General features: G+C 69.5%; 49 protein-coding genes (1 of these 49 running past the window's edge). 20 read left to right on the forward strand and 29 right to left on the reverse strand.

The features are described from left to right. On the reverse strand, nt 1-340 hold a 340-nt coding region (locus tag VFZ09_RS44370; RefSeq protein WP_329733891.1), incomplete at its 3' end, for a PaaI family thioesterase. Nucleotides 341-405: 65 nt separating this feature from the next. Continuing rightward, complete coding sequence (locus tag VFZ09_RS44375) at nt 406-2,334, reverse strand: CocE/NonD family hydrolase (protein ID WP_329733892.1); 1,929 nt, start codon at nt 2,332-2,334, stop codon at nt 406-408. Between the two features lie 117 nt (nt 2,335-2,451). Between VFZ09_RS44375 and VFZ09_RS44380 the strand changes: the two genes are divergently transcribed. Then, nucleotides 2,452-3,579 carry a mannosyltransferase family protein gene (locus VFZ09_RS44380; protein WP_329733893.1) on the forward strand — a complete coding sequence of 376 codons (1,128 nt, stop codon included), beginning with the start codon at nt 2,452-2,454 and terminating at the stop codon, nt 3,577-3,579. Next, complete coding sequence (locus VFZ09_RS44385) at nt 3,576-4,268, forward strand: class I SAM-dependent methyltransferase (protein ID WP_329733894.1); 693 nt, start codon at nt 3,576-3,578, stop codon at nt 4,266-4,268. Before VFZ09_RS44380 ends, VFZ09_RS44385 begins: the two co-directional genes overlap by 4 nt. Here VFZ09_RS44385 and VFZ09_RS44390 read toward each other — a convergent pair. Together VFZ09_RS44390 and VFZ09_RS44395 are read right to left on the reverse strand one after the other, a co-directional pair. Next, nucleotides 4,217-5,089, reverse strand: coding sequence for a carbohydrate deacetylase (locus tag VFZ09_RS44390; RefSeq protein ID WP_329733895.1), 873 nt, complete (start codon nt 5,087-5,089; stop codon nt 4,217-4,219). The genes VFZ09_RS44385 and VFZ09_RS44390 overlap by 52 nt on opposite strands. A 4-nt stretch (nt 5,090-5,093) precedes the next feature. Then, nucleotides 5,094-5,894 carry a glycosyltransferase family 2 protein gene (locus VFZ09_RS44395; protein ID WP_329733896.1) on the reverse strand — a complete coding sequence of 267 codons (801 nt, stop codon included), beginning with the start codon at nt 5,892-5,894 and terminating at the stop codon, nt 5,094-5,096. A 182-nt stretch (nt 5,895-6,076) separates the two neighbouring features. Here VFZ09_RS44395 and VFZ09_RS44400 point away from each other — a divergent pair, with 182 nt between their 5' ends. From VFZ09_RS44400 to VFZ09_RS44410, 3 genes are all read left to right on the forward strand, one after another. Next, nucleotides 6,077-6,991 (forward strand): diguanylate cyclase, encoded by a 915-nt coding sequence (locus VFZ09_RS44400; RefSeq protein WP_329733897.1) that lies wholly within the window; start codon nt 6,077-6,079, stop codon nt 6,989-6,991. 210 nt (nt 6,992-7,201) lie between these two features. Then, complete coding sequence (locus VFZ09_RS44405) at nt 7,202-8,761, forward strand: ATP-binding protein (RefSeq protein WP_329733898.1); 1,560 nt, start codon at nt 7,202-7,204, stop codon at nt 8,759-8,761. Continuing rightward, nucleotides 8,758-10,236, forward strand: a complete 1,479-nt coding sequence (locus VFZ09_RS44410; RefSeq protein WP_329733899.1) for a sigma-54 dependent transcriptional regulator — start codon at nt 8,758-8,760, stop codon at nt 10,234-10,236. The genes VFZ09_RS44405 and VFZ09_RS44410 overlap by 4 nt, the downstream gene beginning before the upstream one ends. A 20-nt stretch (nt 10,237-10,256) precedes the next feature. Here the strand turns inward: VFZ09_RS44410 and VFZ09_RS44415 are convergent, their stop codons facing one another. After that, nucleotides 10,257-11,588 (reverse strand): replication-associated recombination protein A, encoded by a 1,332-nt coding sequence (locus VFZ09_RS44415; RefSeq protein ID WP_329733900.1) that lies wholly within the window; start codon nt 11,586-11,588, stop codon nt 10,257-10,259. Nucleotides 11,589-11,689: 101 nt separating this feature from the next. Between VFZ09_RS44415 and VFZ09_RS44420 the strand changes: the two genes are divergently transcribed. Together VFZ09_RS44420 and VFZ09_RS44425 are read left to right on the forward strand one after the other, a co-directional pair. Next, nucleotides 11,690-12,535 carry an NAD(+)/NADH kinase gene (locus tag VFZ09_RS44420; protein WP_329733901.1) on the forward strand — a complete coding sequence of 282 codons (846 nt, stop codon included), beginning with the start codon at nt 11,690-11,692 and terminating at the stop codon, nt 12,533-12,535. A 7-nt stretch (nt 12,536-12,542) separates the two neighbouring features. Beyond that, nucleotides 12,543-13,313, forward strand: a complete 771-nt coding sequence (locus VFZ09_RS44425; protein WP_329733902.1) for a YdcF family protein — start codon at nt 12,543-12,545, stop codon at nt 13,311-13,313. 1 nt (nt 13,314) lies between these two features. Here VFZ09_RS44425 and VFZ09_RS44430 read toward each other — a convergent pair whose 3' ends face one another. The 8 genes from VFZ09_RS44430 to VFZ09_RS44465 form a co-directional block, all read right to left on the reverse strand. Continuing rightward, complete coding sequence (locus VFZ09_RS44430) at nt 13,315-15,006, reverse strand: bifunctional UDP-sugar hydrolase/5'-nucleotidase (RefSeq protein WP_329733903.1); 1,692 nt, start codon at nt 15,004-15,006, stop codon at nt 13,315-13,317. A 195-nt stretch (nt 15,007-15,201) separates the two neighbouring features. Continuing rightward, nucleotides 15,202-15,948, reverse strand: a complete 747-nt coding sequence (locus tag VFZ09_RS44435) for an MBL fold metallo-hydrolase (protein WP_329733904.1) — start codon at nt 15,946-15,948, stop codon at nt 15,202-15,204. Further along, on the reverse strand, nt 15,948-16,445 hold the full coding sequence (gene coaD, locus VFZ09_RS44440; RefSeq protein WP_329733957.1) for a pantetheine-phosphate adenylyltransferase: 498 nt from the start codon (nt 16,443-16,445) through the stop codon (nt 15,948-15,950). Before coaD ends, VFZ09_RS44435 begins: the two co-directional genes overlap by 1 nt. Further along, nucleotides 16,445-17,689 carry an MFS transporter gene (locus VFZ09_RS44445; protein WP_329733905.1) on the reverse strand — a complete coding sequence of 415 codons (1,245 nt, stop codon included), beginning with the start codon at nt 17,687-17,689 and terminating at the stop codon, nt 16,445-16,447. Before VFZ09_RS44445 ends, coaD begins: the two co-directional genes overlap by 1 nt. Next, entirely contained in the window at nt 17,686-18,291 is a 606-nt protein-coding gene (locus VFZ09_RS44450; RefSeq protein ID WP_329733906.1) for a TetR/AcrR family transcriptional regulator, read from the reverse strand. Before VFZ09_RS44450 ends, VFZ09_RS44445 begins: the two co-directional genes overlap by 4 nt. A gap of 101 nt (nt 18,292-18,392) precedes the next feature. Next, nucleotides 18,393-18,830 carry a hypothetical protein gene (locus VFZ09_RS44455; protein WP_329733907.1) on the reverse strand — a complete coding sequence of 146 codons (438 nt, stop codon included), beginning with the start codon at nt 18,828-18,830 and terminating at the stop codon, nt 18,393-18,395. 43 nt (nt 18,831-18,873) lie between these two features. Beyond that, on the reverse strand, nt 18,874-19,437 hold the full coding sequence (locus VFZ09_RS44460) for an adenine phosphoribosyltransferase (protein WP_329733908.1): 564 nt from the start codon (nt 19,435-19,437) through the stop codon (nt 18,874-18,876). Further along, on the reverse strand, nt 19,434-19,943 hold the full coding sequence (locus VFZ09_RS44465; protein ID WP_329733909.1) for an NAD(P)-dependent oxidoreductase: 510 nt from the start codon (nt 19,941-19,943) through the stop codon (nt 19,434-19,436). Before VFZ09_RS44465 ends, VFZ09_RS44460 begins: the two co-directional genes overlap by 4 nt. Nucleotides 19,944-20,103: 160 nt before the next feature. Between VFZ09_RS44465 and VFZ09_RS44470 the strand changes: the two genes are divergently transcribed. From VFZ09_RS44470 to VFZ09_RS44485, 4 genes are all read left to right on the forward strand, one after another. Beyond that, nucleotides 20,104-23,415, forward strand: coding sequence for a DEAD/DEAH box helicase (locus VFZ09_RS44470; RefSeq protein WP_329733910.1), 3,312 nt, complete (start codon nt 20,104-20,106; stop codon nt 23,413-23,415). A gap of 148 nt (nt 23,416-23,563) precedes the next feature. Continuing rightward, nucleotides 23,564-25,303 carry a DNA repair protein RecN gene (gene recN / locus VFZ09_RS44475; RefSeq protein WP_329733958.1) on the forward strand — a complete coding sequence of 580 codons (1,740 nt, stop codon included), beginning with the start codon at nt 23,564-23,566 and terminating at the stop codon, nt 25,301-25,303. A gap of 93 nt (nt 25,304-25,396) precedes the next feature. Then, a complete protein-coding gene (locus tag VFZ09_RS44480) occupies nt 25,397-26,158 on the forward strand; it encodes a Stp1/IreP family PP2C-type Ser/Thr phosphatase (protein WP_211276508.1) in 762 nt (253 codons plus the stop codon). Nucleotides 26,159-26,415: 257 nt separating this feature from the next. After that, on the forward strand, nt 26,416-27,333 hold the full coding sequence (locus tag VFZ09_RS44485) for a M23 family metallopeptidase (protein ID WP_329733911.1): 918 nt from the start codon (nt 26,416-26,418) through the stop codon (nt 27,331-27,333). A 79-nt stretch (nt 27,334-27,412) separates the two neighbouring features. Here VFZ09_RS44485 and VFZ09_RS44490 read toward each other — a convergent pair whose 3' ends face one another. Beyond that, nucleotides 27,413-28,102 (reverse strand): diguanylate cyclase domain-containing protein, encoded by a 690-nt coding sequence (locus VFZ09_RS44490; RefSeq protein ID WP_329733912.1) that lies wholly within the window; start codon nt 28,100-28,102, stop codon nt 27,413-27,415. A 27-nt stretch (nt 28,103-28,129) separates the two neighbouring features. Then, entirely contained in the window at nt 28,130-29,152 is a 1,023-nt protein-coding gene (gene rlmM / locus VFZ09_RS44495; RefSeq protein ID WP_414640804.1) for a 23S rRNA (cytidine(2498)-2'-O)-methyltransferase RlmM, read from the reverse strand. A gap of 314 nt (nt 29,153-29,466) precedes the next feature. On the opposite strand from rlmM, the gene secA reads away from it, so the two are divergent. From secA to VFZ09_RS44525, 6 genes are all read left to right on the forward strand, one after another. Then, nucleotides 29,467-32,310 carry a preprotein translocase subunit SecA gene (gene secA, locus VFZ09_RS44500; RefSeq protein ID WP_329733914.1) on the forward strand — a complete coding sequence of 948 codons (2,844 nt, stop codon included), beginning with the start codon at nt 29,467-29,469 and terminating at the stop codon, nt 32,308-32,310. 254 nt (nt 32,311-32,564) lie between these two features. Further along, a complete protein-coding gene (rpsB, locus tag VFZ09_RS44505) occupies nt 32,565-33,539 on the forward strand; it encodes a 30S ribosomal protein S2 (protein WP_329733915.1) in 975 nt (324 codons plus the stop codon). Between the two features lie 139 nt (nt 33,540-33,678). Next, on the forward strand, nt 33,679-34,332 hold the full coding sequence (gene tsf, locus VFZ09_RS44510) for a translation elongation factor Ts (RefSeq protein ID WP_329733916.1): 654 nt from the start codon (nt 33,679-33,681) through the stop codon (nt 34,330-34,332). Between the two features lie 163 nt (nt 34,333-34,495). Next, nucleotides 34,496-35,248, forward strand: a complete 753-nt coding sequence (gene pyrH / locus VFZ09_RS44515; protein ID WP_329733917.1) for a UMP kinase — start codon at nt 34,496-34,498, stop codon at nt 35,246-35,248. Nucleotides 35,249-35,284: 36 nt separating this feature from the next. After that, a complete protein-coding gene (gene frr / locus VFZ09_RS44520; protein ID WP_329733918.1) occupies nt 35,285-35,839 on the forward strand; it encodes a ribosome recycling factor in 555 nt (184 codons plus the stop codon). Between the two features lies 1 nt (nt 35,840). Continuing rightward, nucleotides 35,841-36,779 (forward strand): diguanylate cyclase, encoded by a 939-nt coding sequence (locus VFZ09_RS44525; protein ID WP_329733919.1) that lies wholly within the window; start codon nt 35,841-35,843, stop codon nt 36,777-36,779. 67 nt (nt 36,780-36,846) lie between these two features. Here VFZ09_RS44525 and cyaY read toward each other — a convergent pair whose 3' ends face one another. Beyond that, nucleotides 36,847-37,179 (reverse strand): iron donor protein CyaY, encoded by a 333-nt coding sequence (cyaY, locus tag VFZ09_RS44530; protein ID WP_329733920.1) that lies wholly within the window; start codon nt 37,177-37,179, stop codon nt 36,847-36,849. Between the two features lie 27 nt (nt 37,180-37,206). Next, on the reverse strand, nt 37,207-37,716 hold the full coding sequence (locus VFZ09_RS44535; protein WP_329733921.1) for a SixA phosphatase family protein: 510 nt from the start codon (nt 37,714-37,716) through the stop codon (nt 37,207-37,209). A gap of 222 nt (nt 37,717-37,938) precedes the next feature. On the opposite strand from VFZ09_RS44535, the gene VFZ09_RS44540 reads away from it, so the two are divergent. Beyond that, the gene (locus VFZ09_RS44540; protein ID WP_329733922.1) at nt 37,939-38,631 is read left to right on the forward strand and encodes a hypothetical protein; all 693 of its coding nucleotides are present in this window, start codon (nt 37,939-37,941) and stop codon (nt 38,629-38,631) included. 118 nt (nt 38,632-38,749) lie between these two features. Here the strand turns inward: VFZ09_RS44540 and VFZ09_RS44545 are convergent, their stop codons facing one another. The 6 genes from VFZ09_RS44545 to VFZ09_RS44570 all read right to left on the reverse strand — a co-directional run bounded on the left by VFZ09_RS44545 (nt 38,750) and on the right by VFZ09_RS44570 (nt 49,302). Beyond that, on the reverse strand, nt 38,750-42,538 hold the full coding sequence (locus tag VFZ09_RS44545) for an FAD-dependent oxidoreductase (protein ID WP_329733923.1): 3,789 nt from the start codon (nt 42,536-42,538) through the stop codon (nt 38,750-38,752). 215 nt (nt 42,539-42,753) lie between these two features. Next, nucleotides 42,754-44,316 (reverse strand): hypothetical protein, encoded by a 1,563-nt coding sequence (locus tag VFZ09_RS44550; protein WP_329733924.1) that lies wholly within the window; start codon nt 44,314-44,316, stop codon nt 42,754-42,756. Next, nucleotides 44,313-45,698, reverse strand: a complete 1,386-nt coding sequence (locus tag VFZ09_RS44555) for a hypothetical protein (RefSeq protein WP_329733925.1) — start codon at nt 45,696-45,698, stop codon at nt 44,313-44,315. Before VFZ09_RS44555 ends, VFZ09_RS44550 begins: the two co-directional genes overlap by 4 nt. 1 nt (nt 45,699) lies before the next feature. After that, complete coding sequence (locus tag VFZ09_RS44560) at nt 45,700-46,497, reverse strand: glycosyltransferase family 2 protein (RefSeq protein ID WP_329733926.1); 798 nt, start codon at nt 46,495-46,497, stop codon at nt 45,700-45,702. Nucleotides 46,498-46,576: 79 nt separating this feature from the next. Continuing rightward, nucleotides 46,577-47,059: a hypothetical protein gene (locus tag VFZ09_RS44565; RefSeq protein WP_329733927.1), complete on the reverse strand. Its 483-nt coding sequence runs from the start codon at nt 47,057-47,059 to the stop codon at nt 46,577-46,579. Beyond that, nucleotides 47,056-49,302, reverse strand: a complete 2,247-nt coding sequence (locus VFZ09_RS44570) for a glycosyltransferase family 4 protein (RefSeq protein WP_329733928.1) — start codon at nt 49,300-49,302, stop codon at nt 47,056-47,058. The genes VFZ09_RS44565 and VFZ09_RS44570 overlap by 4 nt, the downstream gene beginning before the upstream one ends. 43 nt (nt 49,303-49,345) lie before the next feature. On the opposite strand from VFZ09_RS44570, the gene VFZ09_RS44575 reads away from it, so the two are divergent. Next, nucleotides 49,346-50,437: a glycosyltransferase family 1 protein gene (locus tag VFZ09_RS44575; RefSeq protein ID WP_329733929.1), complete on the forward strand. Its 1,092-nt coding sequence runs from the start codon at nt 49,346-49,348 to the stop codon at nt 50,435-50,437. Between the two features lie 3 nt (nt 50,438-50,440). Here the strand turns inward: VFZ09_RS44575 and VFZ09_RS44580 are convergent, their stop codons facing one another. From VFZ09_RS44580 to VFZ09_RS44605, 6 genes are all read right to left on the reverse strand, one after another. Continuing rightward, the gene (locus tag VFZ09_RS44580) at nt 50,441-52,996 is read right to left on the reverse strand and encodes an RCC1 repeat-containing protein (protein WP_329733930.1); all 2,556 of its coding nucleotides are present in this window, start codon (nt 52,994-52,996) and stop codon (nt 50,441-50,443) included. Nucleotides 52,997-53,238: 242 nt separating this feature from the next. Beyond that, nucleotides 53,239-53,766: an imm11 family protein gene (locus VFZ09_RS44585; protein ID WP_329733959.1), complete on the reverse strand. Its 528-nt coding sequence runs from the start codon at nt 53,764-53,766 to the stop codon at nt 53,239-53,241. 77 nt (nt 53,767-53,843) lie between these two features. Further along, nucleotides 53,844-54,746, reverse strand: coding sequence for an AHH domain-containing protein (locus tag VFZ09_RS44590; RefSeq protein ID WP_329733931.1), 903 nt, complete (start codon nt 54,744-54,746; stop codon nt 53,844-53,846). A 438-nt stretch (nt 54,747-55,184) separates the two neighbouring features. Next, the gene (locus tag VFZ09_RS44595; protein WP_329733932.1) at nt 55,185-55,760 is read right to left on the reverse strand and encodes a hypothetical protein; all 576 of its coding nucleotides are present in this window, start codon (nt 55,758-55,760) and stop codon (nt 55,185-55,187) included. A gap of 165 nt (nt 55,761-55,925) precedes the next feature. After that, nucleotides 55,926-56,717 carry a hypothetical protein gene (locus VFZ09_RS44600; protein WP_329733933.1) on the reverse strand — a complete coding sequence of 264 codons (792 nt, stop codon included), beginning with the start codon at nt 56,715-56,717 and terminating at the stop codon, nt 55,926-55,928. Between the two features lie 60 nt (nt 56,718-56,777). Beyond that, nucleotides 56,778-56,954, reverse strand: a complete 177-nt coding sequence (locus VFZ09_RS44605; protein ID WP_329733934.1) for a hypothetical protein — start codon at nt 56,952-56,954, stop codon at nt 56,778-56,780. Nucleotides 56,955-57,033: 79 nt separating this feature from the next. On the opposite strand from VFZ09_RS44605, the gene VFZ09_RS44610 reads away from it, so the two are divergent. After that, on the forward strand, nt 57,034-57,533 hold the 5' portion of the coding sequence (locus VFZ09_RS44610; protein WP_329733935.1) for a hypothetical protein. It continues 2,260 nt past the right edge of the window; the window shows 500 of its 2,760 coding nt (coding positions 1-500); its start codon is at nt 57,034-57,036; the stop codon falls past the right edge of the window.

Consider the following 57,533-nt stretch of genomic DNA (forward strand, 5'->3'; position numbering starts at 1 on the left):
GCTCCGGTCCGAGGGGCGTGGGCTTGAGGAAGTCCACCTTGAGCGCCGCGGTGACGAAGCGGGGGGAGGGGCCGTCCCCGATCTGCCTGCCTTCGGCGCGCAGCGCCGCCGCCGACGCGCTCCCGGTGCCGGCGCAATCCAGGAGCGAGGCCACCAGCCCGCCGTACACGCTGCCGGGGATTGCGGTGTGGTACGGAGCCGGGGTGAAGCGGGTCACGGTCTCGTCGCCGTCCCAGCGCGTGCGCAGCCGCAGGCCGGCGTCGTTGAGGCGCCCGCACCCATAGCAGTGGGCGACGTCTTCGGGGTAGAAGTCCTGGAGGGCGGGGGCGTCGTCGGTCATGGGTCGGGGCTCGGGGTCTTCGGGGTTGGGGCTCGAGGGACGCGCGGCGTCGTGGTAAGGGTGGCTCAAGGCGCCGGCGCGCTGACCACCGGCACGCTCACGTGCGACGCCCGGCCCGGCTCACGGTACACGCGGATGGTGGCGGGCCGGAAGTCCGACTCGGCGGCCTCGAAGATGTTGGGCACGAAGGTCTGCGGGTTCCGGTCGATGAAGGGGAACCAGCTCGACTGCACCTGGATCATCACCCGGTGCCCGCGCTGGAAGGTGTGGAAGACGTCGTTGATGACGAAGCGCACCTTCGTCACCTCGCCCGGCTTGAAGGGCTTGGGCTCGCTGTAGCTGTCACGGAAGCGGCCGCGGAACGGCTCGCCGCGCACCAGCGTCTGCTGGCCGCCACGGTCCCTCCGGCCTTCCTCCGGCTCGCCCCACATGGGGCCCGGCATCTTGCCCGGGTTGACGTCCACGAGCTTCACCACCCAGTCCGCGTCGGTGCCCGTGGTGGACACCCACAGCTCGGCCTCCAGCGGGCCCGCGAACGTCAGGTCCTTCTCCAGCGGCTCCGTCTGGTACACGAGCACGTCCGGCCGGCGCGAGGCGAAGCGCTGGTCCTCCGTCATGTAGTTCCTGGCCCAGCCCGTCGTCAGCTCCGTGGTGTAGGGCACGGGCTTGTTGGGGTCACTCACGTACTCGTCGAAGGACTCCTCGGCGGACGCGGGCGCGGTGTAGGAGAGGCCGCCTTTGGGTTGGAAGTAGAGCTTCGCCTCGCGCACGCCCTTGGGCGGCCACGTGTCGAAGCGCCGCCAGCGGTTGGCGCCCGTCTCGAACACCAGGGCCTCGGGCAGCTCCGGCTTGTCGCCCCCCTTGAGGTGGTACTTGAAGAAGGCGAGCTCCAGCTCCTGGTAGAGCGCGCTCGTGCGGAAGCCGAAGTCCACGTCGCCCAGCCCCGTGCTGTCCCCGCGCGTCCACCCGCCGTGCGGCCACGGGCCCATGACGAGCGTGTTGGAGATGCCGGGGTTCTGCTTCTCGATGGCGGCGTACGTGCGCAGCGGGCCGTACAGGTCCTCGGTGTCGTACCAGCCGCCCACCACCATCACCGCGGCCTTGATGTTCTTCAGGTGCGGCAGGAGGTTCCGCGCCTGCCAGAAGGCGTCGTAGTTGGGGTGCGCGACGATGTCCTGCCAGAAGGAGATGTCGCCCTTGAAGTGGCGCGTGTTCGCGTTGGACAGCGGGCCCAGGTCGAGGAAGAACTGGTAGCCGTCCGGCGTGCCGTGCTCGAAGTGGTCCCAGTTCTCCTTGGCGATGGGCTGCGGCCGGGGCTTGCCGAACCCCGAGAAGAAGTTGAACGCCAGCGCCAGGTTGAAGGCGCCATGCCGGTGCATGTCGTCCCAGAACCAGTCGGCGATGGGGGCCTGCGGCGACACGGCCTTGAGCGCCGGGTGCGAGTCGATGGCGCCCGCCGACGTGTAGAAGCCGGGATACGAGATGCCCCACTGGCCCACGCGGCCGTTGTTGCCCGGCACGTTCTTCACCAGCCACTCGATGGTGTCGTACGTGTCGGTGCTCTCGTCGATGTCCTTGGGCCCGCTCTTCTTCGCCAGGTGCGGGCGCACGTTGATGAACTCGCCCTCGGACATGTTGCGGCCACGCACGTCCTGGAAGGCGAAGATGAAGCCCTGCTTCTCGTACTCGGCGGTGGGCCCGAGCCCACGGGGGTACCGGTCCTGTCCGTACGGCGCCACCGAGTAGGGCGTGCGCGTGAGCAGGATGGGGTAGCGCCTGGTGGGGCTCGCGTCGTTGGGGACGTAGACGGACGTGAAGAGCCTCGTCCCGTCACGCGTGGGGACGCGGTACTCGAACTTGGTGTAGTGCGAGCGGATGTAGTCGGCGCGCTCGGATGCGGCGTTGGGCGGCTGGGGCTTCGCGGCCTGGGCCCTCGCGGGACCGGCGAGCGCCACGAGCACGAGCACCATGAGGCTGCGGAACATGCGGTGCATGCATTCTCCTGCTGGGGAAGGCGGGCATCTTCGGTGAAGGGGCACGAGGCGGAAAGCGCCGTTTCGTGCGCGTGGGGTCCTTGACCCCGGCGCCTTTCTGGACGATGCCTGCGCCGCATGCCTCGCTCCGCGTCCCGCACCCTGGCCCTCGTCATCCTGGCGGCCGTCCTGGCCTGTGCCGTGTCGGGGGGGCTCGCCGCCTGGCGCTTCCACCACAAGAATCCCCAGGCCCCCGTGGTGCGGCTCGACGAGTACGTCGTCATGGGTTGGGTGGGCTGGGACTCCAGCTGGTACATGCGCATCGCCCAGGAGGGCTACAGCTTCACGCCCGGCGAGCAGAGCTCCGTGGCCTTCTTCCCGCTCTACCCGCTGGCCATCCGCGCCGTCCAGGCGCTCGGCCCGGACGTGTACCAGGCCGGGGTGCTCGTCACGCTGTTGTGTGGACCGCTGGCCATCCTCCTCTTCCTGCGCTGGGCGCGCTTCCGGGCGGAAGAGCCCCTCGCGCTCCAGGCCTCGCTGCTGCTCGCCCTCTACCCCTTCACCTTCTTCCTCTACGGGGTGATGTACTCCGACGCGCTCTTCCTCCTGCTGGTGGTGGGCGCCTTCCTCCTGCTGGAGAAGGGACACCTGGGGCTGGCCGTGCTGCTCGGCGCGGTGGCGACAGCGGCGCGGCCCGTGGCGCCCGCGGTGGTGCTCGGCCTGCTCGCTCGCCGGCTCGAGTGGAAGCGTGAGCGGGGAGAGCGCTGGACCGCGCTCGACTTCCTGCCCGTGCTGTCCGCGCTCGGCTTCCTGCTCTACATGCTCTACCTGGACAAGCAGTTCGGCGCGCCCTTCGCCTTCGCCGAGGCCCAGGTCGGGTGGGGACAGGAGCCCGGCTGGCGCTCCTTGCTGAAGCTGTCCTGGTTCAAGACCGTCTTCTCTCCGGACTCCAACGCGGAGACCGTCTCGCGGCTGTGCCTCCACGCGCTGTTGACGCTGGGCGCGCTCGCGCTGGTGTGGCCCACCTTCCGCAAGCTGGGGTGGGGCTATGGCGTGTACTGCGCCGTGCTGGTGGGCATCCCCACGCTGACCACCAAGGACTTCATGGGCATGGGGCGCTACCTCATCTCCGCCTTCCCCCTCTTCCTCACCCTCGCGCTGCTGCTGCGCGACCACCCGCGTGTGCGCCAGGGCCTCCTCGCCGTGGGCGCCGTGTCGCTCGTCCTCCTGTCGGCCGCCTTCGGCCTGGACCACTACATCTCGTGAACGCTCCACTCGCTCCTGCCCTGGCGCTGTTCTCCCACCTCCCGTTGAGCGAGCGCTTCCACGTGCACGCCCGCGCCTTCTCCGCGCCGCTCGAGGCCGTCGCCTCCCGCGTGCCCGCAGGTGGCACGGTGGCCGATGTGGGATGTGGGCACGGCCTGCTCTCCGCCCTCCTGGCCCTCGGTGACTCCCGGCGCATCGTGCACGGGGTCGATCCCGACCCACGCAAAATCGAGTGGGCCCGGAGCGGACCCGGCCGTCTGCCCAACGTGCGCGCCGAGGTGGGCACCGTGGAGGCGCTCGCCGAGCGGCTCCCCGGCCAGTTCGACGCGGTGGTGGTGAGCGACGTCCTCTACCTGCTCCCCGTGGAGCGCTGGCCCGGCTTCCTGCGCGAGGCGCGGCGCCTGCTGCGTCCCGGGGGGCGGCTGCTGCTGAAGGAGGCCGAGGGGGACCGCTCCTGGAAGCACTACAAGTGCCTCGCCCAGGAGGTGGTGATGGTGAAGCTGCTCGGCCGGACGAAGGCCGGGGGCGCGCTGGTGCTCCAGCCGCGCGAGGCCATGGAGGCCCTGCTGCGCCAGGCCGGCTTCACCCCGCGCGAGACGGTGGAGCTGGGCGCGGGCTACTCCACGCCCCACATCCTCTACGTGGCGGAGGCCACCGCCGAGGCCGGGGCGGCACCCAGCGCGCCGTAGGTGGTCAGTTCCACCCCGAGCTGCTCGAGCCGGGCCCGCACCCGGGGGCTGGTGAGTGCGTCCAGCTCGGACTGCCAGCCGTACGTCCACGCCGGGTCCTCCGGCACGTGAGGGCGGCCCTCGCCCGGATGGCAGCCCAGCTCGAAGTCTCCCGGGGGCAGTGACTCCAGCAGCGAGAGCAGGGCGGACTCGGTGAGCTGGCCCGCCTCGAAGATGCCACCCGCGCTCACCCGCCGGACTCCGGGCCGTGGCCCCGGCGCGCTCCGGGCCAGCAGCGACAGCAGCGACGTCTTCACCGCCGGCCCGGGCGCCCGCAGCCACGACAGCCGCGGCAACCGGTCCGGCCAGCGCAGGGGCAGCCCTTCTCGCAGTGCCAGGGCCTCCACCAGGGGGCGTACGCCGGGCAGCAGGTGCAGGTGCTGGTGGCCATCCAGGTGGTCCACCTCCGCGCCCAGCTCCCGCGCGCGCCGCACCTGCGCGGCCAGCTCCAGCTCCAGCTCCTCGCGGCGCACCTGCCCGGTGAGCCAGGCCCGCGCGAAGTCCGCCCAGCTTCCGCGCAGGCGTCCCTCCGGGGCCACCGTGGGCACGTGCGAGGCGGGCGCCGCCGGGGGCAGCCGGGTGCAGAAGGCCAGGTGGACACCCAGGGCCAGGCCGCGCTTCCGGGCCTCGGGCACCGCCTGGGGCGCACTCGGGCCGCTCACCAGCACGGTCGCGCTGGTGACGATGCCCTCGCGGTGCGCCCGGAAGATGCCCGCGTCCAGGGCCGGGTGCAGCCCCAGGTCATCCGCGTTGACGACGAGGCGTGTGCGTGCCCGTCCCACCGCGCTACCCGTGGCCGCGCGCCTTGTCGCGCTCGCGCGCCGAGCCATGCAGCGGGGCCACCGACGGCGGCAGCCGCACCGGACGCTTGGCCGCCTGCGGGTGGCGCGTCTCCGGGTACAGCTTCACCAGCTCCCGCACCATCTTCGCGATGACGGCCGGCGAGGACAGCGTGGAGATGCCACGCGTGCGCGGGAAGTAGTCCACCCCCATCTGGAACACCTTGAAGCCCTGGTGGATGGCCTTCACCACCAGCTCCGCGTCGATGAAGGAGCCCTGGCTGTTGAGCTCCACCGCCTCCAGCACCCGCCGGTGCATCACCTTGAAGCTGAAGTTGATGTCCTTCACGTACACACCGAACAGCGTCCGGATGAGCAGGTTGTAGGCGAAGGAGTACACGATGCGCTTGGGCCCCTCGCTCGTGCGGTCGAACCGGAAGGCGCAGATCATGTCCGCCTCCAGGTACTTCATCAGGTGCAGCGCCCGCTCCAGCTCCTTCAGGTCGAAGGGCAGATCGATGTCCGAGTACACCACGATGTCCTTGGTGGACGCGGACAGGCCCGTGCGCATGGCCCCACCCAGCTTCAGGTTGACCGGGTGCGTGATGACCCGGAGCTGGGGGATGCGCGAGGCCATCTCCTCGCAAATCTCCTGGGTGCGGTCCGTGGAGGCGTCGTTGACGACGATGATTTCGAAGTCATCCGTCAGCCGGGGGAGCACCTCCATGGCGCGCGCCACCGAGCGCTCCACATAGTCCTCCTCGTTCCAGGCGGGAAAGAAGAGGCTGATGCTGGGAGATTGACCCACGATGTGACCTCGGCGATGTGCCCCTGTCGCAGTCTCGGCGGAGCGGAACTGGGGCGGCTGGCTATCAAACATCGCAGGGCAAGCGCAATCCAACGGTCGCGAGTCCTCGCTCGGCCGTGGTAGCGTGAGCGCTTGGGTTGGTTTCGGGGATAGATGTGGGAGACAGGCGCCTCATTCTGTTGGTGGACGAACTGCCTGAACGGCAGGCCGAGCTGGCAAGCACACTGGAGCAAGGGGGGTACTCCGTCCGGCTGGTCTCGGCCGGTCCCGAGGCGCAACGCCGCCTCGCGGAGACGGATCTCGTCCTCCTCGCCCTGGGTCCCGCCGGTGCGCCCTCGCGCGCGCTGCTGCAGCACCTGATGGCCCGGGACGACGATGGCTCGGGCCCCGGCATCATCGCGTTGGTGCCCGCGGAGGAGCGCGCCGCCGTCGTGGCCGTGCTGCGCCTGGGCGCCGAGGTGGTGCGCACCCCGGTGGAGCCCGATGAGCTGATGGCCCGCATGGAGCGCTGCCTGCGCGAGCGCCAGCGCCTCAACGAGCTGCTCACCCGCGTCACCTCGCTGGAGCGCCTGTCCGTCACCGACGGCCTCACCGGCGTCCACAACCACCGCTACTTCCAGGAGCGGCTGCGCGAGGAGTTCCGCCGCGCCCAGCGCTACGACGACACGCTGTCGCTCATCCTCATCGACCTGGACCACTTCAAGGCCTTCAACGACACGCACGGCCACCAGGTGGGCGACATCGTCCTGTGCGACGTGGCGGCCTCCCTCCAGCGCAGCGTGCGCGAGACGGACCTGCTCGCCCGCTATGGAGGCGAGGAGTTCGCCATCCTCCTGCCGCGCACCCCGCTGGCCGGCGCCCTCACCGTGGCCGAGCGCGTCTGGCGGGAGCTCGGCCAGCTGCACACCGGGCCCGGGCGCACCCTGCGCGTCACCGCCTCGCTGGGCGTCTCCACCTTCCCGCACCACGCCGTCAACAGCGCGGAGCTGCTCGTGCGCGCCGCCGACCAGGCGCTCTACCGCGCCAAGGACGAGGGGCGGAACCGCATCTGCCTCTACGTCGCCTCCTCTCCCTTCGACCGGCTCACCCCTCGCTAGCCCGCTCCCCATCCTCCGCGTGGGTCAACATTGACCCGATTCATGGGTCGGGGTATGGAGGGACCCAGGGTGGTCGCAAGCCCCGGGTGCGGAAGCACCCGGTATCCATGGGGTTTGCGAGGTGGCGGACGTTGGCAGCGTCATTGCAAATGCTCGGGTCTCGGACCCAGGACGAGGTTGCCACTGGAACTGGCGCAGACACAGGGAGCGGTGCCACGCGGTCGGCTGCTGCTGGTGGACGACGAGGAATACATCCTGAAGTCCATCCGGCGGGTGCTCCGTCGCGGCGATTGGCAGATCGAGACGGCCTCTGATGCGGAGGAGGGCCTCAAGGCCCTCGAACGCTTCACGCCCGAGGTGGTCATCTCCGACTTCAGGATGCCGGGGATGAACGGGGTGGAGTTCCTCAGCCGGGTGAAGGCGCAGGTGCCACGGGCCCAGCGCATCATGCTCACCGGGCAGGCCGATCAGCAGGCCATCGAGGAGGCCATCAACCGGTCGGAGATCTTCCGTTTCATCTCCAAGCCTTGGAACGACAGCCATCTGGTGCTGACGGTCAAGAGCGCCTTCGAGCAGTACGCGCTCCAGGCGGAGAACGAGCGGCTGTTGCGGGTGACGCAGCAGCAGAACGAGGAGTTGCGGCGGCTCAACGCCGAGTTGGAGACGCGCGTGGCGTTGCGCACGCACCTGCTGAGCCAGGCCAAGCGCGAGTGGGAGCTGTCGTTCGACTCCATCGAGACGCCGCTGGCGGTGGTGCGGCGGGACTTCGGGGTGCGCCGGGCCAACCGGGCGTACACGGACCTGTCGGGGGACCGGCTCCGGGAGCCGCTCTCCGAGCTGTCCGAGGAGGGCGCCGAGCCGCGGTGCCACCAGCTGCTGTTCGACCGGGACACGCCGTGCCCGGGCTGCCCGCTGCCCGAGGCGCTGCAGAGCGGCAAGGGCGCGCGCGCGGAGATCAGCCAGCGGGGCCGCACCTACGCCATGGCGGCCTACCCGCTGACGACCGAGGGGCGTGCCGTGTGCTCCTACCGGGACATCAGCGACGAGCGCGAGATGACGCGCCGGCTCATCGACACGGAGAAGATGGCGGCGGTGGGCCAGCTCGCCGGGGGCGTGGCGCATGAAATCAACAACCCGCTGGGCGGCATCCTCGCCTTCGCGCAGTTGATGAAGCGCGACGAGGGCCGCAACGCCTCCGACATGGAGTCGTTGGACCTCATCGAGGAGAGCGCGCTGCGCTGCAAGCGCATCGTGGAGAGCCTGCTGAAGTTCAGCCGCCACAGCCGGACGGAGGATCGCCGCACCTTCCAGCTCAACAAGTGCGCGGAGGACTCGGCGGTGCTCTTCGGGGCCCAGCTCAAGGCGTACTCCAAGGTGAAGCTGGAGCTGCGCCTGGCGCCGGAGCTGCCGGAGCTGTTCGGAGACCCGAGCCAGCTGTCGCAGGTGATGCTCAACCTGCTGCAGAACGGGCTGCACGCGCTGCCCCCCTCGGGCGGCGTGCTGTCCCTGGAGACGGGGAAGGAGGGTGACCGGTGCTACTTCCGCGTCGCCGACACGGGCACGGGTATCGATGAGCGCTACCTGGGGCACATCTTCGAGCCGTCCTTCACCACCAAGCCGCCCGGCCAGGGCACCGGCCTGGGCCTGTCGATCGCCTACCGGATCGTCGAGGACCACGGCGGCATCATCAAGGTGGACACCCAGATGGGTGAGGGCTCGCGCTTCACCGTCTACATCCCCATTCCCCTGCAGCTCGAGAGGTTGCCATGACGCCACAGCCAGTTGCTGCCCCCGGCGCCAGGCGCGCCAAGATCCTGGTCGTGGATGACGATCCGATCGTCCTCAAGGCGGTCACGTCCATCCTCAAGCGGGAGGACTACCAGGTCGTCTCCATCGACGACGCCGTGGAAGGCCTGACGGCGGCGAAGGACCCGTCCATCGACGTGGCCGTCCTGGACATCAAGATGCCCAACCTGTCCGGCATGGACCTGCTGCGCGGAATCAAGGCAGCGCGTCCGGACGTGGAGGTCATCATGATGACGGCCTTCGCCACCGTGGAGACGGCGGTGGAGGCGGTGAAGGCGGGCGCGTACGACTACCTCACCAAGCCCTTCGAGAACATCGACGAAGTGAGCATGACGGTGGCCAAGGCCGCCGAGCGCAAGGCGCTGCGAGACAGGGCGCGGGCGCTGGAGGAGGCGCTCACCGCGCGCAACCAGTTCGAGGAGCTCATCGGCCAGTCGTCGCAGATGCGCGGCGTCTTCAAGCTGGTGGAGACGGTGAGCCACTCGACGGCCACGGTGCTCGTGCAGGGCGAGAGCGGCACGGGCAAGGAGCTGGTGGCCCGGGCCATCCACTACCGCAGCGCGCGCAAGGACAAGCCCTTCGTGGCCGTCAACTGCTCGGCGCTGTCGGACACGCTGCTGGAGAGCGAGCTGTTCGGCCACGTGAAGGGCAGCTTCACCGGGGCCACGTCCAACAAGAAGGGCCTCTTCGAGGCGGCCGACGGCGGCACCATCTTCCTGGACGAGATTGGCGACGTGCCTCCCGCCACCCAGGTGCGCCTGTTGCGCGTGCTGCAGGAGGGCGAGGTCAAGCGCGTGGGCGCCAACGAGCCGGTGAAGGTGGACGTGCGCGTCATCGCCGCCACGCACGTGGACCTGAACCGCGCCAAGGAGCAGGGCAAGTTCCGCGAGGACCTGTTCTACCGGCTCAACGTCATCACCATCGACCTGCCGCCGCTGCGGGACAGGCCCGAGGACGTGCCGCTGCTGGCGCACCACTTCCTCAAGCTGTACGCGGCGAAGGTGGACAAGCGGGTGACGGGCTTCACGCCGCGCGCGATGGAGGCGCTCACCTGCAACCGGTGGACGGGCAACGTGCGCGAGCTGGAGAACGTCATCGAGCGCGCGGTGGTGCTCACCTCGAAGGAGGTGCTGGACGTCGACGACCTGCCGCCGGGCTTCCAGGACGCGCCGCAGGCCGGAGCGCAGGTGGAGGTGTTCAGCCTGGCGCACCTGCCGTACGCCCAGGCGAAGCGGCTGGCCATGCGCGCCTTCGAGCGGCGCTACCTCACCGCGCTGCTCGAGAAGCACAACCACAACGTCTCCAGCGCCGCGCGCGCCGCGGGTGTGGATCGCTCCAACTTCCGCCGCCTGCTCAAGCAGTACGAGGTGGCCGGGCGCTCCATGAAGCGCGGCAAGGACGGAGAGGTCGACGACGACGCCCTCGAGGCCGCCTCCTGAGTGTCGAGGGCTGAGGAGCCTCAGCCTTCCTCCCCCGGCTCGCGGGAGCGCTCCGCGAGCTGGCGTTGGATGTCCTCGTAGCGCTCGGCCAGCTCCCGCTCGAGGCCGTTGTGCGTGGGCTGGTAGAAGCGCCGGCCCCGCAGGGCCTCCGGGAGGTAGTCCTCGGGGACGTAGTGGCCCTCGAAGTTGTGGGGGTACTTGTAGCCGGCGCCGTACCCCAGCGACTTCATCAGCTTCGTGGGCGCGTTGCGCAGGTGCAGGGGCACGGGCAGCGGCCCCCCTTCCGTGACGGCGGCGCGCGCCGCGGCGTACGCGGTGAGCACGGCGTTCGACTTGGGCGCCAGCGCCAGGTACGTCACCGCCTGGGTGAGCGGCAGGGTGCCCTCGGGCAGGCCCACCAGCTCGAAGGCCCGGAGCGCGTCCACCGCCACGCTCAGGGCCCGCGGGTCCGCGTTGCCGATGTCCTCCGAGGCGAAGATGACCATGCGCCGGAGGATGAAGACGGGGTCCTCGCCCGCCTCCAACATGCGCGTCATCCAGTAGAGCGCCGCGTCCACGTCCGAGCCCCTCATGGATTTGATGAAGGCGCTGATGACGTTGTAGTGCTCCTCGCCCGCCTTGTCGTACAGGAGCGCCTTGTGCTGCAGGGCCTCCTCGGCGCTGGCCTTGTCCACCCGGCTGCCCCCGTGCGCGGCCGCCGCCTCCAGCGCGGTGAGCGCCCGGCGCGCGTCGCCTCCCGAGGCCTGGACGATGAAGGTGAGGGCCTCGTCGTCCACCTGGACCCGGCCGCCAAGGCCCCTGGTGTCCACCACCGCCCGGCGTAGCAGCGCCACCAGTTCCTCCTCCTCCAGCCCGCGCAGGGTGACGACACGGGCGCGGGACAGGAGCGCGGCGTTCACCTCGAAGGAGGGGTTCTCCGTGGTGGCCCCGATGAGGGTGACGGTGCCCTTCTCCACGTGGGGCAGCAGCGCGTCCTGCTGCGCCTTGTTGAAGCGGTGGATCTCATCCACGAAGAGGAGGGTCCGCTGGCGGTGCATCCTCCAGCGCTCCTGGGCGCGGGCCACCGTCTCGCGGATGTCCTTCACCCCGGAGAGCACGGCGGAGAGGGACTCGAAGGCGGAGCCGGTGGAGTGGGCGATGACGTACGCCAGGGTCGTCTTGCCCGTCCCCGGGGGGCCCCAGAGGATGAGCGAGGGCACCTGGTCCTGCTGGATGGCCCGGCGGAGGAAGCGGCCCTCGCCCGTGAGGTGCTCCTGCCCGACGAAGTCCTCCAGGCGGGTGGGGCGCATCCGCTCGGCCAGGGGGGCGAGGGCGGCCTGGTCCTTCTGGCTCGCATGCTCGAAGAGGTCCATGGAGCAATCCTGGCGTCCGGGTCCCACGTGTCACAGGGTCATCGAAGCGGCCATTTCGTCCAGCGCTCCCCTGGCCGCCTGGACTAGAACCTGGACCCATCGTGCAGACCCTGTTGCTCGTCGCCAAGAAGGACAAGCCCGAAGCGGCGGAGCTGGCCGCTCGCATCCGGGAGCGCTACCCCACGCATGAGGTGCTGGGAGACCGGCTCCTGGCCCATACGCTCGGCTGGCCCCGGATCGACGACCGCGAGCTGGCCACCCGGGCGGACCTGGTGGTGGTGCTGGGCGGAGACGGCACCCTCATCCACGCCGCCCGGCTGCTGGACGGACGCCCCACGCCCATCCTCGGCGTCAACCTGGGCAGCCTGGGCTTCATGACGGAAATCCCCGTCGAGGAGCTGTTCCTCTCGCTGGACGAGGTGCTCGCCGGCCGCTTCAAGACGGAATCCCGGATGAAGCTCTGCTCGCGGCTGGTGCGCGACGGCAAGGTGCTGGTGCAGGACGAGGTCCTCAACGACGTGGTCATCAACAAGGGCGCGCTGGCGCGCATCGCGGACCACGAGGTGTCCGTCGAGGGCGTGCCCATCGCCACGTACAAGGCGGACGGCGTCATCCTGTCAACGCCCACCGGCTCCACCGCGTACTCGCTGTCCGCGGGCGGGCCCATCGTGCACCCCTCGGTGGACTGCACCGTGCTCACGCCCATCTGCTCGCACGCGCTCACCCACCGCCCCATCATCGTGCCGGCGGACCGGACCATCCGCGTCACCCTGGCCAGCGAGACGGCGGACACCTTCCTCACGCTGGACGGGCAGACGGGCCACGGCCTGCAGTGCGGCGACAGCATCGAGGTGGTGCGCTCGCCCAACCGGGTGAACCTGGTGCGCAACACCCGCGTGGGCTACTTCACCATCCTCCGGCAGAAGCTCCACTGGGGCGAGCGGTAGCGCGGGCGTGTTCCTCTTCCTGTCGAAGGTGTTGGATCTGCTGCTCGCGCCGCTCTCCTGGGGCCTGCTGCTGGGGCTGCTGGGCCTGCTGCTGCGCCGGAGACGGGCGCGGCTGGCGGCCGGGCTGCAGGGGCTGGGGCTGCTGGTGGTGTACGTCTTCTCGCTCGAGCCCACGGCCAATGGCCTGCAGCGGTGGGTGGAGGCGGGGGCGGTGTCCACGTACCGGCCGGACACGGTCTACGACGCCGTCATCGTGCTGGGCGGAGCGGTGGACGCGGACGCCACCGAGCGCTCGGGCCTGCCCGAGTACACCCACCCGGTGGAGCGCATCCTCCGCGGCTACGAGCTGCTGCGGCAGGGCAGGGCGCGCCAGGTGCTGCTGTCGGGAGGCACGCTGGACACGCGGCCCGGGGCGCTGGTGGAGGCGGACATCCTGGCGCGGCAGCTGCGGCTGTGGGGAATCGAGCCGGAGCGGATCGTCCTGGAGGGGCGCAGCCGCAACACGCGGGAGAACGCGGTGGAGTCCGAGCGCCTCATCCGGGAGAAGGGCTGGCAGCGGCTGGTGCTGGTGACGAGCGCGGCGCACATGCCGCGGGCGCTGGGCACCTTCGAGGCGGTGGGGGTGAAGCCGGACACGCTGGTGGTGGACGTGCGCGCGCACGACTGGCACCTGCACGGGACGTGGTGGCAGCCGCGGGCCTCCAACCTGTCGGCGGGGACGGACGCCCTGCGCGAGCTCTTCGGGCGCTTCGTCTACCGGCTGCGCGGCTGGGCCTGAGCTACGGGTGCGCGCTCACCGTGCTCGGGCAGTCCAGCACGTGCTTGCTGTCCTCGTGCTCCCCGTTGTCCTTCCTGGCGAGCTCCCGGGTGCCCCCGCGCAGCCGCTCGATGCGGCCGGTGGTGGTGGGGGCGATGGACTCGGCGGCGGCGAAGGCATCGCGCAGCACGTCCTGCGTGGTGCGGCCCTTGTCCGGAGAGACGCGGTACTTCGCGCCCTTGAACATGGTGTACCCGTCACCGCCGCCGGACATGTACGAGTTGGTGGCGAGCGAGTACGTGCGCTTCACATCCAACGGCTCGCCATTCACGGTGACGCGGACAATCCGGTCGCCGGGGGGGCGGCACACGTCGAAGGCGTACTGGATGCCGGAGACCTGGGGGAAGCGGCCGGGGTCCGTCTCCTCGGCGCTGCGGCTGACGCCGTGCTCGAGCGCCTGGCGCAGCACCGCGCCCGACACCTCGATGCTCACCACCGAGCCCGGGTAGGGGTGGATGGCCAGCACGTCGCGCCGGGTGAGCGGGCCCGGCCTCAGCACCGAGTCCGAGCGGATGGAGCCCCCGTTGATGAGCGCCACCTCCGCGCCAGCGGCCTTGCGGTAGGCGTCCGCGACGAAGGAGGCCAGGTTCGTCTCGTGGCTGCGGTTGGAGGCCTCGAGGGCATCCAGGGGCACCTGGGTGCGGCCCACGGGCTGGGACAGCTCGGCCATCATCGCGTCGTACTCGTGCATGGCCTGGGCGAAGGCGGGGTCCTCCGTCACCTCGGGCGTCACCGGCAGCACGTCGAAGTCCATGCTCTTGAGCTTGCCGCTCCGGGTGCCCACGTGCAGGGTGACGCGCCCCAGCTCCCGTGCCTCGGAGGACATCTTGATGATGGGCGTGCCGTTGGACACCGCCTGCATCATCACGTGCTCGTGGCCCCCGATGATGAGATCGATGGGGGCGCAGCGGGCGAGCACCTTGTCCTCGGCGACGAACAGGTGCGTGAGGCCGATGATGATCTGCGCGCCCTGCTTGCGCATCTGCGGCACCAGCTCGCGCGCCTTGGTGCACGTGTCCGTGAAGTACACGTCCGGCCCCGGCTTGGAGCTGTACTTCGTCTTGCCCAGCAGCACCCCGAAGATGCCCACCTTCACGCCGCCCACCTCGCGGATGACGAAGGGCGGGGTCTCGGCGAAGGTGCGGCCCGTCGACTTGTCCATGACGTTGGCGCCCAGCCAGGTGAAGCGGGACTCCTGGATGCGCTGGCGCAGCACGTCCGGGCCGAAGTCGAACTCGTGGTTGCCCAGCACCGCGAAGTCCAGGTCGAGCGCGTTCCACGCGTCGATCATCTGCTTGCCCTTGTGGAAGGTGGACTCCACGGAGGGCCCCAGCGTGTCACCGGCCATGAGGAACAGCGTGTTCGGCGACTCGGCGAGCACCTGCTTGCGCAGCGTGGACAGCCGCCCCAGCCCGCCCCGGGCCCCGAAGTCCACCGGGGTGAACTGGTACACGTCGTTGACGTGCAGCAGCGTGAGCGTGACGGTGGGTTCCTCGTCCTGCTCCGCCTCGGAGGCCGTGGTGTCGGCGGGTCCGGACTCCGCGGCCGAGGGAGACGTGGGAGCGCTCCGGGGCAGCGAGGCGCAACCAGCGGCGAGAAGCAGGGCGGCCAGCAGGGTGGCCAGGGGGCTCGGCGGGCGGAACGGGAGGGACATGGGTGTTCGTCTGGAAGTCCAATGTCCCATGTCCGGCCCGCTTGTGCATCCTTTCACGTGACCTCCCCGTGACGCGGTGTGCCGAGGCGCGTCTCCCTCCTCGCCCGGGAAGCGGCACGGGCCTCGGAGGCGCTTCACTACGGGTGGGGGACGGGGACGGAGATGGAGCACGCCGGCTCGCTCGGGGAGCGGCGCTCAGACGGTGTAGCGGCGCCCCTGCGCGAGCGGCTCGATGTTGCTCGCCCCGAGGTCGAAGTCATCCGGGTAGTGGATGAGGCGCATCTTCGCGCGCTGGGCGGCGGGCAGCGCGGCCAGCTTCTCGTAGGGCGTGTGCACGCCGTAGTTCGTCTCGTGCACCACGAGGTCCGCCTCGGAGAGCCAGGAGATGAGGCCCTCGTCGTAGGCGGTATCGGCGCTGTAGCCCAGGCAGCGTCCCCCGGCGCGGATGCGCAGGGCCGTGGTGGGCACGTGGTGGTACGTGAGGCGGCTCTCGATGGAGAAGGGCCCGAAGCGCACGGCGGCGTGGGTGGAGAGCGGGAGGGGCTCGAAGTAGTCCTCGAAGCCATGGCGCTGGGGCTCGCCGCCGGGCTTGCGGATGAGGTCCTCCATGCCCGCGGCGAGGTGGCCTTCCCAGAGCCGGCGCGTCACGTCCGGGTGGGCGAGCAGCTTCAACTTCCGTTTGAGGACGAAGAAGGAGAAGTAGCCGAGCCCCTCCACGCCCGAGCTGTGGTCCGCGTGCAGGTGGGTGAGGACGAGGCCCGACACGCGGTCCGCGTCCAGCTCCACGCCCGAGGAGAGGCTGGCCTCGCGCATCATCTTGCGGATGGGGTGGGGGCAGTCGATGAGCAGCACCTGGCCCTCGGCTTCGAGCGCCAGACACGAGGAGTAGTGCAGCGCGGAGAAGGCATCGCCAACGCCGAGGGTGACGAAGGACAGGCTCATCACGGGCTCCGGAGGGAGGGGGGAGGCAACCGCGAGCGCAGCTTGGCCGCGACGGCGGGCGGGCAGAAGTCGGAGACGTCCTCGCCGCGCGCCAGCTTCTCCTTGAGGCGGCTGCTGCTCACCTCGGCGAGGTGGGACTCGGCGGGGAGGAAGAGGGTGGCCAGGTCCGGGGCGAGCGCGCGGTTGGCCTGGGCCAGCGTCGTCTCGAACTGGGCATCCGTGGCGCCGCGCACCCCGCGCAGCAGCACGCTGGCGCCGATGGCCCGCGCGTAGTCCACGATGAGGCCCTCGGTGCTGGCCACGGTGACGTTGGGGTGGAGCGACACCACCTCGCGCAGCAACTCCACGCGCTCGGCCACGGTGAGGAGGGTGCGCTTCTCGGGGTTGATGGCCACCACCACCACGACATGGCCGAAGAGGCGCGCGGCCTGACGGACGACGGAGAGGTGGCCGGCGGTCACCGGATCGAAGCTGCCCGCGTAGACGGCGATGGTCATCACGACACCTCCGGGTGAGCCCCGGGCTCGAGCGTCCGGGGAGGATGGAAGGTGAGGGCCACCCAGACGACGGCCAGGGCGCAGACGGCCGCCGAGAGCGTGAAGTGCCACGCGTAGCCGAAGGCCTGGGCGCTGAAGCCACTGATGGCCGCGGCGGCGCCGGTGGCGAGCACCACGAGCGAGGCCTGCAGCGTGTAGTCGGACGCGGCGTGCTCCGGGCGGCACTGGTCCATCATCACCGTGAAGAGGGTGGCGGTGGCCATGCCGCTCGCCAGGTGTTCCACGCCGCAGACGAGGGCGAGCACGGGCACGGAGGCTCCGAGCGCGGCCAGGGCGTAGAGGAGCACCGCCGCCGCCTGCAGGATGCCGAAGATGAGCAGCGCGCGCCGCTGTCCCAGCCGGTTGACGAGCGCCCCGCCGATGAGCGCGCCCAGCAGGCCCGTGGTGAAGCCCACGACGCCGAGCATCCACCCCACCTGGGCCAGCTCCAGCCCCGTGTCGACGAGGAAGGTGCGCAGCATGCCCGTCGCCAGGTGCTCGCCCGCCTTGAAGAGGGCGAGCAGGGTGAGCCACGTGCCCGCGCCGGGACGCCGCGCCCAGGACAGCAGGGACTCGCGGAGCCAGGGCCCGAGGTGCACGGCCTCGTGTCCGGAAGCGGGGGAGGGGGGCTCGTGGAACAGGGCCACCGGCACCGTGGCCACGAGCAGCATCGCGCCCATGCTCAGCAGGGTGGCGCGCCAGCCCAGGGTGTCGATGAGGATGAGCATCAACCCGCCGCCGAGAATCATTCCCACGCGGTAGCCGGCCACCTGGATGCCGTTGCCCCAGCCGCGCTCGTGGCGCTCCAGCAACTCCACCGCGAGCCCGTCCGTGGCCACGTCCTGCGTGGCCGCCAGCAGGTTGACGAGCAGCACGGCCCCGAGGAGGACGGGGATGCCCACCGTGCCCTCGGGAAGGGCGAGCCCCAGGAGCAGCGCCGCCGAGAGGAACTGCAGCGGGAGGATGTAGCCGCGCCGCCGGCCCAGGCGCTCCGAGCCGTACCGGTCCATGAGCGGCGCCCAGAGGAACTTGAGCGCCCACGGCAGCGCGAGCAGGTTGGCCAGGCCGATGTCCGGCAGCGACATGCCCTGCTTGCGCAGCAGCACGGGCAGCGTCTGGGTGAAGAAGCCGAAGGGCAGGCCCTGCGAGAGGTAGAGGCTCGTGAGCAGCCCGAGCTTCATGGGGGTATTCAGCGAGGTCTTCACGTGCCCTCCGGGGACTCCGCCGCGTCGAGCAGCCCCGCGGCCATGCGTTTCACTGTACCCGCGGCGGAGCCCGGAGGCGTGAGGCCCGGTGCCGCCGTCGAGAGGACGAAGTAGCCCTGCACCGCCGCGAAGAGGCCCGCCGCCACCGCCCGCGCCCTCCGGCGGCCGATGACCGCGCCCACCAGCTCCTCCAGGAGCGCGAGGTCCGCGCGCACCACCTTCTCGTACGCCGCGCGCACCTCCGGCTGCCGCACGGCCTCGGCGCTGATGGTCACCCACGCGGCCACCGAGGAGGGGTCCGCGTCCTCTCCCGTGGCCAGGAAGGCGTCGAGGAACGCGTCCACCTGGGCCCGGGCTCCGCCCTTCACCCGCTCCAGCCGCGTCTTCACCCGCTCGCGCACGCGCCCCGCGAGCTGCTCCACCAGCGTCAGGAGGATCTCCTGCTTCTCCGTGAAGTGGTAGTGCACCAGCCCCGGGCTGAGCCCCGCCGCCCTGGCGATCTCCGCGATGGACGCTCGCTCGTAGCCGCGCTCGGCCATGACGCGCAGCAGCCCCTCGACGATCTGCTGCCGGCGCTCCTCCGTGTTCGATGGGCGGGCCATCCGCGGCTCCATTTCTAGGTTGGTTAACCAACTTATAAGCCCGTGGACCCACGGCGTCAACCGGGACTGGGGGTCAACGCCCGTGGGCCGGGCCGCGGGCGTCAATAGTCATAGTCGAAGGCGTAGCGCTCCCAGTCGAGCTCCCTCAGGCTCTTCATCACCGAGGGGTCGATGGGGAAGGCGAACTCGTCCTGGAACCAGAGCACGGCCAGCCCCGAGTAGTCCTTGGCGGGGTCCCGGGCCTCGTAGTGCGAATAGAAGCGGGCGATGCAGGCCACGGAGGGGAGGGGCATCGGTGGAGTGCTTCGGGCGAACGGGGGCCGTGGGTCCTCGAGGGGCCGCTCGGGAGGAGGGATCAAGTAGGGCTTGTGCCCATGGAAGTGCTTGCGTGCACCCTCCAGGATGCGTTCGACGAAACGCGGGTTGTCCTCCCGTTGCGGGATTCCCGCCACCAGTCCCTCGTACACCAGTGACTGCTCGAGGAATCGCAAGTGGATGTTCCGGCCCGATACCAGCTCTATCGTGTTTTGTTTCGCCAAGGTTTCTCCCAGGGAACGGACCGTACCGCCATGTGCTCGGCGCTCAGTAGGACAACAGCGCGCAGACCTTCTCGCGGCCCAGCCGCTCGCGCCCGGGCAGGAAGTCCAGCGAGATGAGGACGCTGAAGCCCACCACCTCACCGCCGAGCTTCGTCACCAGCCGGGCCGTCGCCTCCGCGGTGCCGCCCGTGGCCAGCAGATCGTCCACGATGAGCACCCGGTCTCCGCGGCCCACGGCGTCCTCGTGGAGCTGCAGCCCGTCGGCGCCGTACTCCAGCGAGTAGCGCTCCGTCACCGACTTGTAGGGCAGCTTCCCCGGCTTGCGCGCCGGAGCGAAGCCCGCGTGCAGCGCCAGGGCGATGGGCGCGCCGAGGATGAAGCCGCGCGCCTCCACCCCCACCACCTTGTTGATGTGGCGGCCCCGGAAGGGCGCGGCCATGGCGTTCACCACCCGGCCGAAGAGGTGCGGATCCGCCAGTACCGGCGTCACGTCCTTGAAGAGGATTCCCGGCTTGGGGAAGTCCTGCACGTCGCGGATGCGGGCCTTCACGTCCTCGACGAGGTTGGAGTCATGACCGGGGATGAAGAGAGGAGGGGTGTTGCTCATGGGAAGAGCTCCGGGTTGACGCAGTGAGGGGGCTTCCGCCCTTCCAGCGCGGCGAGGAGATTATCCACCGCCATGGAGGCCATTCGTCCACGGGTGGCGTGGCTGGCGCTCGCGATGTGGGGGGCGAGCAGGACGTTGGGAAGGGTCATCAACGGGCTGTCGGAGGGCAGGGGCTCCGGGTCCGTCACATCCAGCGCGGCGCCGCCCAGGTGGCCCACGGGGATGCGCCGGGCGGTACAGGCCGCCACATCGATGTTGTCGTACCCCACCGCCACGTTGCTGACGGCCCGGAGGCGGTGGGCGCCGTCGAGCAGGGGCTCGTCCACCCGGTCGGTCAGCAGGGTGATGAGCCCGTCCACCTCCCGGGCCTCCGAGAGGAGGACGTCGCGTGGGGGAGGCAACTGCTCTTCCCACACCCGGAGTGAGACCTGAGCGGCCAGCCGGGCCAGCGCGTCTCCGGGAAGTTGTCGCGTGACGAAAACTCGGGGGCGGGTGGGGCGTTCCATTTCGACCGCCAATGCTCGCACAGCCGCGAGCCGTGCGGTGGATGACCGAGCAACCATCGCCCGTTCATCGACGTGCATTTTTCCCACGACGGAGGCTGCCCCGTCTGTGGTAATCGAATGGATTCCCCTCGCCACCGGGGGGGAAGGGACTTGCGAGACCGTGCCCTCCACCGCCGACAACCGAGAAGCCTCTTTCCCGCCTGATGGCCAGTGGCTGCGCGCCCTCAAGGCGGAAGTTCAGCCCACCACCTTCAAGAAGGGCCGCGAAGTCGCCGAGACGCGCCGCGTCTTCGGGCTCCAACGGGAGGGAGATCTCATCCGCGCCCAGGTGGCCGGTTCCTCCTCGCCCCAGGCGCGCTACGACGTGTCGCTCGAAGTGGGCAACGGCAAGCCCACCTCCAAGTGCACCTGCCAGTCGTGGAACGTCTACGGGCCGCACTGCAAGCACGTGGTGGCCGCGGCGCTCGTCTACGCCGCTCGGCTGCGCGCGTCGATGATCGCCTCCTCGGCCGCCGCCGCGTCCGCTGCCTCGGCCGCCGCCTCCGCGCCCAAGCCCGCGGCCAACACGGTCGACGCCGCTCCCGAGGAGTCCCCGGTGGACGGCGAGACGGATGCCGACCCGGAGGTTCCCATCCCCTCGGCGGACTCGCCCCTGATGGACGCGGTGAGCCTCCCCGCGCTCGCCAAGGTGGAGAGCTGGCTGGGCCTCTCCGCGCTGCCAGACTACGAGTTCCTCTACCGGCTCACGCCCTCCAACACGGGCCCCGGTGGCCGTCACTGGCTGATGGACGTGCGCCGCCAGGACGCGCAGATGAAGGGGCCCGTGCACATCAAGCGCATGCTCCAGGCCGGCACCCGCATCGCCCCGGCCGACGAGCGCGTCTTCATCCTGCTCGCCAGGCACGAGCAGCGGTACGACTCGCGCATCGTCCTCTCCGACGAGGACCTGTGCGAGATGTTCGAGTTCCTGCGCCAGCGCCGCGTCATCTATCGCGGCACCGCGCTGCTCTTCTCGGACGAGCCGGTGCGGCCGCAGATCCACCTCGAGTCCCGCCCGGACGGCGCCACGGCCCGCATCGAGCTGCTCATGCCGGATGGGACGAGCCTGGCCCTCAAGGACGCGATCCTGCTGGCGGGCATGCGCACGTACATCATCACGGCGCAGACGCTCTCGCCGGTGGAGCCGGACCTGCCGCCTCGCCTGGTGCGCAAGTGGTTGCTGGAGCCCACCATGTCGTTCCCGGTGGGGCAGTTGGACCGGGTGCTCACGTTCTTCGCCGCCCACCTGCCGCGCTTCCAGATGGCGCTCAAGGCGGACGACATCGACGTGGACGAGTCCGTGGAGCCCCGCTTCCTGCTCACGCTCGAGGGCACGCCCGAGCGCGTGAAGGTGCAGCTGGCGGCGCGCTACGGGCAGACCACCGTGCCCGTGTCGCCCACGGCCTCGCACCTGGGCTACGCCAGTGGCGTGGGCACCGATGGCCGCAAGCTGTACCGGCGCCGCGAGGAACTGGAGCGCGCCGCGGGCAAGCGTCTGCAGGAACTGGGCATGCGCTACGACAGCCACACCCACGCCTACGAGGCGAGCGGTGACGGCGCCATCGAGTTCTGGGCGCGGGGGCTCGCGTCGCTGCCCGAGGACTGGGAGCGCTACGGTGTGCAGGCCCCCAAGGTGCGCCTGCGTCCCAAGCTGCGTCCGCGCATCCGCGTGGGCATGAGCGGGGTGAGCTGGTTCGAGCTGGATGCCGAGTTCGTCACCGATGATCAGGCGGTGGACCTGGGCGCGGTGCGCATGTGGCTCGACTCGGGCCGCCGCTTCGTGCCCCTGAAGGACGGCACCTATGCCGAGGCGGACCTCGCGGAGATCAAGCGTGCCGCGGACCTCCTGGAGGAGGCCGGCGCCATGCCGGGCCGCACCCGCACGCGCCTGCCGCTGCATCAGGCCGTCGCGTTGGATCTGCTCGTCGAGCTCGGTGAGTTCACCGAGGTGGAGGCCAAGGCGCGCAAGGCGATGTCCGAGCTGCGCGACACCAACGGCGTGCCCAAGGTGGCGCTGCCCGAGGGTCTCCAGGCCACGCTGCGCCACTATCAGGAGGCGGGCCTGTCCTGGCTGTGGTTCCTGCACCGGCACGGGCTGTCCGGCATCCTCGCGGACGACATGGGTCTCGGAAAGACGATCCAGTCCTTGAGCCTGCTGCAGAAGGTGGCCAACGACGAGGGCCGCAAGCCGTCGCTCGTGGTGGCGCCCACCAGCGTGCTCGCCAACTGGGAGCGCGAGGCCGAGCGCTTCACCCCGGGCCTCAAGACGGTGGTGTGGCACGGGCAGGACCGCAAGGAGCGCGTGGAGGATCTCAAGGGCGCGGACCTCGTGCTCACGTCCTACGCGCTGGTGCGCAGGGATCTCGAGGCGCTCAGCGAGGTGGGCTTCCGCTACGTCATTCTCGACGAGGCGCAGAACATCAAGAACGCGGACAGCGCCACGGCGCAGGCCTGCAAGTCGCTGCCGAGCGACACGCGGCTCGCGCTCACGGGTACGCCGCTGGAGAACCGGCTCAGCGAGCTGTGGAGCCTCTTCGACTTCCTCATGCCGGGCTTCCTCGGCAGCGCGGAGGGCTTCAGCGACCGCTTCGAGCAGCCCATCCAGGTGGCCAACGACAGCAACGTGCGCGACCGCCTGCGCCGCCGCATCCAGCCCTTCATCCTGCGCCGTCTGAAGACGGAGGTGGCCAAGGATCTGCCGCCCAAGACGGAGAGCGTGGCGTGGTGCGAGATGGAGCCCGGGCAGGCGGCGCTCTACCGCGAGGTGCTCGAGGAGAGCCGCCGCAAGGTGAACGAGTCCATCGAGAAGATGGGCTTCAAGCGCAGCCGCGTCTCCATCCTCGCGGCGCTCATGCGCCTGCGCCAGGTGTGCTGCGATCCGCGCCTGCTCAAGATGCCTCCGGGGACGCTGCTGCCCAACAGCGCGAAGCTGGAGCGCTTCGGCCAGCTGGTGGACGACCTCGTGGCCGAGGGCCACCGTGCGCTCGTCTTCAGCCAGTTCACCGAGATGCTGGAGCTGCTCAAGGGCGAGGCGGACCGCCGGGGCCTGCGCTACCTCTACCTGGACGGCCGGACGAAGGACCGCATGGGCAAGGTGGACGAGTTCAACCGTCCGGACGGGCCTCCGCTCTTCTTCATCAGCCTCAAGGCGGGTGGTACGGGCCTCAACCTCACCGCGGCCGACTACGTCATCCACTACGACCCCTGGTGGAACCCGGCCGTGGAGGACCAGGCGACCGACCGGACCCACCGCATCGGCCAGACGCGCGCGGTCATCAGCTACAAGCTCATTACGCGCGGCACTGTGGAGGAGAAGATTCTCAGTCTCCAGAAGCGCAAGAAGGATCTGGCCGCGGGTGTTCTCAGCGCGGATGGAGACTTCGGCAAGCTGCTGACGGAAGACGACATCGTCGACCTCTTCCAGGGCGAGTGACCCGGGAGGGCTACAAGAGAGTCCGACTCCTCACATCACCCTCCGTGCATGCAAGCTGCCGCACGAGCCTCGGGACGGAACGCTTGTGCAGTGTCAGAGCCCACTGCTAGGTTGTTCAGGTACGGTCCGAATGGCGAAGGAGGGCACCGTGCTGCTGGGCTTGCGCATTTCGAATGTGGCGGTGATTGAGGAGGTGGAGGTGACGTTCGGGGCCGGCCTGACCGTGCTCACGGGCGAAACGGGCGCGGGCAAGTCCATCCTGGTGGACGCCCTCGGGCTGCTGCTGGGCGGGCGGGCGGATGCGGACGCCATTCGCGCGGGCTGCGACGAGGCCTCGGTGGAGGGCGTCTTCGAGCGCACCCCGGTGCTGGCCACCCGGATGGAGGAGCTGGGCGTGCCGGACCTCGGGGACGAGGTGCTGGTGCGCCGCGTGGTGGGCCGCAACGGCCGCGCCAAGGCCTACATCAATGGTTCGCTGGTGACGGTGGGCGTGCTGGCGCGCTTCATGCGCGGCACGGTGGACATCGCCGGCCAGCACGAGCACGTGAGCCTCTTCGACGCCGGGCTGCACCGGGTGCTGCTGGACCGCTACGGGCGGCTGGAGGAGCAGCTCGCCGCCTATGGCCGGGACTACGCGGCGGTGGCGGAGGTGGTGTCGCGCATGGAGGCGCTGGGCGGGGACGAGTCCCGGCTGCGCGAGCGTGCCGAGTTCCTGCGCTTCCAACTGGATGAGATCACCCGCCTGGACCCGGAGTCGGGCGAGGACGTGCGGCTGGATGCCGAGCGGCGCCGGCTGGCGGGCTCGGAGAAGCTCAAGCGGCAGGGCGCCGAGGCGGAGCAGCTGCTGTCCGGCGAGGAGTCGAGCGCGATGGAGACGGTGGGCCGCGCGCTGGGGCTGGTGACGGAGGCGGCGAAGTGCGACGCCACGCTGGCGCCGGTGGCGGAGTCGCTGGGCTCGGCCCTCGCGGAGCTGGAGGAGGCGCAGCGCCGGCTCGGCCGGTACGTGGAGGGGCTGGAGTCCGACCCGGCCCGGCTGAGCGAGGTGGAGGATCGCCTGGACGCGCTCAAGCGGCTGTGCCGCAAGCACGCCACCACGCTGGACGGGGTGCTGCAGAAGCGCGACGCGCTGGAGGCGGAGCTGTCCACGTTGGACAACCGGCAGGAGGTGCTGGAGCAGCTCGCCCGGGAGCGCAAGGCCGCGGAGGAGCGGGCGCGCCGCAGTGGCGAGGCCCTGTCTCGGGCGCGTGCGGCGTGCGCCGTGTCCTTCGGGACGCAGGTGCGCGAGGGCCTGGGGATGCTCGCGCTGGGCAAGGCCGCCTTCGAGGTGCGGGTGACGCCCGGCACCCAGCTCAAGTCCGAGGGCCTGGACGAGGTGGAGTTCTTCTTCAGCGCCAACCCGGGTGAGCCTGCCCGGCAGCTGGCCAAGGTGGCGTCCGGTGGTGAGGCCTCGCGCCTGCTGCTGGCCCTCAAGCGTGCACTGGCGGACAGTGACGGTTGCGGCTGCTACATCCTGGACGAGGCGGACTCGGGGGTGAGTGGCGCCATCGCGGACGTGGTGGGCCGGATGATTCGGGACGTGAGCGGGCACCGTCAGGTGCTGTGCATCACCCACCTGCCGCAGGTGGCGGCCTACGCGGACGCGCACCTGCTCATCCGCAAGGGGCTCAAGGGCGAGCGGACCGTCTCGGAGGTGGTGCCTCTGGAGGCGGGGGCCGCGCGCACCCAGGAGCTGGCGCGGATGATGTCCGGTGTCGAGGTGACGCGGGAGGCCTTGGGAGCGGCCGAGGCCCTGGTGCGCTCGGCCCATCGGGCATCCGGGCCCCCCCGGGCCCGGAGGGAGCCGGCCCCGGACGGCGGCCCCCGGACCCGGCTGCGCCGCAGTGCGTAGCCGGGTACGTGCAACGCCTCCTTGCTCCGATAGAGTCCCTCACATAGCATCCAGCCCGTGTCCAGAACCGCAGGGCAGACCGCGGCTCCCCGCATGAAGGTCGTCTCGGCCGGCCTCACGGATGTGGGGCGTAAGCGCAACCATAATGAAGACAGTTTCCTGATCGACGACGAGCTGCAGCTCTACGTCGTCGCGGATGGTATGGGCGGCCATGCCGGGGGCGGTACCGCCTCGCGCATCGCCGTCGAGACCATCGACAAGGAACTGCGACGGGCCCGTGAAGGTCGGGACAACCCGTTCGTCACCACCTCCAACCTGCAGGACGCGCTCCTGCCGGATGCCTTGCGTACGGCGGTGGAGAGGGCCTGTCTGGCCATCTTCACCACCGCGCAGGAGGATCCGCGCCTGTCGGGCATGGGGACCACGGTCATCTCGCTCGTCGTGCGCGACAACCAGGCGTTCTTCGCGCACGTCGGCGACAGCCGCGCCTACCTCGTCCGGGGTCCCCTCATCCAGCAGATCTCCGAGGACCACTCGCTGGTCAACGAGCAGATCAAGGCCGGGATGATCACCCCCGAGGAGGCCAAGCACTCCCGCTACAAGAACATCATCACGCGCTCGGTGGGCTTCGAAGAGGAAGTCCAGGTGGACGTGATGGGGGTGGTGGCGGAGCCAGGAGACGTCTTCCTGCTGTGCTCGGACGGTCTCGCCAACATGGTGGAGGACCGGGAACTGCACGAAGCGGTGCAGGCCTCCGCCAGCCTCGCCGACGTTCCCAAGCGGCTCATCGACCTGGCGAACGAGCGGGGCGGCGACGACAACATCACCGTCATCGTCGTTCAGGTTTCAGCCTGAAATCAGGGCGCTCCGAGAGGGCGCCTGGAATTGTTCCACGCGACTGGACGTGGAACGTCGGGTGTCGTGTGTCCTTACTTGACACCCTGAGAAGTCGGGTGGTAGCTGCCCAAACGATTCCTGTGTCCTGAGAGGCACGATGGATGACGGATGGGCGGGTGTCGGGGCGTGGGGGAGATGAAGCGCACTCGGGCATGACCTAGATTCGGGCCCCGGGTTCGCACGCCGAAGCGCTGAGGCGCACAAGGGAGCTGGCATTGGCGAAAAAGTCCTACACCCTGATCGTGGTCCCGGACCACGAATCACCGGTCAAGCGCTACCGCGTGCAGAAGTCGCTGTTCCTCCAGGTGGGAGGCGGCCTTCTGCTGCTGGCGGGGTTGGCCCTGGGGGCCACCCTTCACTACTTCCAGGTGGCTCGGGACGCGGCGGAGAATCGGATTCTTCGTGAGGAGAACCTGACGCTGCGCGGGCAGTTGAAGTCGGTTCGGGAGCGCATCGAGCACATCGGCTCCACGCTGGATCGGGTGGAGCGGTTCGACCAGAAGCTGCGGGCCATCACGCTGCTGTCGGATCCGCAGCGCAACCTGGCCATGGGCCCGGTGGAGCCGGAGCCGGGGGTGGGTTCTCCGGCGGCGGAGACGGCGTTCTCCGAGCTGTCGAACATGGAGTCGCCCAAGGCGCTGACGGGGAAGTTGGATCGGCTGAGCGCCGAGGCCACCCGGCAGGAGCAGAGCCTCCACGAGCTGCAGGCCTACTTCCAGGACCAGAAGTCGTTGCTGGCCTCCACGCCGTCGCTGTGGCCGACGCGCGGCTGGGTGACGAGCGACTTCGGTTCGCGGTTGGATCCGTACACGGCGGACCGGGTGATGCACGCGGGCATGGACATCGCGGCGCCGCACGGCAAGGACGTCTTCGCGCCGTCGGACGGCACGGTGGTGTTCGCGGGCCTGGAGGGCGGTTACGGCAACGTGATCGTCATCGACCACGGCTACGGCATCAAGACGCGCTACGGCCACCTGGCGAAGATCCTGGTGAAGGCGGGTGACCGGGTGAAGCGGGGCGGGCTGATCGCGGCGGTGGGCAACACGGGCCGCTCGACGGGCCCGCACCTGCACTACGAAGTGCGCGTGAACGGCATCCCGCAGAACCCGCGCAAGTTCATCCTCGAGGAGTAACGAGGCGCGTGAGTGAGCCCCCTCTCCCTCTGGGAGAGGGTGGGGTGAGGGTCATCGGGCCTTCACCCCTTTCGCATTTTCAGGACTCCGAGCGTCCGGGAACGAACCCGCCGAGCTGGAGCCGCCGCTGCTGCAGCCCCCCCGCGTTCCCCATGCGCTCCAGCGTATAGGCGCGCTCGAGCTCGCCCCACACGAGAGGCCCCAGCACCTGCCAGTGGGTGGGCTGCTCGATGGTGAGCTCCAGCAGGGCGAGCGTGAAGTCGGGAGCCTCGGCGCCCGCGGGCAGCGCGGCGCGAGCATCCGCGGAGAGCCGGGAGCGGGTGGGCTCGCGCAGGGCCTCCGTCACCGAGAGGCCCGAGGTGGGCACCAGCAGCACGGCGAAGTTGTCCCCGTGCAGCCGGATGAGCTTCGCGCCGGGGAACTGGGCGCGCAGGGACTCCACCACGGCCCGCAGCATCGCATCGCCGGCGGGGAAGCCGTGGCGCGCGTTGACGTGGATCATCCCCTTCACGTCGGCGATGAGCGCGCCCAGCGTCCAGCCCGCGTGGTGGGCGTGGGTGGAGAGGTCGAACTCCTCCTTGAGGAGCGTGCCCTGGGTGAGGGCGAGCGGATTGAGCGCGCCCGTGGCGTCCGGCACGCCGCGGCGGGCGTGCTCCTCGTCGAGCAGGCGCTGGAGCGCGACCTTCACGGGCTCGGGCGAGCGCTGCACGAGCCGGGGGTAGAGGGTCACCAGCGCGGTGGCCATGGCTTCGTCGATGGCGTAGGGCATGGCCGTTCTTTAACCGCGAGGGGAGGGCTAGGTCACCTTGTGCGCGGTGACGGTGACCTCGTCGCGGTCGTGGTAGAGCTGGCGCATCGTCAGCCCCTGCCAGCCGCCCTCCTGCGTGAGGATGTGCCGCACGCGCACGAGGAGGGGGTTCTTGTCCTTCATGGGCAGCTTGATGTTGGCCACCAGGTGCGAGGCCCAGCCGCGCCGGCCCCACTTGGCCAGCAGTTGCGCCACCTCGATGGGCCGCCAGGCCATGTCGCAGAAGAGCCAGTCGGCGGGCTCCTCGGGGGCGTAGGCGAAGGCGCTCTCCTGGATGTGCTCCACGCGGGGCTGCCGGGCCAACTCGGGCATGAGCTTCGCCGGGTCCACGGCAATCACCCGGGCTCCGCGGGCCACCAGCCGCTGCGTCCACCCGCCCGGCGCCGCGCCGAGGTCCACGCACACCTCACCCCGGCCCGGCTCGAAGGGGAGGTTGACGAGCGCCTCCTCCAGCTTCATCGCCGCGCGGGAGGGGGAGTCGGCCGAGCGCCGCATGCGCTGACGTCCACCCGGCGAGAGCGACAGGGCCTCGCGCGCGGGCACGGAGCCCACCAGCACCACCCCGGGGGCCACACACAGCTCGACGAGCGTGGCGCCGGCCTCGCGGGCCCGCCACGTCTCCTCCAGCAGCCGCTCCGGGGGCAGCCGGGCCCGCACCGCCTCGAGCAGGGCATCCGCCTCGTCCGCCATCCGGTTGCCGGCCGGGCTGTCCGGGGTGAAGGACTGGAGCACGAGCGAGCCGCCAGGCACCGCCTCGAGCACCCGGGCGGAGATTGTCTCGGCGAGCTGCTCGGGAGGTTGATCGGACGGCAGGGAGGTCTGCACGCGGATGCCCGTGCGGGCGAAGACGGGGGGCTCGGTGGGGCGCTTCTCGCTCTCCACGAGCACCTCGCCGAGCAGCCGGGGGGAGGCTCCCGCCCATGCCAGCTCCTCGAACAAGTGGGGCTCGAAACCGGCGCGGCAGGTCCACAGCCACCGCCCGGGTTGAGAAGGGAGGGTGACCGCTGGTATGGGCGGTGACTTCACCCGGGGTGGAACCGCGGGAAGTGGCACGGGCGCCGGCTTCGCCCCCCGAGCAGGGGGGGGGCCCTTTTGAGGGCGGGGAGCAGGGCGCCTTGCGGGACGATGGGTCTCTTTTCGACGGGAGGGCATTGCGTGGCCTCGGTTCCGCTTTACTCTGTCCTGCCGCTCGCGCGGCGGCCAATCAGGTGGAATGACGCGGGAGAAACGCATGGTTTCCTTCCTGCATCCCACCTACAATCCAGGGATTTCCCTTCACTCGCCGCGTCCCTTCGAGGATTCTCCGGCGAGAGAGTCAGAATCGCATGATCGAATGGACGCTGAAGAAGATCATCGGGACGAAGAATGAGCGCGAGCTCAAGAAAACGTACCCGAAGGTAGCCCGCATCAATGAGCTGGAGAGCAAGATGCGGGCGCTCAAGGATGAGGATTTCCCCGCCGCCACCGCACGGATGAAGCAGGAGGTGGCCAACGGCCGCCCGCTGGACGAGCTGCTGTACGACGCCTTCGCCATCACGCGCGAGGCCGCCCGCCGGGTGATCGGCCAGCGGCACTACGACGTGCAGATGATCGGTGGCATGTTCCTCCACCAGGGGTGCATCGCGGAGATGCGCACCGGTGAGGGCAAGACGCTCACCGCCACGCTGCCCTCGTACCTCAACGCCCTGTCCGGCCGCGGCGTGCACGTGGTGACGGTGAACGACTACCTCGCCCGGCGCGACGCCGAGTGGATGGGCCGTGTGCACCGCTTCCTGGGCATGACCACCGGCTGCATCCTCCACGAGCTGAACGACCGTCAGCGCCAGGAGTCCTACCGGGCGGACATCACCTACGGGCAGAACAACGAGTTCGGCTTCGACTACCTGCGCGACAACATGAAGTTCCGCCTGCAGGACTACGTCCAGCGCGAGCTGAACTTCGCCATCGTGGACGAGGTGGACTCCATCCTCATCGACGAGGCCCGCACCCCGCTCATCATCTCCGGCCCCACCGACGACACCACCGACAAGTACTACAACGTCGACAAGGTGATTCCGGGCCTGGTGCCGGACCAGGACTACATCCTGGACGAGAAGCACAAGTCGGTGTCCCTCACCGACTCGGGCATCGAGAAGATCCAGCAGCGGCTGAAGATCAACAACCTCTACGATCCGGGCGAGATCGAGACGCTCCACCACGTGGAGCAGGCCCTGCGCGCGCACACGCTCTACAAGCGTGACCGCGACTACGTGGTGCGCGACGGCGAGGTCATCATCGTCGACGAGTTCACCGGCCGCCTCATGGCGGGCCGCCGCTGGTCGGACGGTCTGCACCAGGCCGTCGAGGCCAAGGAAGGCGTGAACATCGAGAACGAGAACCAGACGCTGGCGACCATCTCGTTCCAGAACTACTTCCGTATGTACTCCAAGCTCTCGGGCATGACCGGCACCGCCGACACCGAGGCCGAGGAGTTCTCGAAGATCTACAACCTCGAGGTCCGGGTGGTACCCACCAACCGGGCGATGATCCGCAAGGATCAGGACGACGTCGTCTACAAGACCGAGCGCGAGAAGTTCGAGGCGGTGGCCAAGGACATCGTCGAGCTGCACAAGAAGGGGCAGCCGGTGCTGGTGGGTACGGTGTCCATCGCCAAGAGCGAGGTGGTGGCCAACTTCCTCAAGAAGCAGGGCATCCCCCACAACGTGCTCAACGCGAAGCAGCACGAGCGCGAGGCGGAGATCGTCGCGCAGGCGGGCCGCAAGGGCGCCGTCACCATCTCCACCAACATGGCCGGCCGCGGTACGGACATCCTCCTGGGCGGCAACCCCGAGGTGATGGCCAAGTCCGAGGTGGGCCCCGAGCCGCAGCCTCCCGCCGTGACGACGGGGCCGGACGGCCAGCCGACGGCGGAGATGACGGCCCACCAGCAGGCGCTCGCCGAGCACAAGCAGCGCTTCGAGACGGTGCTGGCCCGGTACAAGGAGCAGACGCAGAAGGAGCGCGAGGAAGTGGTGGCCGCCGGTGGCCTCTACATCATCGGCACCGAGCGCCACGAGTCGCGCCGCATCGACAACCAGCTGCGTGGCCGCGCCGGCCGCCAGGGTGACCCGGGTGGCAGCCGCTTCTACCTGTCGCTCGAGGACGACCTGATGCGCATCTTCGGGTCCGAGCGCATCTCGGGCCTGATGGAGCGCCTGGGCATGGAGGAGGGCGAGGTCATCGAGCACGTGTGGCTCAGCCGCGCCATCGAGAGCGCCCAGCGGCGCGTCGAAGGACACAACTTCGACATCCGCAAGAACCTGCTCGAGTACGACGACGTGATGAACCAGCAGCGGCGCACCATCTACAAGCTGCGCCGCAAGGTGCTGGCCGCCGGTGCCGGCATCCCGCTGGTCGAGTACGACGAGGACAAGAAGACCCGCGCGAAGATCCGCACCGAGCAGACCGTCTCCTGGGAGGACTACCGGGAGATGCTGCTGGACGCCGTCGAGGACGTCATCGTCTCGCTGACGGACACCTACTGCCCGTCGCGGAACCCGGCGTCGTGGGACCTGGAGGCGCTCGCCCGCGGGGTGAAGGAGTCGCTCAACCTGGAGCTGTCCTTCGCCAAGGCGAGCTCGCGCGAGGAGCTGCAGGAGGACATCTACAAGGCGGCGGAGAAGGTCATCCAGACGCGCGAGCAGGAGTTCGGCGAGGAGTTCCTGCGCTTCCTCCAGGTGCGCTACCTGGTCACCATCGACACGCTGTGGAAGGACCACCTGCTGGCGATGGACCACCTGCGCCAGGGCATCGGCCTGCGCGGCTACGGCCAGAAGGACCCGAAGCAGGAGTACAAGAAGGAGGGCTACAACGGCTTCATGCAGATGCTGGGCGCCATCAGCACCCAGTTCGCCATGCAGATGATGCGGGTGCAGGCCAAGGGTGCCTCCGACGCGGCCCAGGAAGAGGCCCGGCTGGCCCGGCAGATGGCCCAGCGCCAGCGTCAGATGCACGAGGGCCGTGCGGACGCCGAGGGCAAGCTGGCCGAGTCCTCCGCCGCCCGTCCGGCCGCCGCCACCCGCCAGGGCGCTCCGGCCGGAGGCCCGAAGCTGGGCCGCAATGATCCGTGCCACTGCGGCAGCGGCAAGAAGTACAAGAAGTGCCACGGGGCGTCCGAGGCCAGCGTCTAGTCGCCCCCCGGCGGCGGGCCGGGCCCCAGCTCCCCTGGGTGCCCGGCTCCCGTCCACCCGTTCCCACCCCGCGTCGCGAAGCTTGCACCGGCGGCATGGGTTTTGTTAGAGAAGCCCGCCCGCCGCCAGCCCCTGGTTGGTGGTGGGCTCGTCGTTTCAGTCAACCCACTACGCACACGTTCTTGCCGGTCCTCGGTGCTCCTGTTCGGGAGCAAACGGCCGGAATCCTTACGGAACGTGGAGGAAGAACCGAGATGGAAACGCAAGACAACACGACTCAGCAGCAGGCCATGGCCGCCGCCAGCGGCATCACGATGCGGCAGCTCCTGGAGGCCGGTGTTCACTTCGGCCACCAGACGAAGCGCTGGAACCCGAAGATGAAGCCCTACATCTTTGGCGCCCGCAACGGCATCTACATCATCGACCTCCAGAAGACGGTCAACATGGCCCGCGCGGCCTTCCGCTTCGTGGCCGACATCACCGGCCGCGGCGGCTCGGTGCTCTTCGTGGGCACCAAGAAGCAGGCGCAGGACGTCATCCAGGAGGAGGCGCGCCGCGCCGGTCAGTTCTTCGTCACCAGCCGCTGGCTCGGTGGCACGCTGACCAACTTCAAGACGATCAAGCAGGGCATCGACCGCCTGAAGACGCTCGAGAAGATGGCCGAGGACGGCACCTTCGAGCGCCTCCCGAAGAAGGAGGTCGCCTCCCTCGAGCGTGAGCGCGAGAAGCTGGAGAAGAACCTGGGCGGCGTGAAGGAGATGGCCAAGCTGCCCAAGTGCATCTTCGTGATCGACCCGAAGAAGGAGCACATCGCGGTGCACGAGGCCAACCGCCTCGGCATCCCGGTCATCGGCGTGGTGGACACCAACTGCGACCCGGACGGCATCGACTTCGTCATCCCGGGCAACGACGACGCCATCCGCTCCATCAAGCTCTTCACCTCGAAGATCGCCGAGTCGTGCATCGAGGGCGGGGCCCGTTACCGCGCCAGCGGGGCGGCCGACCGTGACGAGGACGAGCAGCAGGAGCGTGGCGAGCGCCGCGACCGCGACGACCGTGGCGACCGCCGCGGGCCGCGCCGCAATGACCGCGGTGGTGACCGCCGCGGGGGTGGTGACCGGGGTGGCGAGCGCCGGGGTCCCCTCGTGGAGATGAAGGGTGCCGCTCCCGCCGCTGCGGGCGAGGCCTCCGAGGGTGGCGAGGGCGGCGGGGAGACCACCGCCGAGTAGTGCCGCCGCGCTCCCCTGAGGAGCGCCTGGAGTCCAGCCGGGCGGCGCTTGGTCGCTGCCCGGCTTTTCCTTTTCAACCCCAGCAGTACCTTCAAACTCAATTCCCCCCCAAGCATGGGGTGGGTCCCTGGAGACGAACATGGCCGAGGTCAGCGCCACGATGGTGAAGGAGCTCCGCGAGAAGACTGGCGCGGGCATGATGGATTGCAAGAAGGCCCTCGCCGAGACCGGCGGTGATTTCACCAAGGCCGAGGAGTGGCTGCGCAAGAAGGGCATCTCCCGCGCCGCGGGCAAGGCCAGCCGCGTGGCCGCCGAGGGCATGATCGGCACCTACATCCATGGGGGCCGCATCGGCGTCATCGTGGAGGTCAACTGCGAGACGGACTTCGTGGCCCGCAACACGGACTTCCAGGACCTGGTGAAGGACGTGGCCATGCAGATCGCCGCGGCCAACCCCAAGTTCGTCAGCCGCGAGGAGGTCCCCACCGAGCAGCTGGACAAGGAGAAGGAGATCCAGCGCGAGCTGCTCAAGCAGGCGGGCAAGCCCGAGGCCATGTGGGACAAGATCCTCGTGGGCAAGGTGGAGAAGTACTACGAGGGCGTGTGCCTCGTGGACCAGGTCTGGGTGAAGGACGACAAGAAGAAGGTCGGTGAGATGATCACCGAGCGCGCGGCGAAGATCGGCGAGAAGGTCGCCGTGCGCCGCTTCGTCCGCTACGAGGTGGGGGAGGGCATCGAGAAGAAGAAGGATGACCTGGCCGCCGAGGTGGCCAAGACGCTGGGCCAGGCCTAGCCGTCCGCCCTCCGCCGTCCCGAGGGCCGCGCGTTCCGGTATTCCCCGGGGCGTCGCGGCCCTTGCCGTTCGAGGGGCCGGGTGCCAGGGGAGGAGCCGGTGGCGGACGGCCGAGGCACTCGGGCGTTGATCGCCGCCGGGGCGAGGGATAGAAGCGGGACCAATGTCCGCTCCAGCCACGGCCCGTCGTTACAAGCGCATCCTCCTCAAGCTGTCGGGTGAAGCCCTGATGGGTGAGGGGAAGTACGGAATCCATCCTCCCACGCTGTCGCGCATCGCCTCGGAGCTCAAAGAGGTGGCGGAGGCGGGCGTGGAAATGGCCGTGGTCATCGGCGGAGGCAACATCTTCCGCGGCGTTGCGGGCTCCACCGAGGGCATGGATCGCGCGAGCGCCGACTACATGGGCATGCTCGCCACCTGCATCAACTCCATGGCCATGCAGGACGCGCTGGAGAAGCAGGGCTGCCACACCCGGGTGCTCTCGGCCATCAAGATGGAGCAGATCGCCGAGCCCTACATCCGCCGGCGCGCGGTGCGCCACCTGGAGAAGGGCCGCATCGTCATCTTCGCGGCGGGCACCGGCAACCCGTACTTCACCACGGACACCGCCGCCTCCTTGCGCGCCATGGAGATCAACGCCGAGGTCATCCTCAAGGCGACCAAGGTGGATGGCATCTACAACGCGGATCCGAAGACGGACCCCGCGGCGCGGCGCTACCGGACGCTGACGTACATGGACGTCCTCAAGCAGAACCTGAACGTGATGGACTCCACGGCCATCTCGCTCTGCATGGACAACAAGCTGCCGATCATCGTGTTCGACCTGACCCAGCGCGGTAACATCCACAAGGCCATCCTGGGCGACGCGGGCGAGATCGGAACCGTGGTGGGCGTGGGCGAGACGGCCTGGGCCTGAGAGAAGCACGGACGCGCTTCATAAGGAGACCTGCACATGGCAGACGTCGTGACCGAACTGAAGGGCCGTATCGACAAGACGCTCGATGATCTCCGCCGCGACCTGACGAAGGTGCGCACGGGCCGGGCCAGTCCCAACCTGCTGGACGGCATCCGGGTGGACTACTACGGCACGCCCACCCCGCTGAGCGGCGTGGCCAACATCACCTCGCCCGAGCCCCGGCTCATCATCATCAAGCCGTGGGAGAAGAGCGTCCTCAAGGAGATTGAAAAGGCCATCCGCGAGGCCAACCTCGGCATCAACCCGATGAACGACGGCGAGGTCATCCGCCTGCCCTTCCCGCCCCTCACCGAGGAGCGGCGCAAGGAGATCGCCAAGCAGGTGAAGACCAAGGGCGAGGAGCACAAGGTCGCCATCCGCAACATCCGCCGCGACGCCAACGAGGCCCTCAAGGCGCAGCTCAAGGACAAGAAGATCACCGAGGACGACTCCAAGCGCCTGACGGACAAGGTGCAGAAGGAGACGGACGACGGCGTGAAGAAGGTGGACGAGATCATCTCCAAGAAGGAGAAGGAAGTGATGGAGGTCTGAGATGGCCTTCATTCTCGTCGCGGAGCCATCCGCCTCGGTGGCCGGGGCGCTGCGCAAGTTCCTGGAGAACGCCGGCCATGAGGTGACGGTGGCGTCCGAGGTCCGGGATGCGCTGGAGCGGGTGCGGGAGCTGGCGCCCGCGCTGGTGCTGGCTTCCGTCACGGAGAGCTTCGACGGCGAGACGCTCTGCCGGCAGGTGAAGGAGGAGGCGCCGACCATTCCGGTGCTCCTGCTGTACCTGCCGGAAGAGGAGCAGCCGGAGGCGCGTGCGTCCGCCGCGGGGGCGGAGGCGTGCCTGGTGGGCCCGTTGAAGCGGGCCACCGTGGTGTCCTGCGTGAGCCTGATGATGCAGCTGGCGCAGGCCCGGGAGACGGTGTCGGTGGTGCGCACGGAGATGCAGCTGATGCAGCATCAGGGGCCCCGCCGTGAGCCGAGCACCTCCGGAGCGGACCTGGAGTTCCTCAAGCGGCTGCTCTTCATGGAGGTGAAGCGCAGCCGTCGGTACCGCTACCCCATCTCCTACCTGTTGCTGGAGCCGGACCGGTACGCGGAGCGGATCGCCACGCTGCCGGCGGCCCAGCGCACGTCCGCGCTGGCGGAGGTGCTGCGGCGGCTCTCCGAGGCGCTGCGGGACATCGACGTGGCGGTGCCGTTCGCCGAGGGCCGCTTCATCGTCTTCCTGCCGTATACGCCGCACGAGGGAGCGATCGTCGTGGCGGAGCGGCTGCGGCAGCGGGTGAAGGAAGTGGAGTCGGTGCAGGGGCTGACGGCGTCCATGGGCCTGGCGGTGTTCGAGCCGTCGGCGCAGAAGGGCCAGGCGCAGGTGAGCTTCGGCAGCCTCATGAAGGAGGCGGGAGACGCGCTGCGGCGGGCTCAGGCCGCGGGCGGAGACCGTGTCGAAGGCGGCCGTCTGCCTCCCGTGGAGCCCTTCCTCGAGTAGGTGGCGACTCTCCCCCCTCCCTCTCCGCTCTGGGAGAGGGCCGGGGTGAGGGTCTACGGCCCGCCACTCAGCCCGGGTACACCAGCTCCTGCCCGGAGATGTCCCGCACCACGTCGGCGACGAAGCGGAACAGCTCGAGTCCCTTGCCCTTGTCGTCCAGCCAGGAGCCACTGGCGGCGTCATAGGAGAAGTGGATGCCCTGCGAGCGGCCCGCGACCCAGATCTGCCGCACGGCGCGCTGGGTGTTGACGATGCACTTCTCGCGCGAGGGCGTGTTGAGAGTGACCATGTCACCCGTGCTCTCGGCCTCGAGGTCATCCGGATCGAGCGCATCCGCGGCGGCCATGATGCGCTTGAACGCCGCGGCGACGAGCTGGTTGTAGCTCGCTTCGTCCATCATCGGTGAAGCCTCCAGGACACGGAGCGGCTACTGGACGACGTCGAGCACCGGCTGGCCCGGGGCGGCGAAGAACAGCAGCTTCGCCGGGGCGGGCGCGGCACCGGGCTCGGTGGAGTCCGGACGCTCGATGGCGATGATGGTGCCCGGGTTCACCTGCTTGGGGAAGGACTGCATGCCCAGCAGGTGGGTGGCCAGCGCTCCCATGGACGGCTGGTGGCCCACGAGCACGATGTTCTCACCCGTGTGCTCGTCGATGACGGGGGCCACCGCACCCACCGGCATGTCCGGCAGCAGGCACCGGTGGGCCCGCAGGGGGCCCTCGTGCTTGAGCAGGGTGGAGAGCAACTGCGCCGTCTGCACGGTGCGCACCAGCGGGCTGGTGAGAATGAGCGAGACCGGACCGATGCGCTCCGCCAGCGACGCGAAATGCGCGACCGTGCTGGCTCGGGCCTTGGCAGTGAGCGCGCGCGCCTCGTCACCGAGTCCCTCGGGGGCCTCCGCGTCCGCCTCGCCGTGCCTTACCAGGAAGATCCTCAAGGTGCCTCCACCGCTCTGAACGGACCGCGGTTCGTACACGACCGCGCCCGGGTTGGTCAAAGGTAATACGGCGATTGTTGACGGGTGACGGCCCTCCCGCCGGGGGGTAGGCAGCCCGGGGCCGTTCCGCCCGGAGCGGATGCAATCCCGTCCGTGGCCGACTGTGCGCGGACGTATACTCCGCCCCTCGTGTGACCGGGGAGGACCCCTGGAGGAGTGTGGATGCGCAAGCTGCTGTGGGTGCTGTTCGCCGCGGGAATGCTGTCCGGCTGCAAGAAGGAAGAGGCCCCCGCGCCTGCCCGGCAGGCGGCCGGGACGGCCGCAGAGGGCACGCAGGAGGCTCCTCCCGAGGCTCCCGAGGCCTTCGATGACGGCAAGCCCTATGCCCTCACCCAGGCGAAGCTGGACGCCTACGTCGGCTACCAGCGCCAGGTGCTGGATGCCTACGCCGCCATGGCCCGGGAGCTCCAGGCCGCCAAGGTCCGGCTCACCTCCGGCACGCTGGACGCCCAGGGCAGGCCCGTGGGCATGACCGAGTCCATGAAGGCCATCGAGAGCAAGGCCGAGTCCGAGGCCAAGGCCCGCCGCGAGGCCGGCCTCTCCGAGGAGGACGTCAACCGCATCGGCTCCCTCGTCACCGACGTCATCACCCAGCGCCACATGGCCGCCATGCTGGACCTCGCCGGCGAGCTCAAGAAGCTCGAGGAGATGCAGGCCCGCCTCAAGCCCGAGCAGCAGAAGGAGCTGGCCCCCCAGATCGAGGTCATGCGCCAGCGCGTCGAGGAGACCGAGAAGCTCGTGTCCGTCCGGAAGATCCACGGGGATGCGAATGTGGACCTCGTGCTCACCCGCGAGCAGGACCTGATGCGCAACTACCAGGACATGCTCAAGTCCTTCGGCGGGAAGGCGCAGTAGGCGCCGGTGACGGGCTCAACCCGGGGCCCGGATACCCTCACCCCGTCCCTCTCCCGGAGGGAGAGGGGTTCTTGAGGCAGTGGGGTGAGGGGAGGGCGGGGGACCGGGATGCGGTGGGTCAGACGCGGCGCAGATTCGGCGCCTTCTTGAGCAGGTGCTCCAGGTACAGGTCCGCCACCTTCTCCAACACCGTGTTGCCCCGCAGGCGCTGGTTCAGGTTCACGAAGTCCACCTGGTCCAGCCGCTGATCCTGGTTGAAGCAGGAGAACACCCACGTCTCCTTGCCCGTCCGCGGATCCACGTGCCGCTGCAGGCACTGCGCGCAGATCTCCTTCATCATGCACTGCATCGGCGAGTTGATGGAGCCGATCGCCTCGTGCTCGGGGTTCAGGTACGGCTGCAACACCCCGTGCCGCGCCTCCTGCACCGCCCTCATCATCCGGTCCGAGCCGATCGCGATGATCCGCTGCACGTCCTTGAAGGACGCCACCGGCTCCACGCCCAGCTCCCCCTTGGCGTAGGCCAGCATCGCCTGCACCACGTTGCCCCGGAACGACGTGTCCTGCGGCCGCCGCGCCTCGATGAGCTCCCCAGCATCCACCGACCACACCACCTGGTCCGTGGCCGCCTCGATCTCCTCGCGCTTGAAGACGTCCGCGCGCTGCCGGAAGCCCGCGAAGTAGGCCACCTTGCACCCGGCCGCCTTCAGCGAGCGCGCGATGGAGAACAACACCGCGTTGCCCAGGCCTCCGCCCACCAACAGCACCGTCTCGTCGTGGCCGATCTCCGTCGGCGCACCCGTCGGACCCATCACCACCACCGGCTCGCCCGGCTTCAGCGCCGCGCACAGCCGGGACGACGAGCCCATCTCCAACACGATGGTGCCCATCAGCCCCTTCTCCTTGTCCACCCACGCCCCCGTCAGCGCCAGGCCCTCCATCGTCAGGCGCACCCCGTCCACCACCGGCGCGCTCCGCTCGAAGTTCTGCAGCCGGTAGAACTGGCCCGGCTCGAAGTGCTTCGCCGCGAACGGCGCCTTCACCACCACCTCCACGATGGTCGGCGTCAGCCGGTTCACCGTCACCACCGTCGCCAGCAACGCCTCGTCCTGCTTCGCGAAGTGCTCCGCCAGCTTCTCGTCCCGACGCGCCTGCGCCAGCTCGTCGCCGAAGTCCATGGCCGCCACTTCCTTCGCGTACAGACGCGCCACCTCGGGGTAGCCGTCCTTCGCGCTCGCCATGGCCTTCACCACGTTGCCCGCGTAGGTGGGGTGGTTGTCGCCGAAGTACGAGATGAGGTGCCCGTCCTTCCGGTACGAGGTGAAGAAGCCCACCTTCGCCGCGATGTCCTCCACCGGCTCCACCGGCGCCAGCCCGAAGCCGTCCGCCTGCTCCGCCAGCTCGTAGCTCTTGAAGTACTCGCCGTTCTCGTCCAGCTCGAACGTGCCCGGGTACTCCTTCTCGTACGTCACGTTGGGCGCCGTGCCCGCCGCCACGCACACCGTGCGCGCCGGCAGCTCGAAGAACTCGCCGCTGCCCCGCAGCTTGCCGTCCTTCGTCACCATGCGCTCGAAGCGGGTGCCCTTCACCGCTCCCTTCTCGTCCGGCAGCGCCTCCACCGGGCTCATGCGCTCGATGAAGCGGATGCCTTCCTCCAGCGCCTTCGCCACTTCCTCGTGGTTGAGCCGGTAGGCCGGCGACTCCGTCAGGCCACGGCGGTACACCAGGCTCACGCCGCCCCAGCCGCGCACCAGCCGGATGAAGTCCGGCGCCCGGCCCTCGCCCTGCGCCGCCTGGCGCTCGGCCCGCACCGCACGGCCGTGCTCCAGGAAGGTCTGGTACGTCACCTTCTCCTCGGCATCCAGCCGCGCGAGCACCGCCTCCTCGCCCAGCTCCGCCACCAGCTTCTCGTGGCGCTCCAGCGTCTTCTCCACCTGCACCGGGTAGTAGGCCATCAGCTCCGTGGCCGTATCGATACCCGTCAGGCCGCCACCGATGACGATGGCCGGCAGCTGCACCTGGAGGTTCGCCAGCGAGTCGCGCTTGAAGGCGCCCGTGAGCTGCAGCGACATGAGGAAGTCGCTCGCCTTGCGGATGCCCCGGATGAGGTTGTTCTTCATCCCGATGATGGTCGGCTTGCCCGCGCCCGCCGCGATGGCGATGTGGTCGAAGCCCATCTGCCACGCGTCCTCGATCGTCAGCGTGCCACCGAAGCGGATGCCGCCGTAGATGCGCAGGTTCTGCCGCCGCTCCAGCGTCAGGTGCATCAGCGTGAGGAAGTTCTTGTCCCAGCGCACGGTGATTCCGTACTCGGACACGCCGCCGAAGCCCTCGAGGATCCGCTCGTCCAGCTCGCGCGTGAGCGCCTTCCAGTCACGGATGGGCCTCATCGCCTTGCCGTTGCGGCCCACCAGGTCGTCCTCGAAGGGCTCGATCTTCAGGCCGTCGATGCCCGTGACGCCGAAGCCCTCGTTGAGCAGGTAGTGCGAGAGCGTGTAGCCCGCCGGCCCCAGGCCCACCACCAGCACGTTGCGGCCCACGTACGGCAGCGCGTACGGACGGCGCACGTTCAGCGGGTTCCAGCGCGTCAGCAGGCCGTAGATTTCAAAGCCCCAGGGCAGGTTCAGCACGTCCGTCAGGGCGGCCGTCTCCACCATGGGGATGTTCACCGGCTCCTGCTTCTGGAAGATGCAGGCCTTCATGCAGTCGTTGCAGATGCGGTGGCCGGTGCCGGGGCACATCGGGTTGTCCACCATCACCACCGCCAACGACGCCAGCGAGTTGCCCTCGCGCTTGAGCGCGTGCGCCTCGGAGATGCGCTCGTCCAGCGGGCAGCCGGTGAGCGGAATCCCCAGCGGGTTCTTCTTGAAGGTGTGGCCCTCGGCCACCGCGTCCTTCGCCTTGAAGCCCGTCGAGCACGAGTCCTTCTCGCGCTCGTGGCAGATGACGCAGTAGTCCACCTCGCCCATCACCTCGCGCGGCGTGCCCCGCGGATCCGTCAGCTTGAAGCCGTCCCGGTAGCGCAGGTGGTGGTCCGAGCCCTGCGTCATTTCCGGCAGCTTCTCGTCCGGACGCTCCAGCTGCACCAGCTGATCGAACACCAGCGGCTTGGGCACCCGGTGCGTGGGCCACTTGTGGAACAGCTCCTTCATCTCCGGGTGCAGCGCGCGGGCGTACGTCCAGCGGTCCGCCAGCGCCAGCAGGTTGCGCACCGACTGCAGCTCCGCCGCGTCGTCCCCGTGCGTCACCAGGCTGGAGCCAAACGCCTCCTTGCCCTCGGGCCCGGACAGCAGCGCGGCGCGGATGCCCGTCCACTTCGCCCGCAGCGCCTCGCCCTGCTCGGGCGTCAGCGGCGGCAGGTTGCCGGACGTGTTGGAGAACAGCCGCTCCAGGTCCATCAGCGTGAGGATGGACTCGGCCAGCGCGCGCTCCACGTCGTCACTGGCGAGCGCCTCGGGGAAGGCGAGCGACAGCATCAGCCGCATCCGCGCGTCCAGCGAGGGGTACTCGGACAGCGACGGACGGTCCGCCGCGCCCTTCTTGAAGACGCGGCGGGTGATGAACTCGCGCTTGAAGTCGAAGAGCGGCAGCTCGCTCTTGAGGTGGCGCGCCAGCCGATCCGTCTCCGTCTCCAGGCCGAACAGCCGGGTGAGGAAGGCCGACACGTGGCGCGACACGCGGATGAGCAGGTCGGACTCGGCCGGGCCGGTGAGGCCCTCGCCTCCGGACTTGCGGTAGGCCTCGAAGGCCTTGAAGAGCTCGGGCTCGTCGGCGGCGAGCTGCTCGTCGAAGCGCTCGGCCAGGCGCCGCAGGCCGCGGGGGCGGTACAGATCCTCGAAGCTGAAGCCGGGGAGGCCGAGGGTCAGCGTGGAGCCGTCGTTGGAAGGAAGAGCGGTCAAGGGGCGCATGTCACTAAGAGTGTTAGAAGGCAACCAGGGCAAAACGGCTGCCAGGCGGGCCCTATTTCGCGGCCCGCCGACTGGAAAGCAAGCAGACTCGATCAGATGGGCTACTGGGGCCCCTCCACCTGGCTGCGCTCCTGCTTCAACGCGCAGAACGTGCGAGCCACATCCACATCGCGTCGGCCTGTCGGAGCGCCTGCCCCGGCCCCGGGGGCGGGTTCTCAATTGTTGATGATGAGAGCGGTGTAGGGGCCCACGTCCACCCGCTCGTAGGGGCGCCCCTCGCGGCGGAAGCGCTGCTCCCACGGCTCGGGCACCTTGAAGCTCGTCAACGGGATGGCCGGGAAGAAGATCAGCGCCTTGCGGCGCGCCGTGGCGAACCGCCGCTGGTACGGGCCATAGCGCTCCGAGCCGAAGGACGGCGGCATCACGAGCTGCTCCCTCCAGAGGAAGGTGAGCCGGTAGGCGGCCCAGTAGTCGCCCGTCGCCGCCTCCACGCCCCGCTGCTGGAGCTCCTTCAGCAGGGCCTGCTCGTCCTCTCCGCTGCCGTAGCGCGTGACGTGGGGGACGGGGCCGTCGACCCAGCTGCCATAGCCTCGCCAGCCCGCCACCCCGAAGTGCGCCACCACCAGCCCCACCAGGGCCACGCCCACCGCCGTCCTCCCGCCGCGCACGAGCCTGTCGAGCACCGGCGCCGCCATCAGCGGGAATCCGAGCAGCACGGGGACCAGGTAGCGCGCGCTCATCACATCCACGGCCCGGCCGGTGAAGAGGAATCCGATGAGGGACACCCCCATCCAGCCCGCGCCACACCACGCCAGCCGGCGGGCCGTCCTGTCCGCCACGGGCAGCAGGGCGATGAGTCCCCCCGCGAGCGCCAGCAGGAGGAACGTGCCCAGCCCCAGCACCACCAGCACGAACCAGAATCCCTCGGGCCGCACCTCCGGCCGATGGAAGCCGTCCAGCGCAGCGAACAGCTTCGCCCCCGTGACGTAGGGCAGGCACTGCTCCCAGAAGAGCGGCCAGACGCGCTTCATCTGATCGAAGGAGAGCTCACTGAGCTCGGGCGGCTTCATGTGGGCGCGGAAGCGGGGGATGCTGCCCAGCAGGAAGCCCGCCACCACGGCGCCCAGCGCGAGCCCCCTCGGCTTGCGGGCCGCGCCCCAGGTCCACCAGAGCAGGTACAGCACCAGCCCCGGGAGGAACTGCATGGCGAACAGGTCCGAGTAGTAGCCCAGCCCCACCACCGCGCCCGCCAGAAGGGCGAGCAGCAGGTGCCACGGGGGGCGGAACTCTCCCGCGGCCCGCTCGGCGAGGTAGAGCCCCAGGAACACCAGGGCGAAGGACCAGATCCGGAAGGCGCTGTAGGTGAGGTAGTTGAGTGGCTCGGGACACACCGCGACGCAGCCCGCGGCGAGCACCGCCAGGGAGAGCGGCAGCACCCGCCGCAGCACCCCGAACAGGGACAGCACCAGCACCACGTGCCCGAGCACCGAGGACAGCAGCAGGGCCAGCGAGGGGCGCACGGGCAGCAGCGTGTCGACGAGCAACGCCGCCAGGGACGCGGTGATGCCCTGGTAGTCCGTGCCCCACAGCAGCAGGTCGCGTTCCCCGCGTGCCCAGTGCCAGGCCTGCAGGCCGACGACGGTGATGTCGGAGTCGGCCGCGTCGGAGTTGAGGAACGCCGGCAGCCGGAACAGCAGCGTGCCCAGCGCCAGCAGCACGCCTGTCACGAGCACCCGGAGCCTGCGCGGCCCTGTCTCGTCCAGGGTGCCCGGGTTCACGGCGAGGCCCTCTGTTCCTGAACGGGCGGCGTCCAGGCCGCGATGGCCGAGCACAGCGTGGCGATGATGAAGTAGTAGTAGTTGCAGAACGCCTGCTTGCTGAACGCGAAGAAGACCGTGAAGGTCATGGCCATCGCGGCGGCGAAGCCGGCGGGGGTCCGGGGCGCGCGCCAGAGCGACAGCCCGAGCGCGGGCAGCACCACCGCGAAGCCGAGCCACGAGGGCGGCCGCTGGCCCGTCCGGGCGGCCCACCAGGACAGGTAGCTGAGCGCGTCCATGCGGAAGGGCTGGCGCATCTGGAAGCCCATCAGGTCATTGAAGAGGGCCACCGGATCCAACACGGCGAAGGGCAGCGTCACCACCGCCGCGACCCCCGCGGCCTTCAGCAGCGTCCGGAGCGTCTCCCGCCACGGCTGCGGGCCCGGGTACAGCAGCACCACGAGCGGGGCGGCGAGCAACATGTAGTGCTTGACGGCGAAGAGCAGGCCCAGCGCCACCGGCAGCAGACGGGGAGCCCGGCACGCGCTCCAGACGGTGGCGGCCACGAGCGTCGCCACGTACGCGTCCGTCCACCCCTGCTCGAGCACGAAGAACGTCCGCGGCGTGAACAGGAAGACCACGGCGGCGACCTGGGCCCACTGTCCCGGGCGGCAGGTGCCCATCAGCAGTGCGGCCAGCCCCATCGCCACCAGGTTGGTGTAGCGATAGTCCCCGGTCAGCAGGTGCCCCACCCACGCCAGCATCAGACTGAAGGGCGGGTAGGGGAAGCCCACCTGGAGCCGCCCGTTCACCACCAGCCCGGGCCCGTAGAACTCCTCGTGCCCGTAGATGTTCGGCATGGTGATGGCGAACGGGTTGATGCCCTTGGCGAGTGCCTGGAACGCCTCGACGTGGAACGTGTAGACGTCGATGAACGGGTTGGGCGAGTAGTGGATGATCCACGAGCCCAGCGCCACGTGGACGCCCACCAGCACGGGCAGCCGCAGCCTTCCCAACCAGGGCTTCCCGCTCAGCCCCGCACCGGCCAGCACCGCCGCCACCGCGATGCCCGTCAGGAACGAGGTGAAGCCATTGCGGCCCGGCCGCAGGTACACGCCCGGCGAGCTGGTGGCCAGGAAGATGAACTGCCCGATGAGCCCGATGCCCAGCAGCAGGATCGTCGCCCGCTCGGTGTACTGGACGATCCTCGCGTGCCGGGGCTCCGGCAGCACCACGGCCAGCAGCGAGGCCACCAGCGCCACCGTGAGCAGGACCATCGAGTCCGGGTGGCGGGCGCCGTTGCCGAACTGGACCGCGTAGCCCAACGTCACGGCCGCCACGGACAGCAGCGGCGCGAGGTGGGAACGCTCGCCCCCGGAGGCCTCGTGGGTGCCGGGGGTCACGTCAACTCGCCTCCCGCTCGTCCTTGGCGGGCTCGGGGTCCATCTGCAGCTTGCGCCCGCTCTCGTCGAGGAACCGGGGGTGGATGAGCCCCAGCTTCATCGCCCGGTACTGGGCCGCCGCCTCCAGCACGCCGAAGCCGTAGCGCACGCTCTTCATGAAGCCGATGGAGGAGGACTGCTCCTCGTAGCGCGTGGGGCAGCTCACCTCGCCGATGCGGAAGCCGAACCGGATGGCCTGCACCAGCATCTGGTTGTCGAACACGAAGCCGTCGTCGTTCTCCTCGAGCGGCAGGGTGAGCAGCACCTCGCGCGAGAAGGCCCGGTAGCCCGTGTGGTACTCACTCAGCTTCTGATCGACGAGGATGTTCTCCACGGCCGTCAGGAAGCGGTTGGCCACGAACTTGTAGAGCGGCATGCCGCCCGTGAGCGCCGTGTTGCCGAGGATGCGCGAGCCCAGCGCGACGTCATAGATGCCGCTGCTGATGACCGAGGCCATCGCGGGGATGAGCCGGGGGGTGTACTGATAGTCCGGGTGGACCATCACCACGATGTCGGCGCCGCGCCGGAGGGCCTCGGTGTAGCAGGTCTTCTGGTTGCCGCCGTAGCCCCGGTTCTTCGGGTGCACGATGGTGTGGATTCCCAGCGAGCGCGCGACCTCGGCCGTCCGGTCGCTGGAGCTGTCGTCGACGAGAATCACATCGTCCACGATGTCCTTGGGAATCTCCTCGTAGGTCTTCTTGACGGTGTGCTCGGCGTTGTAGCCGGGCATCACCACGCAGATCTTCTTGTCGTTGAGCATGGGTGCATCCCCCCCGGTACGGACGGAGGTCCTCGGGGACGGCCCTCTCTAGCATGCTTCCAGGGGGTGGGAAGGGGGGCTACTTCTCGTCCTGCGTCCGGGTCTGTTTCGCCGTGCGCCGGGGGCGCGCCGGAGCCTCGGTGGGAGGCGGCGTTGGTGCCTGGGTGCCCGCCTGGGCGGCACGCAGGGCCTCCACCTCGGCCCGCAGGCGGATCACCTCGGCGGAGAGCTGGGCGTACGAGTCGCGCACATGGCCGTTGAAGACGCGCTGGCGCGAGAGCGCCTCGTTGATGAACACCTGGCACGTCTTGCGAAAGGCCCACTTGGCCACCAGCACCAGCTGGCCCGCGCCACCCCGGTGGGTGTGCAGCGGCAGGGCGCGCGTGGCGTCCGCGTGCTCCTCCAGCGCCTGGAGGTAGAAGGAGAGCGGATCCACCCGCGGCTCCACGCCCTCCTCGGGCACGTCCGCCGGCTCGGAGGTGGGCAGGCCCCTCGTGCGCAGGCGCTCCTCGATGCGCGCGAGCAGCTCGCGCGCGGGGATGTCCCGTCCCATCAGCTTCATCGGCTCTTCTCCCTGAGGATGCGTTCCATCTCTTCCCGGTAGGCGTCCACCACCCGGGGCCACGTGTACTTCGCGGCGTACGTCTTCGCCCGCCGGCTCAGCACGGCGCGCTGCTCGCCCACCTCGCGCAGGCCCGAGATGAACGACTCCAGGTCCGTGTACGTCCGGCCCGCCCGGCTGCGCTCCACCTGGCCCACCAGCACCTCCGAGTGCCCGTTGACCAGCACCGGCGTGCCCGAGGCGAAGGCCTCCAGCGTGAGCAGCGAGAGGCTCTCGTAGCGCGAGGGCACCGCCACCGCCACCGCCCCGGCCAGCGCGTCGTACTTGTCCTGCTCGCCGATGCGGCCCACGTGGCGCACGCCCTCGCCGCGCAGGTCCATGTGCGCCTCGCCCGCGAGCACCAGGTCCGGTGCGTCGTGGAAGCGCGCCCGCAGCTCCCGGTGGTGCGCGAGCAGCTCGGGGATGCCCTTGCCGGCCTCCAGCCGCCCCACGTACATCAGGTACGGGTTGCGCACGCCGTACTGCTCGCGGAAGCGCCGTGGGTCCACCTTCGCCGGCACGTCCACCCCCACGCCCACCACCCGCGCGGGCGCATGGTCCGGGTAGTACCGGCCGATGAGCTCCACCTCCTCGGGCGTGTTGCACAGCAGGGCCCGCGGGCGCTCGAAGACGTCCGCGTACACGCCGAAGCGGATGGGCGGCTCGTCGTGCGCCGTGGGGACGATCAGCGCCCGGTCCGCCACCATCGGCAGGCCCCACACCGTGGGCGCGTACAGGTAGGTGAAGAAGACGAAGCCGTCGTAGTCCGCCCCGTGCGTGTCCAGGTGCTCCAGCAGGCCGGGCACCACCGGGCCCTGCTCGGCCACCCAGTGCTCCTCGCGCAGCCGCTCGTTGGGCTTGTCGAAGACCTGTTTGGACAGCGCGTTGAAGGGACGGATGTTCCGCACCCGCGTCACCGGGAAGCGCAGCACCTTCACGCCCTCCACGTGCGCGTCCTGCTCCTCGCCCGGCGGGAAGACGTTCTCCCACGTGAGGTGGTTCTTCGCGCACGTGGTGAGCACCGTCAGCTCCCAGTGCGGCGCGAGCTGCTCCACCACCTGTTGCGCGTGGCGCTCGGCTCCGCCCGTCACCTCGCCGTAGCGCTGCACCACCACGCCCACCCGGGGCTTCTTCCTCGCGGACGGGGCTCGGCGCCTGGGGCGCCTGTCCTCTCCGAGGGCCTTCGCGAGGGCCTTCTGGGTCTCCTCGGCGGAGAAGTGCTTCAGCCGCCGGGCCTGGCCCGCGAGCAGGCGCTCACGCAGGGACGCGTCCTCGCACATGTCCACCACCAGCTCGGCGAGGAAGGCGAAGCGCTTCTGGTCGAAGGCGATGCCCGCGCCTCCGAGCGTCTCCGGCACGGCCGCCGCCGCGTAGGCCAGCACCGGCACCTCGGCGGCCATGGCCTCGATGAGCGGGACGCCGAAGCCCTCGTGCTCGCTCATGGAGACGAAGACGTCCGCCGTGCGGTACGCGGCCACCAGCTCCGCGTGGTTGAGCCTCCCGAGGAAGTGCACCCCGGTCAGCTCGCGAGCCCTGTGCTGGAGCGACTTGAAGTAGCGGCTGCCCGGCTCATAGCCCCCCACCACCAGCAGGCGCGCCTCGGGCCGCAGCCGGAGCAGCTCCGCGTGCAGCGCCAGCAGATCCTCGAAGCGCTTGTGCGGCGCCACCCGGCTCACCGAGAGCACCACCGGGCCCGGCCCGGACAGGCGTTGCCGCAGCGCCTTGTCCGCGTTGGACTCGGAGAAACGCTGGGGCTCGACGAAGAGCGGGACGGTGTGGACGTTGTGGTAGCCGGCCTCGCGCAGCTCGGCGCGGTTGTAGTCCGACACGCCGATGGCCACGTCCACGAAGGGGGCCATGGCGGCCAGCTGCGCCCGCCCCGTGAGGAGCGCCTCGGCCAGCGGGGTGCCCGTGTAGTAGCGCGCGGGGCTGATGTTGTGGAAGACGACGCCCCGGCGGCAGGGCAGGTGCATCAGCCGGCTGCTCAGCGGTGAGGCGATGCCGTGGTGGTAAAGGACCAGGTCGTCCGGGCCCGGACGCAGCGCCGAGACGGGGTGCGCCAGGGACTCGAGGCCCGCGCCGACCTCGCCCGCGTAGAGCTCGCCGGAGTGGCCCAGCCGGCGCAGCAACAGCTGCAGGTGCAGCGCCGCCTGTCCGGAGGCGTCGCCCGCCACGAAGCTCGGAATCAGCTGATGGACCGCCATAGGGGCACCCTGCCTATCACAGCACCGTGCTATGAGGCGCACCGTGTCAAAGGGTCCTGTCGCTTTCGATGCGAGTCTCTGGGACGAGCCCACCACGGGCATTGGTCTCTACACCCGCTGTCTGGCCGAGGGCCTGGAGGCCCGGGGCGTTCGCCTGGAGCGGCTGGGCGCCCGGGTTTCCGGGGAGGACCCCCGGGGCCGGATGGGGCGCACCGCCTACGTGCTGGGCCGGCTGCCCCAGGTGCTGAGGGCCTCGGAGGCGCGGGTGTACCACGCGCTGGGCAACTTCAACCTCCCGCTGGTGCGCATTCCGGGCAAGGCGTACGTCGTCACCGTTCACGATCTGATTCCCCTGCTGATGCCCGAGACGGTGTCCCGGGCCTATCGCTGGCAGTTCCGCCTGTGGCTGGCCCGGAGCGTCCGGGTGGCGGACCGCATCCTCTGCGTGAGCGCGTGCACCCGGGATGACTTGCTGGCGCGCCACCCCGAGGCCGAGCGCAAGGTCTCGGTGGTCTACAACGGGGTGGACCACGTGGACCGCCATGCGCCGGATGCCACCACCGAGGCGTTCCTGCGCACGCTGTCTCTGCCGGAGCGGTACGTGCTGTACGCGGGCTCGCTGGACGTGCGGAAGAACGTGAGCCTGGTGTTGGACGCGCTCGAGCGGCTGAAGGCGCGGGGACGGCCAGCGGCGCTGGTGATGGCGGGGCAGAGCTGGTTCGGCTCGGGGGCGGTGGAGACGCGCGTGGCGCGCATGCGCGCGGAGGGGCATGACATCCGCTCGCTGGGGTACCAGTCCGAGGCCGTGTTCTTCGAGCTGATGCGGCGGGCGGCGGTGTTCGCGTTCCCCTCGAAGTACGAGGGCTTCGGGCTGCCGCCGCTGGAGGCCATGCGGCTGGGGGCGCCGGCCATCGTGTCCACGACGGGGGCCACGCCGGAGGTGTGCGGGCAGGGCGCGCTGGCGGTGCGGCCGGATGACGCCGAGGGCCTGGCGGAGGCGATGGAGCGGCTGCTGCGCTCGGACACGGAGCGGCGGCGCTGGGCGGAGGAGGGGAGGCGGCAGGCGGCCCTGTTCACCTGGGCGCGCTGCGCGGACGAGACGCTCGCGGCCTACGAGGAGGCGCTGCGGCGGTAGGACTCAGGGGGTGAGGCCATCCACCACGACGGGGCTGGTGCGCTGGGTGAGCGTGCCATCCCCGAGCTGGCCGTAGGCGTTGTAGCCCCAGGTCCACAGGATGCCGGCCGAGTCGTGCGCCAGGGTGTGGTAGCCACCCGCGGCGACGTCGATGTGGGTGGTGACGCCGGGCACCTGCACCGGCGAGTTGCGCTGGGTGAGCGTGCCATTCCCGAGCTGGCCGTAGGCGTTGTAGCCCCAGGTCCAGACGGTGCCATCGCTCTTGCGCGCCACCGTGTGGTGGATGCCGGCGTCGATGTTCATGACACCCGTGAGGCCGGGCACCTGCACCGGCGAGTTGCGCTGGGTGAGCGTGCCGTCCCCGAGCTGGCCGTAGGCGTTGTAACCCCAGACCCACACGGTGCCATCCCGCTTGAGTGCCACCGTGTGATAGGCGCCCGCGCTCACGGCCATCACGTTGGTCAGTCCCGGCACCTGCACCGGCGCGGTGCGATGGGTGAGCGTGCCATCCCCGAGCTGGCCATAGGCGTTGTGGCCCCAGGCCCACACGGTGCCATCCTGAAGCACCGCCACCGTGTGGTGATAGCCCGTGGTCACGGCCATGACATTGCTCAGGCTGGACACCCTCAGCGGCGAGAGGCTGTTGGTGGTCGTCGCGTTGCCGAGCTGGCCGTAGGCGTTGTAGCCCCAGGTCCACACGGTGCCATCCCGCCTGAGCGCCACCGAGTGGGAGTTTCCCCCCGAGATGGCCATGACGGTGGTGAGGGTCCCCGCCCTCACGGGCGCGGTGCTCTGGAGGGCCGTCCCATTGCCGAGCTGGCCGTAGTCATTGCGCCCCCACGTATAGACGGTGCCATCCCGCTTGAGCGCCATCGTGTAGTAGAGGCCCCCCTCGACGGCGGCGGCGCCGGTGAGTCCCGCCACCTTCACGGCCGTGGAGCTGGAGGTGGTCGTCCCATTGCCGAGCTGCCCATGACCGTTGTGGCCCCAGGTCCACACGAGGCCATCGTGCTTCACCACCGCCGAGTGATGGGCGCCCGCGGCGAGGCCCGCGATGGCGCTGACCGCCACCTGATAGGGCGTGGTGCGCTGGGCCGTATTCCCGGTGCCCACCTGTCCGTAGTTGTTGTAGCCCCAGGCCCAGATGCTCCCATCCGCCTGCCGCACCAGCGTGTGATGGTTGCCCGCGGCGAAGCGGACGACCTCGGTGAGCCCACTCACCTGGAACGGGCTCGAGCGGTGGGTGGTCGTCCCATCCCCGAGCTGCCCGTAACCGTTGTAGCCCCAGGTGAACAGGGTGGCGTTCGACTTGCGCGCCACCGAGTGATAGGCCCCCGCGGCCACGGCGGTGATGCCGCTCAGGCCACTCACCATCACCGGCGTGAGGCGCTGGGTGGCCGTCCCGTCCCCGAGCTGCCCATAGGTGTTGTCGCCCCAGGCTCGCACCGTGCCGTCCGTGCGCACCGCCAGCGTGTGGTAGTAGCCGGCCTCGATGCGGGTGGCGCTCGTGAGCCCCGCCACCTGCACCGGCGCGAGGCGCTGGGTGAGCGTCCCGTCCCCGAGCTGGCCATAGGCGTTGTAGCCCCAGGCCCGCACCGTGCCATCGCTCTTGCGCGCCACCGAATGATGGACGCCCGCGGCGATGGCGGTGACGCCGCTGAGGCCCGTCACCTGCACCGGAGAGAGGCGTTGGGTGACCGTCCCATCCCCGAGCTGCCCGTAGGCGTTGTAGCCCCAGGTCCAGACGGTGCCATCCGCCTTGAGCGCCATCGAGTGGTATCCGCCCACCGCGATGGCCGTCACCCCGGTGAGGCCCGGTACCTGAACGGGCGCCTGGCGCTGAATCGTCGTCCCATCCCCGAGCTGCCCGTAGTTGTTGCGCCCCCAGGCCCAGACGGTGCCGTCCGTCCTGAGCGCCACCGAGTGATGGATGCCCGTGGCCACCGCCATCACCGAGCTCAGGCCCACCACGATGACCGGCTTGTAGCGGTGGGTGACCGTGCCGTCCCCGAGCTGTCCGTAGTAGTTGTAGCCCCAGGCCCGCAGGGTGCCGTTGTCCCTCAGCTCCACGGTGTGGTTGGCGCCCCCCACCGCGGTGGGGCAGTAGTCCGAAACGGAGCGGGTCACCGAGTCGACCGCGAAGCCGCAGGTGGTGCGGTTGCCGTTGCTGTCGATGACCATCGGGTAGGCCTTCACCTCGAAGGTGGAGGTGCCACAACCCATGGGCCCGCTGTAGTACCAGGTGCCGGAGGTGCCAGCGGTGGCGACCCGCTCCTCCCACACCTGGAGGACGCCATCGAGGTAGTACTCCAGCCGGGCCCCGTTGGCGCCCGTGGACATCGTCCAGTCACCGCCGCCGGCCAGCTCGTTGTTGTACGAGCTGACGCCCGAGATGGTCAGCGAGGTGACGCTCAGCCCCAGGCACATCGCCGACTCCCGGGTGCCGAGCATGTCCTCGGACGCAGACGGCGAGGACTGGGGATCCTCGGCACAGCCCGAGGAGAGGAGCAGCCCACAGAGCAACGCACCGAGCAGGGCACGGAGAGGATGGCACCTCATTTGGCAACTCCTCACATCGGATGCGGACGCATCCATTGATGCGCCTCAGGCTATCCCTTGATTGTTGATTATTCAATAAAATCCTGTGTGCCAGAAGAAGGGTGCGCGGGGGGACGGTCAACGGTAGACAGCGGCGCGCCCATGCATGTCTGACCGGAAGTTGGGAGTGGGAACGGTTGGCGTGTCAATCTTCGGGAGGGGTCGGTCTTGCAGCAGCCAGCCGAGGATTCACGTCGTGGCGCTCACACTTCGATGAATTTGATCCCGGTGACGTGCTCCTGCTCCAAGGCCTCCTTGATGTCCTGGGAGACGATGAGCGCGACGAGCCATCCCCATGGCCGGAAGATGCGGGCGCCTTCGGACTTCGTCGGGTCGATGCGCATGCCATGGACGGCCCGATAGGTTCCGACCTTCTTGGGCAGTCCATCCTCCGGCTTCCAGTACAGCACCTCACTACAGCGAGCGTCGTCGATGCAGCGCACGACCCGGGTGACATTGAGGATGAACCAGGGCTCTGCGAGTGAGGCGATCCTCGCTGGAAGGAACTGCACGTCCTTTGTTCCCAGGCGCTCGAAGATGCGCACGACGCGCTCGGGAACGACAGGAGTGCCCAGTGCCGAGATGTTGAACTCGAGCGGACTCCCAGCTGGCTGGTGGATCCGGAATGTGGGCGACTCAGCGATGTCAGTCATCTCGAGCCGCTGTCCGTCCGTGTATCGCCAGGGGTTGTCGAGTCTTGCGCCTTGTTTATCGAACGGACCTTGAAACACCCAACCGTCAGTGCCGTCTGGAGTGTATACGTTCTGGATAAGCCGAAAGTATGTGAAGGGAGAAGTGTCACGAAGACTCATGGGCGGACCTTCTTGATCAACATCTTGTTGAGCGCTGTGCCAGGGGTGCAGAGTTCGTCGGCAATCTTCTTGAGTTCATCCGTGAAGGCCCGCCTGCATTCATCCATGCTTGTGCAGCTACGCAGTACTTCGAGAAGTCGATCATGGATTGTCTGATGGTATTGCTCGGAGTGCGGCCCCTCGTGGCCCTGGATGTGGATGAGGTTCGCGGGGTCATTGAGGCTCATTCCTACTTGTTCAAACAACCCCTCGAACCGTGGGGTCCACGGACCGCCTCGCGCGGATGACTTCCGGTTGTTGATGGTGGCCATGTGATGCCACTCGCCGTCCTTGTTCGAGCCGTCATCACAGATGCTCTTGGCCCGGGCGGCGGCTGCCGTGTTTCCGAGAGTTGCTCCCGCGATGACGACACCGCCATCCGCCATGACTTGCACCGTCGTCGCTTCGGTCATCAGCAGATCATCCAGCGCAGCCGCACCGGCTGGAGCCCATTGTCTGCCTCGCAAGCCGCCCGGCGGGACTCCTGGTAACGCCTTGCCCACTCCGTAACTCGCCACCATCACCAGGAGCCTCAGTCCGGTTCCTCCCAGCGCCTTCCCGAAGCGCTCCGCGACCTTCTCCAACTCCCGCACCGTCCGGGCCTGCTCCGCTTCCTTGTACAGCCGCATGACGGTCACGGCCACATTGCGCAGCTCGGCCACGGTGAAGCTCGTCATGAGCAAGAGGGTCAGCCTCGCGGCGAACAACTTTGAGAAGAAAGGCTCGGGCGCCAGCCAGGAGGCCATGTAGAGGACGGAGGAGAGAACCACTCCCGAGACGAAGAGCGGGTCGTTGAACAGCTCATGCGCCGCATCGCGGAAACCATCGCCCATGAACCGGGTCGAGAGGCGCAGGGCCATCACCTGCCGGCTGTTCTCGAGCGATTCCGGCAGCCTCAGGCTGGGGGAGCCGTACTTCGCGAGGTATTCCTCGCGGAGTTGCTTCTCCCAGGTGCCGGGCGTGCAACCCGAGTCACATGTCACCATGCCCGTGGTGGCGAGCAGGAGCCCTCGTGGTCCTGGAGCGGTCAGCGAATCGTGCTGGAAGGCCAGGAGGGCGCGGGCCTCTTCAACGGTGAAATCCCTCTGCAGGAGGGTGGACAGTCCGAACGAGAGTTTCAGCCGTTCCCCAGGGAGCGCGCTCACCTGGAGGGACACCTCCCGTTCCACACGGAGCGCCTCCAGAGGCCCACCGAGGGCGGTCAGCACCGGGGCCAAGGTGAGCAGGAGCGCTACGGCAGGTACCCTCATGGACATGGTCCAGGAGTCTATTCCATGGGTAGAGGCCGTCCTGCCGCGTCAGCCCGTCATCCGCCCGATCATCAATCCGAGCAGGAAGGCCGTCGCGCCCACGGCTCCCACCATCCACAGAGGAAAGCCCTGGGCTCCTGCCTCGGGGGCAGGCGAGGCCGTCTGTCGGGCGGGGGCCTCCTCGGGAATGACCACCCGGACCTTGATGCCACCCCCGGTGAGCGCCTCCGACAGGTCATCGATGCAGCGCTCGTAGTCCTCCTCGGCGATGTCGATCGGCGCGCCGTGGTGGGCCTCGTACCGCTTCGCCACGGACTCGTGGCCGCGCAGCTGCGCTTCCTTCCTCGCCACGTCCACCCAGCCGCAGACGATCGTCGGTGCCGTACCGCGCCTCGGGACGAGCGAGATGGGCTGCCGCGCCAGCTTCCCTCCAGCGGTGCTGGGACCCTCGGGCTCGTCGATGCGCAGCACCCGGTGCGGCGTGCGCCCGTAGATCTTCTTCGCGAACCTGTCCTTCAGCCGCTCCGCGAACAGCGCCGCGTGGGTCGCGAACATCGTCCGGTATTCGCCGCCCTCGGGCTGCTCGGCCTCCGGCTCCGCGTCTGGCTCCACCACGGGCGCCATGCGCGTCTCGTCCGCTCGCCTGGCCCGGGGTGGGGGCGTTCGCTCGTCTTCTTCCACGGGGGCAATGCGTGTCTCATCGGACCGCCCCGTGCTGCCTCGTCCCCTGTGACCGTTCGCCATGCGAGCTCCTCACCGCGCAGGATATCCGCTCGGCGGCGCGGACGCTCAGGCGCGGAAGCGCCGGTGTGTCATCCCGGGCAGAGGCGCTTCGATGAGGCCAGACGTCACCCTCCCCACCAGCCAGAACTCACCCTGGATGATGTTTCCGGGCTCCAGGGGGGCCGTCAGCTCCCGCGGCGAGGCGAGCACGTCGTAGCTCCCTCCCAGTGTCCGCACGATGGCGTGCTGGAACGTCTCCCCGGTCATGACGTTCTCTCGCAGTCCGGCCTCCAGCACCCGGCCCGTGAGGAAGGCCTCGGCCGCCTCGGGCAGCTCCTCTCCCTCCGGTGAGAACAGCCCGGAGGGAATGAGGGACTCGGCGGCGAACTTCACCTCCTCGTTCTCCTGCGCCTGGGTGAAGGCCGCCTCGTCCGCCCAGACCTCGATGCCTCGGGCGAAGGCGCACAGGCCCAGCTCGAGCAGGGCCCCCTCGCTCACCCGCTCGCGCGTGAGCAGCAGGTCATCGAGCTGCGTGGCCAACGGGTAGAAGAGCTCTCCCTTCGCGTCCACGATCTCCACGAGCAGCGGATCGCAGAAGCGGCAATCCGGATCGTTGGCGAACCGTGTCGCGCGCGCCTGGAGCCGGGTCCGCGCGCGGAAGCCCGGGGTGGCGCACTCCACTCCGTCCTCCGACACCACGAAGCTGACGCTGGCGCCACTCGCGTCCGTCCAGACGCGCAGCTCGTGGGCTCCCCACTTCCCGGCGGGCTCGCTGCGCTCCAGCAGCAACGACATGCGGCGCCCGAAGTCCTGCGGATCCCTCGCGGTGATGCCGATGCACGACATGTTGCTGGCCATGCCGGACAGCCTATCACCGCCCCTGACAGTCCCGGGGCTCGACGGGCCGTGTCACCCGTCTCACGCCGCGTGAGGGGCCGGAGACCGTTGCACCGCGCACAGAGGGTCGGCGAGGTGCATGGCGTGCAGCGCCTCGTCCTCGCGCTTGTCGCACGGGCCGTAGGCGAGGTGGGGTTTCAGTGCATCGAGCTCGGCCCGCACCTGCGCCCACGTCGTCATTCTCAACATTCGCGACATGGGAACCATCCTGGCGTGCGGCTCCTGGCGAGCGCATGGGGGTTGCTCCGCGACGGTGGGGCCTCTATGCCGGGGCCCCATGAGACCCAACCGTTTCCTCCTCCTCTGTTCCGCGTCGGTGCTGCTGCTGTCGGCCAGTGCGTGCCGTGACGAGCCGGATCCAGCCCCGGAGCCCGTTTGCACCGAGGCGCTGCTTCCGTTGCAGAACCCGCGTTCCCACACCCTGGGCGAGACCTTCTACCTGCCCCGGCTGAAGCAGGACGCGCAGTGTCCCTCCACCCTGGAGTGGCAGGTCGTCTCCGCTCCCGAGAGCAGCCGCAACACCGCCTACACGCGGGGCGCTCCCGAGCCGCGCTTCACCCCCGATGTGCCCGGGGACTACGTCCTCCGGCTGGGCGAGCTGCGCAACTCCGAGGTGCCGCTCCACGTCGTGGCCCGCTCTCCGGCCGAGCGCTTCCGCAACCACTCCCTGACGCCCCTCTCCGGCGTGTTGCGCGTCGGGGAGGAGCTGTGGACCGCGAACGGTGCGTCCTACACGGTGAGCCGCCTCGCGCGGGTGGACGGCACGTACTGGCGCAA

This window comes from Archangium sp., from assembly GCF_036277355.1.
Taxonomy (GTDB): domain Bacteria; phylum Myxococcota; class Myxococcia; order Myxococcales; family Myxococcaceae; genus Archangium.

Excerpts from the sequence above, each read along its gene's own strand:
- VFZ09_RS44375 (WP_329733892.1), bottom strand. The coding sequence starts at position 2,334 with ATGCACCGCATGTTCCGCAGCCTCATGGTGCTCGTGCTCGTGGCGCTC.
- VFZ09_RS44380 (WP_329733893.1), top strand. The coding sequence starts at position 2,452 with ATGCCTCGCTCCGCGTCCCGCACCCTGGCCCTCGTCATCCTGGCGGCC.
- VFZ09_RS44410 (WP_329733899.1), top strand. The coding sequence starts at position 8,758 with ATGACGCCACAGCCAGTTGCTGCCCCCGGCGCCAGGCGCGCCAAGATC.
- VFZ09_RS44415 (WP_329733900.1), bottom strand. The coding sequence starts at position 11,588 with ATGGACCTCTTCGAGCATGCGAGCCAGAAGGACCAGGCCGCCCTCGCC.
- VFZ09_RS44430 (WP_329733903.1), bottom strand. The coding sequence starts at position 15,006 with ATGTCCCTCCCGTTCCGCCCGCCGAGCCCCCTGGCCACCCTGCTGGCC.
- VFZ09_RS44435 (WP_329733904.1), bottom strand. The coding sequence starts at position 15,948 with ATGAGCCTGTCCTTCGTCACCCTCGGCGTTGGCGATGCCTTCTCCGCG.
- coaD (WP_329733957.1), bottom strand. The coding sequence starts at position 16,445 with ATGACCATCGCCGTCTACGCGGGCAGCTTCGATCCGGTGACCGCCGGC.
- VFZ09_RS44450 (WP_329733906.1), bottom strand. The coding sequence starts at position 18,291 with ATGGCCCGCCCATCGAACACGGAGGAGCGCCGGCAGCAGATCGTCGAG.
- VFZ09_RS44460 (WP_329733908.1), bottom strand. The coding sequence starts at position 19,437 with ATGAGCAACACCCCTCCTCTCTTCATCCCCGGTCATGACTCCAACCTC.
- VFZ09_RS44465 (WP_329733909.1), bottom strand. The coding sequence starts at position 19,943 with ATGGAACGCCCCACCCGCCCCCGAGTTTTCGTCACGCGACAACTTCCC.
- VFZ09_RS44480 (WP_211276508.1), top strand. The coding sequence starts at position 25,397 with ATGAAGGTCGTCTCGGCCGGCCTCACGGATGTGGGGCGTAAGCGCAAC.
- VFZ09_RS44490 (WP_329733912.1), bottom strand. The coding sequence starts at position 28,102 with ATGCCCTACGCCATCGACGAAGCCATGGCCACCGCGCTGGTGACCCTC.
- secA (WP_329733914.1), top strand. The coding sequence starts at position 29,467 with ATGATCGAATGGACGCTGAAGAAGATCATCGGGACGAAGAATGAGCGC.
- rpsB (WP_329733915.1), top strand. The coding sequence starts at position 32,565 with ATGGAAACGCAAGACAACACGACTCAGCAGCAGGCCATGGCCGCCGCC.
- tsf (WP_329733916.1), top strand. The coding sequence starts at position 33,679 with ATGGCCGAGGTCAGCGCCACGATGGTGAAGGAGCTCCGCGAGAAGACT.
- pyrH (WP_329733917.1), top strand. The coding sequence starts at position 34,496 with ATGTCCGCTCCAGCCACGGCCCGTCGTTACAAGCGCATCCTCCTCAAG.
- frr (WP_329733918.1), top strand. The coding sequence starts at position 35,285 with ATGGCAGACGTCGTGACCGAACTGAAGGGCCGTATCGACAAGACGCTC.
- VFZ09_RS44525 (WP_329733919.1), top strand. The coding sequence starts at position 35,841 with ATGGCCTTCATTCTCGTCGCGGAGCCATCCGCCTCGGTGGCCGGGGCG.
- cyaY (WP_329733920.1), bottom strand. The coding sequence starts at position 37,179 with ATGATGGACGAAGCGAGCTACAACCAGCTCGTCGCCGCGGCGTTCAAG.
- VFZ09_RS44540 (WP_329733922.1), top strand. The coding sequence starts at position 37,939 with ATGCGCAAGCTGCTGTGGGTGCTGTTCGCCGCGGGAATGCTGTCCGGC.
- VFZ09_RS44545 (WP_329733923.1), bottom strand. The coding sequence starts at position 42,538 with ATGCGCCCCTTGACCGCTCTTCCTTCCAACGACGGCTCCACGCTGACC.
- VFZ09_RS44560 (WP_329733926.1), bottom strand. The coding sequence starts at position 46,497 with ATGCTCAACGACAAGAAGATCTGCGTGGTGATGCCCGGCTACAACGCC.
- VFZ09_RS44565 (WP_329733927.1), bottom strand. The coding sequence starts at position 47,059 with ATGAAGCTGATGGGACGGGACATCCCCGCGCGCGAGCTGCTCGCGCGC.
- VFZ09_RS44570 (WP_329733928.1), bottom strand. The coding sequence starts at position 49,302 with ATGGCGGTCCATCAGCTGATTCCGAGCTTCGTGGCGGGCGACGCCTCC.
- VFZ09_RS44580 (WP_329733930.1), bottom strand. The coding sequence starts at position 52,996 with ATGAGGTGCCATCCTCTCCGTGCCCTGCTCGGTGCGTTGCTCTGTGGG.
- VFZ09_RS44590 (WP_329733931.1), bottom strand. The coding sequence starts at position 54,746 with ATGGCCCTGCGCCTCTCGACCCGGTTCATGGGCGATGGTTTCCGCGAT.
- VFZ09_RS44595 (WP_329733932.1), bottom strand. The coding sequence starts at position 55,760 with ATGGCGCCCGTGGTGGAGCCAGACGCGGAGCCGGAGGCCGAGCAGCCC.
- VFZ09_RS44600 (WP_329733933.1), bottom strand. The coding sequence starts at position 56,717 with ATGGCCAGCAACATGTCGTGCATCGGCATCACCGCGAGGGATCCGCAG.
- VFZ09_RS44605 (WP_329733934.1), bottom strand. The coding sequence starts at position 56,954 with ATGTCGCGAATGTTGAGAATGACGACGTGGGCGCAGGTGCGGGCCGAG.